Below are 48,301 nucleotides of genomic sequence, written 5' to 3'. Positions count from 1 at the left end.
GGCCCCGCTTTTTTGACTCACGCAGTGCCCTTGCGAATCGAAGGTGAATACTTTTCCGCGAAGTGAACGAGCAAAAACGAGCCCCCGAAGCATCGACACTTTTCAGACGCCGTTTCCTGCGGTTTCGCCGAGTTTTTCCTGCAGTTTTGGCGTCAAAAAGTGTGGATGCTTCGGGGGTCCAAAATAGGTCGTTCACTTCGCGGAAAAGTATTCACCTTCGTTTTCGCGCAGACACGAATCCGGCCGCCACAACGCAAAACGGGGCCCGCGCGCAGCGCAGACCCCGTCAAAAAAGATAATTCCCGTTACCTAGTACTGCTCGATGCCCATGTAGCGACGAACCTCGGGGCTGTGGTCGAACACCTTGCCGCGGGCGGCGCGCAGCTCGCAGCTCATCGCGTAGAAGAAGATCGGCTCCAGGAACGAACGCACGCTGGCGGGCACCTCGCCCACGCCGTACTCGAGCGCATCGAGCACCATGACCGTATCGGTGTGCGTGTTGAGGAACGCGAGCGCGCGCTCCTCCATGGGGCGGCACTCGCCCGATCCGAGCTGCACAAAGTAGAACACGCCGGGCTCGGTGGCTTCGAACGGGCCGTGGAAGTACTCGCCGGAGTGGATATAGCAGCAGTGCTGCCACTGCATTTCCATGAGCGAGCAGATCGCCATGGCGTAGGTCTGGCTAAAGTTGGGGCCGGAGCCCAGGATGTAGAAGAACTTGTGCTGCTGGCAGAGCTCGGCAAAGCGGGCGCCCAGCACGGCGTTGACCTTTTCGCGGGCGGCGGGCAGCAGCGCATCCATCTGCTTGAGGCCAGCGTACATGTCGGCGAGCGCCTCGTAGCCTTCCTGCTGGTCGAGCAGCTCGGCAGCCATCAGAACGCCAATGCCCTGCGGGACCTCGGCCTGCGACTCGCCCTTGCCCCACGGATAGACCCAGGTTGTCCACTTGCCGTTGTCGATCTTGGAACCCGCATAGTCGGTCATAGTCACGACCTCGGCACCGGCAGCCAGCGCCATCTCGCAACCGTCGACGACCTCCTGCGTGTTACCGCTGTGGCTGCAGGCGACGACGAGCGACTTCGGCCCCAGGCTCTTGGGGGCCATCAGGCAAAACTCGCGCGCGGTGTAGACCGTCGAGGCAAACGTAGTGGCCTCGCGCTTGAGTAGCTCGTTGGCCGGCATTAAGTCGATCATCGAACCGCCGCAGGCGATCCAAAAGACGTTCTCGATCTTACCCTTGCGCTCGATAATTTCCTGAATCAGATCGTGTGCGTTCACGGTGACGCTCCTCCTTGTGTGGCGGCTTTGGACGACGGCAGCTCGTACCTGCAGTCGTTCTATGTTGTTCTATTTATAACACGTGTAATAACGCTCGTGAAGCCATTTCGCCAAACTTGTTCTATGTTGTTCTATCTGTGGATGTTAGATGTCGAACACGTAGCGCGAGCCCACGATCTTTTGGCGTCCGAGCAGCAAGGGCCGCTCGTCCGCATCGGTAAAGTACGCCTCCATATAGAAGAGCGGCTCGCCGACCGGCACCTCCAACAGCGGGGCCGCCTGAGCATCGGCGAGCGCAATCTCCACAGTACAGGGGTCGGACTTGAGCGGCGAACGGCCCGAATGCTCGGCAACGAGCGCAAAGATGGAATTGTCCGTGAGGTCCTTGTCGGCAAGCGTCTGCAGATAGGGATGGTCGGCCAGCACAAAGGCGTTGTTCTCGAGCATGACGGGCACGCTGTCTGCCGTGCGCACGCGCTCGACAACGATGAGCTCGCAGCCGGGTTCCACACCAAAAAACGCCGCGTCCTCACGCGTCGCCGCAACCACCGTGCGCGACACCAGGCGTGCTCCGGCCACCATGTCGTTGGCGGCGCAACCCTCGGAAAAGCTCTGAACGTCACCCTTCTGGACAATCTTGCGCTTGAGCTTGGGCGCACACACAAACGTGCCCCTCCCCTGCTGGCGGTTGAGATACCCCGCGCGCGACAGCTCCTCGATGGCGCGGCGCACGGTGATGCGTCCCACGCCGTAGGACTTCGCGAGCTCCATCTCGGAAGGAATGCGCGAGCCGGATGCGTACACGCCACGCGCGATCTCGCCTTTTAGGTCATCCATAACCTGCTGGTACAGCGGCACAGCGGACACCTCAGTGCGCTCGGTTTTATCGTCGGATGCCATCATTACGCTCCATCCCGTGCATGCTCGGACTCAAACTCTTCAATCGCCGCCATAAACTGCTCGCCAAAGGCGTCGGCCTTTTTCTCGCCAATGCCGTTGACCCGGATCAGCTCCTCGCGCGTTTGAGGGCGCAGGCGGCACAGGCCGCGCAGAGCCTTGTCGGAAAAGACCATATACGGCGCCATCTCCAGCTCGGTCGAGATCTCCTTGCGCAAGGCACGCAGGCGCTCGAACAGCTCGGCATCGTCGCCCACGCGCGGGCGCTGATCCAGCTCGGCCTCCTCGCGCAGCAGATCCACCGCGCGGCGGGCGCGGGCCGAGGCCTTGCGCTTGGACGCGCGACGCTTAACGGTAAAGGCGAACGCCTCATCCTCGACCTCGCCGGCACGCGGACCCAGTCCCACGACCGGGTACTGCCCCTGCGAGGTGGCCAAATAACCGCGGCCGCACAGCTGGCCGATGATGTCCTTGATGCGCCCGACCGATTCGCTCGACAGCTCACCGTAGCCGCGGTCCTCGTCCAGATGCATCTGGCGAATGCGCTCGGTATTGCCGCCGTGGAGCACGTCGGCGATCAGCGACTTGCCAAAGCGCATGGGTCGCGTGGCCACATAGCGCACGGCGGCGCGGGCCATATCGGTGACGTCCTCGACCTCGAACTGCGTGAGGCAGTTGCTGCAGTTGCCGCAGCCCTCGGCTTCGTCCGTGGCGGTGGCGCCCGCACCAGCCGCAGCAGCATGCTCGGCCGCGGCCTCGTCGCCAAAGTAGCGCAGCATATATTCGCGCAGGCAGCCGGTGGTATTGCAGTAGCCCTCCATCTGGCTGAGCAGACGATATCGATTTTGGAGCGCCCACGCGCGTTGCTCGTCGTCGAGCGCCTCGTCGGCCGCATCGCCGCGGTCGATTAAAAAGCGGCGCATGCGAAAATCGTTGCCGTTCCACAGTAAGTGACAGCTGGCCGGATCGCCATCGCGGCCGGCGCGGCCCGCCTCCTGGTAGTAGGCCTCGATGCTCTCGGGCACATTGTTGTGGATCACGTAGCGCACGTTGGGCTTGTCGATGCCCATGCCAAAGGCGTTGGTGGCAACCATCACCTGAAGATCGTCGTCAATAAAGGCACGCTGGCTTTGACGGCGGGCGTCGTTGCCCATGCCGGCATGGTAGCGGCCAACGCGAATGCCGCTGGGGCCCAGCGCCTCGGCAAGCTCGCCTGCCAGCGCATCGACCGTCTTGCGGGTCGAACAATACACGATGCCGCTCTCGCCCGAATGCGCGATCACATAGTCGCGCACCCAGGCGGTCTTGGCTTTGTCGCCCATCTCCTCGCAGCCAAAGTAGAGGTTCTTGCGATCGAAGCCCGTCACCACCGTCGCGGGGTTTTGCAGGCCGAGCATCTGCTGGATGTCCGCACGCACGCGCTCGGTTGCCGTAGCGGTAAAGGCCGCCACGATGGGGCGCTGCGGCAGGGAATCGATGAACTCACGAATCTGCAGGTAGGCGGGGCGGAAATCCTGGCCCCATTGGCTCACGCAGTGGGCCTCGTCAATGGCCACAAGCGGCACGCCAATGCCGCCGTCCGCCGCGGCCTCCTGCGCAAAGGCTAAAAAGCGCGGCTCGAGCAGGCGCTCGGGCGCCACGTACATAAGTTGGTAGCGGCCCTCGCGCGCCCGCTTGAGCACGGTGTTTTGCTGGGCCGGAGTAAGGCTGGAGTTGAGATAACTGGGGCGCGCACCCGCCGCGAGCAGCGCGCGGGTCTGGTCCTCCATAAGCGACAGCAACGGACTCACCACAAAGGTGATGCCGGGAAGCATGAGCGCGGGCACCTGGTAGCAAATGGACTTGCCGGCGCCCGTGGGCATAACGCCCAGCGCGTCGCAGCCGGCAAGGATCGCATCGACCATACGGTCCTGCCCCGGGCGAAACGAGGTGTAGCCAAAATAGGCGCCGAGCGTGTCGAGCGCCGTCTGCTGCATGCTATCGGTCATGGTTTCCTAACGTCCAAGTCATCTGCCGCCGATTATACGCCGCCACGCGGACCAGTGCCGCACGGCTACCGGCCACGGGCAATACGATCCAAGGCGGATGAGCGTGGAAACGTCGCTGGTTGAGCATGAGTCAGCGAAAACGCCCCTAAGCGAGCAAGGTGACGTGAAAGAGGAAGGAAGCGTACTTCGGTACGCGACCGACGATTGAACGTCAGATTGCCGCCTAGGGGCGTTTGCAGCGTCGACCGGTCCGTCGTTCGTTAGAACGACGGAACAAAACTTCTGATCATGCCGCCGAAGTTGAAAGGCAGATTGCCGCTCTGACGGGCTTGCAGCGTCGAGCCGTTGCGCGGTTTGGAAAACCGCGCAACTAGAGCTACATCACCATAACGTAGCGCGATCCCACGTAGTACTGCTTACCCATCAGGACCGGCTCGCCATTGGGGCCGATAAAGCCGGCACGCAGGTTGAGCAGCGGATCGTGCGGGGCAATGCCCAGCTCGGTGGCCTGCTCGGCGTTGGCACGAACGGCCTCGACCGTACGGTAGCCAACCGAGACAATCGGTGTTCCGCCAACACGCTCGACCTCGGCAAAAATCGACTTGTCCTCAAGATCGGCCGTCAACAGCTCACGGTAGGCGTCAAACGGCACAAAGATGTTCTCCTCAAAGATGGGCTCGCCGTCGGCCGTACGCACGCGCTTGATATGCAGTAGCAGCGCATCCTTCTGCAGACCAAAGAACTCCATCTCGTTTTGGCGCGCCGGAACGATCTGGCGATCGACCACGTGCGCACCGGCCTTCATGCCGTTGCCGGCACACAGCGCGGTAAACGTCTGCAGCGTCGAGGCATGGAACTGACGATTGATGTGCGGTGTGGAAACAAAGGTGCCGCGGCCCTGTTGCTTAACCAGGTAGCCATCGGAGCACAACTCCTCGACGGCGCGACGCACCGTAATTCGGCTCACGTCGTACTGCTCGGCAAGCTCGAGCTCGGACGGAATACGCTCCTTGGGTGCATAAACACCTTTCTCGATCGCATCTTTGATTTCGTCATAAATCTGCTGGTAAAGCGGTGCATTTTTGGGTGCAGGCATATCTAATCACTCTTATCGAAATATCGAAATAACTAATACGTATATAACGTCTAGTTTCATGTTACCTCATATTGATAAAACGATACACCCCACCTACCAAAAAGCGACAGCTTCATTTTGGTAGGTTTTATCTGGTCAAACGAGAGCCCCTCGAAAGCAACGGGGCTTTCGGGGGGCTCATTCGAATGGGCTGCGCTTGACCGGCAAAAAGCCAAAACCCTACTTGCCGTCATCCTGCTGCAGGCTGTCCTGCTCGCTGAGGCGCGCCTGCCTGCTGGCCATTCGCGCGGGCTTGTCGGGATCGGGTACGGCCGTGGGCATGGGCTCGTCAACATGACCGCCCCACCAGCCGCCCACAAAGTTGAGCGTGTGGAACACATTGATCACGGCGCCGGGATCAATGTCGCACACCAGCTTGATAATGTCTTGGCTCTCGTAGGTCGAGACAACGGCGTGCAGCAGATACATCTTTTCGCGGCTGTATCCGCCAATGACCTCGGCGCAGCTAATGCCGTGCTGAAAATGGTCAACATAGGCGGTCATGACCTCGTCGGCCTTGCGCGTCGTGATCTGCAGCGTCACACGGTCGTAGCGACGATAGAAACTGTCGATGGTCTTGGTCGAAATAAACTGGAACACGATGGAGTACGCCGCATTGTCCCAGCCAAATATAAAGCCAAAGATCGCCAGGATAAAGCAGTTGAAACCAAAGATGACGCCCCAAATGGTCTTGCCCGTGTGGTTGGAGACCCACAGCGCGATAAAGTCGGTGCCACCGGTAGATGCGCCGGACTTAAGCGCGATGGCAGCGCCCAGACCCGAGACCACGCCGCCAAAAATGATGAGCATGATCTTGTCACCCAAAAACGGCGCGAAGTGAAAGACGTTGAGGAACAGCGACGAGAGCACGACCTGCATCATCGAGAAGATGACGAAACGCTTGCTAATGCCGCTCCAGCATAGGAGCGCCACGGGGATGTTGAGCGCGAGCATACCGAGCGAGATGTCGATGTGAACGCCGCCGAGCGAGGTAACGCGATCGAGCAGGACCGCGACGCCGGTAAGGCCGCTCGGAAGCAAGTCGGCGGGCCGAATGAACGCCTGAATCAGAAATGTCTGGAGAACGGCAGAAATCGTGACCGCCGCCGCGGTAATGGCGCGGCGGACGATGGTGAGGCGGCCGAGCACGAGCACGCGGTCCGTGAGCTGATCGATGGCGTTCGCCACGTAGGCTCCTTTCGAAGGCAGATGTAATTGTGGGGCATGCCGGCGATTGTAGCATGGAGCGCGATAGGACGCTTCAATTCACCCTCTCTCGACAACCATCAGAAGGACCGTGAGGCCGCTCAAAAGAAAAACGCCGTGAAGAGAGCGATCCCTTCACGGCGAATTCGGCATTTGCCCAGATAAAACCTGCCAAAATAAACCTGTCCCTAAATGGCAGGTAGGATGTCGGTCAGGTTGTCGATGACAACGTCGGCGGCGGACTGATCCAGGTTGACGCCCTCGTGCGGACGCAGTGCCAGGACGCGGGCGCCGGAGCACTTACCGGCCTCGATGCCCAAAGGCGAGTCCTCGATAACCAGGCACTCGGCAGGCTCCACCCCCAGCGCCTCCATGGCACGCAGGTAGATCTCGGGGTCGGGCTTAAACGCACTGCACTCGTGACCGCTGATGGTGTAGTCCAGCACGTCGGCGATACCGGCAATCTCCACCAGCTCGTCAATGAGCTCGCGATAGGACGAGCTCGCGATGGCGCACTTCACGCCGCGCTCGTGCAGCTTGCGCATCACCGGCTCCGTCTGCTCGTTGAGAAGCTCGGCATACGGAACGGGGTGGTCCGGGCTGTAGACCTGCTTGTACTCCACGCGCAGGCGCTCGCGCAGCTCAACATCGTCGGGCACCAGCGCCTTCCAAATGGCGGGCTCGTTAGACCCCGAAAGATCGGGGATCTCGTCAAAGTGGAAGCCCTTCTCTTCCATAAATGCCACGCGGCGACGGTTGTAGAACCACTCGGTATCGACCAGCACGCCGTCCATGTCAAACAGCACTGCCTTGATCATACGCATCTCCTCCCACCTGCCAAAAAGGGACAGGTTTATTTTGGTAGGTTTAATCTGGGGTTTTGCGACACGACAGACACGCCCTCCCCAGAGCAAAAAAGGGGACGGGGCGCAAACCCCATCCCCTCTCAATCAACCCGTAAGGTCTACTTACTTGTGATTAGTAGGAAAGCTTCCACATGTAGCGACGCATGGTCAGCGGGTGCTGACGGGCCTCGGCGATCTGGTTGCCGTACTCACGCATAACGGCGAGGTGCAGCAGCGGGTTGAAGTAGGTGATGACGCTCGCGGGCACGGCGTCAGCCAGGCCGTAGTCCTTGGAGTCGATCAGAGCGACCTTGGCGCCCATGCGCTCAAGGAAGGTGAGGGCGCGGGCGTCCATCGGACGGGTAGCGCCATCGGACATGAAGAAGACGTAGGGCTTACCCTCGGTGGAAACCTCGAACGGGCCGTGGAAGTACTCGCCGGTGTTGTAGGCGGCGGCGTCGATCCACTGCATCTCGGTGAACAGGAAGGCGGCGTGAGAGTAAGCCATCTTCTCGGAGGCACCGGAGGCCATGAAGTAGATCATCTTGTCGTCCTTGAAGTCCTCGGCGAACTTCTTGGCGAGCTTCTTGCAGTGCTGAGCGGCGTTCTCGCAGAGATCGAAGACGTTGGTGAGGCCGGTGATCATGTCCTCGTAGTGGTCATAGCCCTCGGTCTGCTGAAGGATCTCGAGAGCAAGAGCGATGGCGTAGCCGGGCTTCTCGCACTTGGCAGCGTAGTTGGCGTGGAAGCCGTGAACGATGACGTGGTCGGCGTCGACGGTCAGAGCGGAGCCAGCCTTGTTGGTGAGGGAGACGACCGGGCAGTTGTGCTTCTTGGCGGTCTTGTTGGCCTCGACGGTCTCGGGCGTGGAGCCACCGAGGGAGCAGGTGATCACGAAGGTGTGCTCGTTGACCCAGGAAGGCGTGTCGTAGTTGAACTCGTTAGCGGTGAAGATCTGAACGTTCAGCTTGTCCGTGTTGTTGGCCAGGAAGTACTTGGCGGGGTAAAGGTCGGACATGGAAGCGCCGCAGCCGACGAAGGCGACGCTGTGGATCTCGTGGTTGGACAGGACGTCAGCGACGATCTGCTTAGGGAGGTTAAGGTCGATCTCGTACATCTGACACATTCCTTTCGATGTTTTGCGGCGCCACATTGCCGGACGCTCGCAGGGTTACCGTGATTTGGACCGAGTCGCCGGCCCGTTGAGGATGTGCCAAAGGGACTGTCCTTTGACACATTTAGGGATGGAAGCCTGCCTGGGGTATGGGATGCCAGGCAGGCCCCCGGGGGAAGCATTGGGTCGCGACTAGGCCAGGATGCCGGCCGCGGAGAGGGCGATGCCGCCCACGATGGCGATCACGAGAAGCCAACCGGTGTTGACGTTCTTCTTGATGAGCCAGTACATAAGGCCGGTGAGGCCGAGGGAGATCATCTGGGGCATCATGCCGTCCAGGATGTCCTGGATCACGACGGTGCCGTCAGCGAACTGCAGCGGGGTGGTGGCGCCGATCAGCGTGGCGATCATGCCGCCCACGGACATAAGACCCACGATACCGCAGACATACATGAGCTTCTCCATGAGGTCGCCGCCCTGGAGCTTGCTCAGGTACTCGTGGCCACCCTGGTAGCCGATCTTGGCTGCGAACCAAGTGATCAGCACGGAGGGCACGATGGAGATGAGCATGGCCAGGATCGGGCCCATGATGGAGCCCTGCTGAGCCAGCTGAACACCCAGGCCAAAGGCGATAACGCGGATGGTGCCCTGGAAGAAGGAGTCACCGATGCCGGAAAGCGGACCCATAAGGGAGGTCTTGACCGCGTTGATCGAATCGGGGTCGAAGTTCTCGGGATCCTTGGCGTACTCTTCCTCCATGGAGGCGGCGAGGCCTAGGATGAAAGCGCTCGTCTGCGGGGTGCAGTTGTAGAACGCCATGTGACGGTGGTAAGCCTCTTTCTTAGCAGCGAGCTGCTTGGGGTCGGACTCGTCCGGATAGAGGCGATCGAGCGTGGGAACCATGCCGTAGAGGAAGCCCATGTTCATCTGACGCTCGTAGTTCCAAGAGGCCTGGATGGCCCAGGAGCGCCAGAAGAACTGGCTGACCTTCTTGTTCAGGGACACGTCCTTGGTTGCGGTTGCCATAGTGTGTTCCTCCTTAGTCTTCGTCGTCTTCGAGCGGATCGTAGTCGGAATCGACACCGGCGGCTGCATGGGAACCGTTGAACTTGAAGCCCATGAAGACGACAGCCAGGCACACACCGATCAGAGCGACCGCGATGACGGACAGGTTGAGGTAAGCGGCGAGCAGGAAACCGATGAACAGGAACGGAGTCATACCCTTCTTGATCATCATGGTGAGCAGCAGGGCCAAGCCGTAGGCGGTCATGATCTTGGTCGAAACGTTAAGACCAGTGGACAGCCACTCGGGAACCATGTTGACGATGGCCTGAACCAGGTCGGTGCCAACAAAGACGGCGAGGAAGATCGGCAGGAAGTACATGACGGCGTACAGACCGGAGCCGGCGCAGATGTGCATGCGGTAGGCGGTCTTGAACTTTCCGTTATCGATCGCGCTATCTGCCACATGGGTGAGGGCGGCGATGATGGAACGGAACACGATGCCGAGGAGCTGGCCCAGGACGGCGACCGGGATGGCGATCGTCATGGCGGTCTCGGCGGAAGCATCGGTCAGGCATGCGAAGGCAGCGGCCACGATGCCGCCCAGGACCATATCGGGCGGAACGGCGGCGCCGACCTGCACCAGGCCCATGGACACGAGCTCGACGGCGGCACCGACGGCAAGGCCGGTGGGCACATCGCCCAGCAGCAGACCGACGAGCGTAGCGCCAACGAGGGGCTGCTCGAAGTTAAGACGACCGAGCAGGCGGGAGTCCCACATGCAGAACACGCCGACGAGGCCGACGAGCACCGCACTGATGAACGTATTCATACCCTTCTCCTTTCAGTCAGGCAAAAGCCTGGTTGATTACAGCTTGGCGTCGATGTCGACGCTCTGATACGTAGGGGTCTGCTGGACATAGAGCTTGATGCCCATGTCGAGCAGCTGGTTGACGTCGGCCTTCTGGGTGGCGTCGAGGAAGACGGAGCTGTCCTTGCCGCCAATCTGATCGGCACCGTCGTGGTTGGCGGTGGCGCCCAGGTTGATGGCGTCGAGCTTGTAGCCCTGGCAGAACTGCAGCATCTCGGCCGTGTTGCCAAAGACGAACATGACGCGCTCACCGAGGGTGTTGAGCTTGTCCATCTTGGCGAGGGCACGCTCGACGGTGAAGACGTTCAGGCGCACGCCCTGGGGCTTGGCCAGCTTAAGAGCGCCCTTCTTGATGTCATCGTTGGCGGCAGCGTTGTCGACGACGATGATGCGCTCGGCCTGAACCTTGGTGGTCCAGGTAAAGACGACCTGGCCGTGCAGCAGACGGTAGTCAAGACGTGCGAGGACGATCTTGGCGGGACCGGAGCTGTGACGGGATGCCTTGGCCTTCTTGGCGGGAGCCGCGGCGGCCTCGACCGGTGCGTTGGGGTTGGTCAGACCGGTGCGGGCCTCGTTGATGAGGGCTGCGAGCTCGGCACCCTTGACGGGGGCGGGGCTCATGGCAAGCGTGAGCGCCAGCGGGATGTTGAAACCGCTGACAACCGTGAACTTCGTGCCGTTCTTGGAAAGCTCGACCATGTTGTTGTTGACCGAGCTACCGAGCATATCGGTTAGCACATACACGGTGTCGTCCGCGTTGAACGTGGCGATCATAGCCTCAACCTTATTGGTGATGGGCTCCTTGTCGTCACGAGCAAGCGACACGACGTGGACGTTCGACACGTCGCCGAGAACCATCTCGAGCGTGTCTTTGGCGCCTGCGGCCAGGCCGCCATGAGATGCGAGAATGATCTGATTCATCTTGCCTCCTCCTTTTCGTTATGGTCATTATAACGTCTTATACGTTGCTTATATTGATAATTAGTATATAAACCGTTCGCGGGTGAAAAACGACCGTTGGCGGGTTTAACGCAATTGAAACGTTGGGCTTGGGTAGGTCGGCGCTGGGTCGACACCGCCCGATCAAACACTGGGCGCCAATCCCCTATCGCACGAAGTACCAGGGGCTTTCCTGCACGGTGGGCTCCAGCGCAATGCCCGTGCGTTCCTTGAAAAGATCCATGTCCTGCGATTTCTCGGTCCACCAAGCGTTGGGCTTAAAGGTCATGCTCTCAATGACATGACCGACAAACACACTGTTGCGCAGCTTGGAGAAGTCGGTGTTCATAATCAGGATGGACGCGAGCACCAGCACGATGCCCAGGACTTTGATCGCGCCGGCGGGCTCGGCATAGACACCAATGCCCACCAGTACGGTGACGACCGTCTCGAATGACATTACGACGGGAACTTTCGACGTCTCGAGCCCCATGGATAGACCCTGCATATATAAGATATAAGCCACGGCCGTGGGGATGAGTCCAAAGCCAAGGAACAGCAGCAGCAGCTGTGGCGACATTGCCGCGGCGACATCCGGCCACGGGGCCGCGATAGCCGCCATAACCACACCGCCAAAAACAAAGCCCCAAAACGTGACAGCCAGCGGGTGGACCGTCTTGGTTGCTATTCGGCTAAACACCGCGAGCGACGCACCGCAAAGGCCTGCAATCACGCCCGACGTGACGCCCCAAACCGAAAAATGAAAACCGGAAAGGTCGCCATTAGTCACTGCAAGCACGCAGCCTACGATGTTAAAGACAATGGCAACGAGCTTGTTGGGGGTCACGTCCTCGCGATAAAGCACGCGGCCGAGCATGACGCCAAACACCGGCGAGGTGTAGAGCAGCACCGAGGCCGTGGACATGCCCACCTCGCCCATGCACTCGTAATAGCAGGTGTTGGCGGCGGCCAAACCGACGATACCGACAAGCGCGCAGGAAACAAGCTCTTTAGGGCTTGCCTTGAACAGGGCCAGCGGGCCCTGAGCCACGGTAGACCCCTCGCCCGGACGGCAGCCCATAAACATCAGGACCGGCGCCAAGATAAGCGCTCCGACCAACAAGCGAAAGGCAGCCATGCTCTGGGACGAAACGCCCATGGCCGAGATGCCGTTTACAAAGATTCCGATGCTGCCCCACATAAGCGCGGCGATCAGCACCAGCACATAGCCCAGATTGCTCCTCTTCAACGCAGCCTCCTCAGTATTATTTCCAATATGTTTAATACTACGTTATAGTCGTTATATACATTTTTCAAGGCACAAATCGGCGAACGGGAAATCTCTCGACACAAGGAGTGTCCCCAACTGCCGGCACAGACGATATGAGCAGGACATAAAACATTGGGAGCCCCCGGCATGAAAGTCCGCGGATTAGGCCGACAATGGTGAGTGTCTAATCCAGCCGTGGCGGCCACGCCGCATTCATGGAAGGGGCTCCCATGCTCGATACTACCACCTTCGTCGGCCTCGACGTCCACGCCCGCTCGATAAAGGCCGTCTCCCTCGACGTCATGACCGGGGAGGTGCGCTGCGCGACCTTCGGCTACGACGCCGGGGCCGTCGCGGCGTGGGTCCGGTCCGTGGACCCAAAGGCCAGGTGCGTGTACGAGTCCGGGGTCACGGGGTTCGACCTGCAGAAGAGGCTCTCCGGCCTGGGGGTCGACTGCGCGGTCGGCGCCGTCTCGAAGATGATCAAGCCCAGCGCGGACAGGCGCAGGAAGAACGACCGCAACGACGCCGAGTTCCTCGCCCGCATGCTGTCGGTCGGCAACGTGGTCGAGGTGTGGGTCCCCGACGACGAGTGCGAGGCCGCCCGCGACCTGACCAGGGCGCTCGAGGACGCGAGGGACGACCTCTCGCGCTCGAAGCAGCGGCTCTCCAAGTTCCTGCTCAGGCACGGGCTCGTCTTCGACGAGAGGACGCCCACCGGCCGCAGGAAGGGGAACTGGACCCGGGCGCACTGGTCCTGGATCGAGTCGATAAGGTTCGCGGAGGGGGCCGACAACGAGGTGCTCGCCTACTACGTCGACGCGGTCAGGCGGGCGGCGGAGGAGAAGGCGAGGCTCGAGGGGCTCGTCGGGGCCGAGGCCCGCAAGCCCAGGTGGAGGAGGAGGGTCGACTCCCTGCGCTGCCTCAAGGGCGTCGACACCGCGACCGCCGCCGACCTCGTGTTCGAGGCCGGCGAGTTCTCCAGGTTCAGGAACGCCCGCTCGTTCGCCGCATGGGTCGGCCTGACGCCCTCCGAGCACTCCAGCGGGGAGAGCGACCGCAGGGGCGCGATCACCAAGGCCGGCAACAAGCACCTGAGGAAGACGCTGGTCGAGGCCGCATGGCACTACCTGACGTGCTCGGGGCGGCCGAAGGACCTCGCCAAGGGCCAGGCCCCGGACCGGGGCGCCCGGAGGCATGCCGCCAAGGGCGTGCGGAGGCTGGTCGACAGGCGGGAGGCGCTGCTCGCGCGCGGGGTCCACAGCAACAAGGCGAACGTGGCCACGGCGCGCGAGCTCGCCTGCTGGGTGTGGGCGGTCGGCCTCATGGCCGAGGAGGCGTAGGGGGGCGGTCCCCCGCACATAAGCCAGTCACCCCGGAAGCGGTTCGATCCGAAGCCGTTGAGGCGAACCTCAGGTCCCTTTTCTGCGAGCGCCCAGGGCGCCACACGCGTGCACAGACTGTCGGTTCGACGTAGAAGCCTCAGCCGTAGCAACGGATTGCCCAGCGAGAGATCGCCACGGGCGGATATTAAACTGCAAAGACGAGCGTCGGTAAGACACGCCGAGGTCGCCGCGGACGGGTTGATATAGGGAGAGGGCCTGACCCCATATCGTTGGGGCCAGGCCCGATTTTGCCTCTTGACAATGTCCTGCTCATATTAAAAGGAACATCCCTAACTGCCGGCAGAAAGGGAACGTCCCCAAGTGCCGCTCTAGCAGTTGCGGTGAAATAGTTCTCAAACAGAGGCTTCACACTCCCAAACAGGAACTATTCCACCGCAACTCATGAGGGGTATTGGGCTGTTAGGCCGCTCTATCCCTTAGTAATCCAGCTTCCACATGTAACGGCGCGTCATGTAGTCCTTGTGGGTGACGGCGGAGAGCGCACGCATGTAGACGTTGTTGAGGATCGGGGCAAAGATCAGGTGGTTGAAGTACTCGCTCACGCTGTCCTTGATGTCGTTGAGGCCGAGCTCCTTGGCGTCGAGCTGATAGACGCGCTCGCCACCGTACTGATTGACAAAACGGATGCCGCGCTCGTCGTTGCAGCGGCTGCGGCCAACGCTGATGAGCTGGAACAGCGAGGTACGCTTGTCCAGAATCTCGAAGGGGCCGTGGAAGAAGTCGCAGGTGTTGATGGTGCAGGAGTCGATCTGCAGCATCTCCTGCACGTTGCAGATGCTAAAGACGTAGGCGGCACCAAAGAGCGGACCCTGAGCCATCACGTTGATGCAGGGCTTGTCGGCGTTTTGCTCGGCCCACTTGGCAGCAAGCGGACGGGTGTACTCGACGGCCTTTCGATAGATGGGGTCGACCAAGTCGAAGGCGGCCATAGCGGTCTCGTACTCGGCATAGCCCTCGGTCTGCTGCGTAAGCTCCATGGCGATCATGGTCACGACGGCGGAGTTGGTGCGGCCCATGCAGGACTCGTCGACGGCCAGGCTGTCGTACTGGATCTTGTAGTCGCAGACCTCGGTGAGTCCGGACTCGTCAACATAGATGGCGATGGTGCTAGCGCCGTGATCCTTGGCGACCTGAGCAGCGACGATGGTCTCCTTGGTGCCGCGCATGGACACGACGACGGCCAGGGTGTTCTCGTTGACGTAGGCCGGGGTGGCGTACACGAACTCGTTGCTGGTGTAGCTGGAGCTCACAACCTGCGTGGCCTCGTGCTCCATAAAGTACTGGGCAGGATAGTTGCCGCCGTTGGATCCGCCGGCGCCGATCCACACGACGCGCTTGATGCCGCCCTTGTCCGCCTTGTCAGCCAAAACCTGGGAGACGACATCCTTAACCTGTTCCTGAGTAGTCATCGTGCATCAGCCTTTCTTCTCGTTTGATGCTCTCGATGGCATACAAGTTATATACATGTTTTGGCTATGTCGACTAGTTGTATGCTATATTTGTCTTAGATATTTTGATGGTAAAGTTTTCGGCAATCCATTACCAGCGGTTTTGTTGTCATGTTGGATACATGCTTGGTTCAGTAAGCATACAAGTTAGATATAGGTTGTTCGCATGAGCACTTCGTCAAAAAAGAACTTGGCCCAATACGAGCGTCTGGCGGGTACGCTGCGTGACCGCATCGCCGCCGGCACCTACGCACGCGGAGACAAGCTGCCGTCCGAGATGGAGCTCATGGACGAATCGGGGCTGTCGCGCAGCACCGTGCGCCACGCGCTTAAGGTGTTAGTTGACGAGGGCCTGGTGCGCACCGAGCGCGGACGTGGCACCTTTGTGGCCGACACGCCCGCGCTCCACGAGAACAACCTGGTGTTTTCGAGCTATACGGCACAGGTCCAGGGTCAGGGCATGAAGCCCACCACGCGCACCGTGGACTCGGGCTTTGCCAAGGCGGCCGGCAGCATAGCCAAGTTCTTTGACGCCGCCGCGGGCAGCAAGCTCGTCAAACTTGTCCGCCTGCGCTACCTGGACGATGCGCCGCTGTGTCTGGAGACCACCTATTTGCCGCCAAGCTTTGGGTCGCTCATCGATCGCGATATCAACGGTTCGCTCTACGCCACGCTGCGCCAGGAATTCCATCGCGCGCCGGCACAGGGGCACAAGACCTTTGAGGTGTGCTATGCCTCGCAAAACGAGGCATTTTTGCTCAACGTTGAGCGCGGGCAGGCGCTGATCCTGATCACCGACTACGTCTACGACACCGACGGCCGCCCGCTCCATGTCTCCAAGCGCATCCAACGCACCGACCGCGCCAAATACACCGAACCCATCGGCTAACCACCGCAAAGGGGACAGGCACCTTCGTGGTGGTTTTAGGCGAGGAGGTCGGGGAACCAGGTTGGTTTGGGCTGGTTGGGGGTGCGCTCGGCCAGGACCAGCTCCATCCAGCACATGTCGTACCAGCGGCCGAACTTTTGGGCACAGCGGTCGAAAGCACCCACCAAGCGATATCCCATATGGGCATGGAAGTCCTGGCTGTTGTGCGTTAGATACTCGTCGTCCTTGTCGTGCGGCACGGCGATGAGCGCGCACATGTTGGTGATGCCCATCGCGATCAGGCACTGCTTGAGCGCATCGTGCAGCTTGCGGCCCAGCCCGCCGTGGCGCACGTCGCGTGCCAGGTAAATCGACGTCTCGACCGACCAGTCGTATGCCTCGCGGCTGTTGAGCGGACTCACATAGGCATAACCCACCGGACGCCCGTCCAGCTCCATCACCAGATACGGATAGCGCTTGAGCGTGTGCTCGATGCGCCCGGCGAACTCCTCAACGCTCGGCACCTCGTATTCGCAGGTAATCGCCGTCTGGCGCACATACGGCTCATAGATGGCAAGCAACGCCGGCGCGTCTTCGGGCGTCGCCAGGCGAATCGCCGGCTCGGACATCTCGGTCATACAACCCTTCTCTCTCAAAAACAAAGGCCGCCTTGCGCCAAACCCAGCGCAAGGCGGCCCCTCGTCATTACATCAGGCTACAGGACAGCCGCCAGCGCGTCGATGTCCTCCTGCGTCGTGGCCCAGCTGGTGCAAAAGCGCACCACCGTGTGGGTATCGTCGTACTTTTCCCAGTACTCGATCGCCGCATGCTCGCGAATGCGGGCCATGTCCTCGTTGGGCAGAATCACGAACTGCTGGTTTGTGGGCGTCTCCAAAAAGAACTGGTAGCCGCGCTCGTGCAGCACACGACGCAGCGCCTGGGCCGTCTGAATCGCCTGTCGACCAATCTCAAAATACAGGCCATCGGTAAAGAGCGCCTCAAACTGCACGCCCGTCAGGCGGCCCTTGGCCAACAGCGCGCCGTGCTGCTTAATACGCGGAATGGGATGCGCCGGAGCGTGCATGCCGCAGAACACCACAGCCTCGCCGCAAAGCGCGCCGCACTTGGTGCCGCCGATGTAGAACACGTCGCACAGCTGCGCCAGCTCGGGCAGAATGAGGTCGCACTCGTCGGCTGCCAGCGCATAGGCCAGTCGGGCGCCATCCACAAACAGCGGAATCTCGCGCTTCTGGCACACCGCGTGAATCGCCGCGAGCTCGGCCTTGGAGTACAGCGTGCCGTACTCAGTCGACAGGCTCACGTACACCGCGCCCGGAAACACCGTGTGCTCGTAGCTCTCGTTTTCGTAGAACACTTGGATATAATTCTCGAGGTCCTCGGCATGCATCTTGCCCTCGTAGCCAGGGATGGTGAGCACCTTGTGGCCGCCAAACTCGATGGCGCCCGCCTCGTGACAGGCGACGTGGCCAGTCTCGGCAGCAACGACGCCCTCGTACGGCGCGAGCAGCATGTCAATCACCGTCGCGTTGGCCTGCGTGCCGCCCACTAGGAAAAATACGTCGGCATCGGGCGCCTGACAGGCCTCGCGGATAAGCTGCTTGGCACGCTCGGTGTGCGCATCGGTACCGTAGCCGGGTTGCGGCTCCATGTTGGTGTCGACGAGCGCCTGCAGCACTGCCGGATGTGCACCGTGGGAATAATCGTTGTTGAACGCAAGCATGGCAATCCTCTCTAGCCGGGCACGAGCCCGATGATTCAGGTGCCGCTATTGTACGCCGCCCGGATAGGCAATGCGCGCGGCAAGGCACTCAAGCGCCAGCACCAAGGCAAAGCCGCAGCTCACGTCAGTCAAAAAGTGCGCACCGATCACGATACGGCCAAAGGCGACGAGCGCCGCGACCACGGCAGCGAACCAAAAGACCACGCGGCGGCGCGACGGCTTTTCCTTAAAGGCCGCCGCGGGAAGCCCGGCGAGCATAAGGCCGATCGCCGCATGCGCCGTGTGTCCGCTCGCAAACGACTTAAAGCCGTCCTTGATCACGCCGGCGGCGATATAGGCCCACTTGTCGGGGTTACCAATCACCCACCACGGCTGAAAATCGAGCCCCTGCGTCGCCTCGATCACGCGCATGCGCGGGCGCGACCACAGCGGTTTGACGATCACGTTGAGGATAATGGCCTGAGCGACCCACACGGCAAGCACCATCAACGCCCAGCGCGTGAGCTCGTCGGGCTCGGTGTCGCGCGTGAGGCGATAGACGATAAGATTGGCGACGATAGCCAGCGCAAACGTCAGCACCAACTGAGCTGCGATGAGCTTGCCGCCAACCCGCAGGGACGAGACGATCTCGTAGCCGGCCAGGCCGACGTTGACGAGGATACCGAGCACGGCGAGCCATTTACTCCCCCTGGAGTCGGGGCGCACCGCGCGCACGAGCATAACGCCCGCGATGCTCGCCGTCAGCTCGAACGGCAGCTCGCCGGCAGCCTCGATAAAGCGGCCGTACATGCTGCCGATGTTGAACAGCGCGCTCGAGATCTGATAATCGAAAAAGCTGCCCACGCCCAGACAAAGGCACAGGACAACCGCGATAATGGCGACATCTTTCTTATAGATGTATCCGAACATGCTTTCCTTTCGATGGAACCAGAGTGCCCAAATGGGGTGTTTGCAGCGTCGACCCGTTAATCATCGTCGGACGCGCCCAGCTGCTGCAGCAGCATGAGCGCCGCCGCCACGGGACCGGTGCCGTCGTTGGCGTCGAGGCCGCGACCCAGGCCGCTGCCCGCGCCGGCGCCCGCCTTGTAGGGCACCGACAGCTTGCGGCTCTTGGGGAAGTTCACCGCGCCATAGCGGGTCTTAAGCTCAAAGGCCACCTTCTTGGGCACGTCGACGCCCAAAAACGTGATGCGACCGCCGCTGAGTGTGACGCTCTCGAGCCCCAGGCGCTCGCCGCGAATGCGGATGCGCGCGCGATTGAACAGGTTGAGTCCCGCCAACGGCAGCTCGCCATGCGCGGCCTCGGTCTCTTCCTGCACCTCGTCGATGCTCTCCAGGTCCTCGGCCGCTGCGAGCTTACGGTACACGAGCACGCGCTGGTCCACCGCCGGCAGGTACTCCTCGGACAAGAAGTAGTCGGCCGGCAGGTTAATACCCACGCTCGCCGCCTCCACGCCGGCGTCGTCATCGCCGCGCGCCTCGGCTACCGCCTGGCCCAACATCTGCGTAAACAGGTCAAAGCCCACGCTCGACAAGTTGCCGTGCTGCTCGGCACCCATGAGCGAGCCAGCGCCGCGAATCTCCAGGTCGCGCATGGCGATACGCATGCCGCTGCCCAGGTCCTGGAACTCGGACAGTGCAGTCAGGCGCGCCGTGGCCTCCTCGGTGAGCGGCAGCTCGCCCGGGAACATAAAGTATGCGTAGGCCTGTGTGGCAGAACGGCCCACACGGCCCTTGAGCTGGTAGAGCTGTGCCAGGCCCAGGCGCTGCGAGTCCTCGATGATCAGTGTGTTGGCGGTCGCGTTGTCGATACCGCTCTCCACGATGGTCGTGGCGATGAGCACGTCGATCTTTTTGGTCGCGAACTCGATCATCACGTCCTCGACCTCGCGCGGGCTCATCTTGCCGTGCGCCACGCCCACGCGCGCCTCGGGCGCGGCCTCGTGCACGCGCGCCACAGCGTCGTCGATAGTCTTGACGCGGTTGGACACGTAATACACCTGGCCGCCACGGCCCACCTCCAGACGAATCGCCGCGCTCACCACGTCGGGATCGTACTCCCCCACGTGCACGATCACGGGACGGCGTCCGGTCGGCGGCGTAGTGATCAGACTCATGTCGCGCACGCCACTCGTAGCCATCTGCATGGTACGCGGGATGGGCGTCGCCGAAAGCGTGAGCACGTCAATCTGCTCACGCAGGTTCTTGAGCTGCTCCTTGTGCTGCACACCAAAGCGCTGCTCTTCGTCGATGATCACCATGCCCAGGTTCTTGGGGTTCACGTCGGCAGAAAGCAAGCGGTGCGTGCCGATGAGCACATCGATCGTGCCCTCGGCAAACGCCTTGAGCGCGCGCTTTTGCTGCGCCGGGGTGCGGAAGCGGCTGAGCACCTCGACCTCCAGGCCAAACGGGGCAAAACGCTCAAAGAACGTCTCGTAGTGCTGTTGGGCCAGAATGGTCGTGGGGCAGAGCACCATGACCTGGCGGCCGGAGTCCACGCACTTAAACGCTGCGCGCAGGGCGACCTCGGTCTTGCCAAAGCCCACGTCGCCGCACAGCAGGCGGTCCATGGGCTTGGGTGCCTCCATGTCCGCCTTAATGTCGGCAATAGCCTCCAGCTGGTCGCGCGTCTCGTCGTAGGGGAAGCTCTCCTCCATCTCAATCTGCTCGGGCGTGTCGGGCGGGCAGGCGATACCGGCAATCGAGGAGCGGCGCGTATACAGGTCGACCAGGTCAAACGCCAGCTTTTTGGCGTTCTTGCGTGCCTTGTTGGTGGCACGCGTCCAGTCGGCGGTATTGAGCCTGGTCAGGCGCGGCTTGTCGCCGTCGGGGCCAACATAGCGCGTGATGCGGTCGACCTGCTCGAGCGGCACGTAGAGCTTGTCGCCATCGGCATATTCCAGCAAAAAGTAGTCGCGCTCCTTGCCGCCCACTTCCTGGCGCGCGATCTCGCTAAAGAGCGCGATGCCATGCGTTGCGTGCACCACGTAGTCGCCCGGCTTAAAGGGGAAGGTGATCTGCGTAATATCGACCTTGCGGCGGCTGCGGGCGCGGTTGGCGTCCATGCGGGCGTTGAGGTCGGCGATCGAGAACACGGCCAGATTGGCATCGGGCACCACCACGCCCTGCGGCAGGGCGGCGTCCACAAAGGTCACGCGCCCGCGCGAGATGGTGGGCACGGCGGCGCCGGCGGCAGCCTGGGCCGCACCCGCCTCGAGCGAGCGGGCGTTGAGCGCATCGGCATGGCGCTCGCGAATCGAGGCATGGGCCTCCTGACGGTCAGCACGGTCGGCAGAATCCGCCGCCGCCACGCGCACACGGTCGCCGATAACGCCGGCGTTTTCGGGGGCGGCCGTCAGCGACTCCTCAAAGGTAATGCCTTCGTCGCCAAAGGTGAGCTCCATCGACTCGCGCGCACCGCGGTCGGGAATGGCAAACACGCAGGCATAGCGCTTGCCCACGACCTCCTGAATGCGCGTCATAAATCGATTGTCCGAGCCCGCAATGGCCGGCTGCTCAATCTTGAGCTCGGCCGTAACCGCGCCGCCGGCACGAATCAGGCTCACGTAGTTCAGGCGCTGCTGAGCACCAAAGTCGAGCTGTTGGGCACGCACGTACAGGCCGTCCAGACGGTCAATCCCCGCCTCGCCGGCACGGGCCTCGATATCCTCGTAGGCGCGCAGGCAGTCATCGAACAGCGAGCGCGGCTCGGACAGGACCACAAGCGCCTTGCCGCTCACGTGCGCCAACGGGCTCACGGTCTGGCCGTACATCACCGGCAAAAAGCGGTCGAGCTCGGGCGTGACGATGCGCGCGTCCACCATCTCGAGCAGCGCCGCCAGCTTGCTATCGCTCTGGCTGGCGCGATAGAGCGCCACATGCATGTTGTGGACGGCCTCGTCGGTGAGCGCCAGCTCGCGGCACGGGAAGATCTCGATGCTGTCCTCGTTGCCGATGGTTTGGCCCGTGGAGCTCACCATGCGGCGGATGCGGTCGATCTCGTCGCCAAAGAACTCAATGCGCACGGGTGCTTTTTCCTGCGCGGGGAACACCTCGACGGTATCGCCGTGCACGCGGAACAGACCGGGCGCGTCGGCGGCGCCGGCATTGGTGTAGCCCATGCCCACCAGGCGCTGCGGCACCTCGTCGAAGGGAATCTCCTCGCCCACCGCAAAGGTGGTGGACTCCCAATAGCGGCTCTCGACCGGCGGCACGCAACGCAGTAGCGCGCGGGCCGAGGCGACCATGATGCAGTTATCGCCGCGCACGATGCGCCCTAAAGCCTCGCAGCGTTGGGCCACCTCGGCGTCGTCGGGCGCCTGCTCACGCCATGGATAGTCTTTGCGCTCGGGAAAGCGGCACACATGCGCCAGACCCACATAGGCGGCCAGGCTGCGCGCGGCGCGATCGGCCGCGTCCTCGCCGCTCACGATGTAGACCGTGGGACGCGGACGGCGCGCAAACTGAGCTGCCGCCATGAGCGTGCGGCCCGACTGCGACACGGCCAGCGTCACGTCCTCGCCGGCATCGAGTCCGGCCTCGACGGTCTGCAGCGCCTCGGCAGTGTAGAGCTGCGCGGCTATACGGTGAATGAGCATGCTGTTCCTCCGGCATCGCAACGCCAAAAGCCCGCCGGGGCAAGCTCGGCGGGTCGTACGTCAAATACATTGTCTGTCATGGTAGCGCATGGAGAGGACTCCGGCTCAAGGGCAAACCCAGCCCCGCAAAAAACGCCAGACGAAGATGCGTTCCGCCCTACCCCGCCACGCGCACGCTGGGGCACAAATCTGCCAGCGGACACTCGTCACACTTGGGTTTGCGGGCGTCGCAGATCTCGCGACCAAAGGTGATCCACTGATGGTTGACCGACTCCCAATACTCGTGCGGCAAAATCTTGAGCAGATCCTGCTCGGTCTTGAGCGGTTCCTTGGCATGCGTCTTGGGACTCAGCATCAGGCGGTGCGCAATGCGGTTGACGTGCGTATCCACCGCGATGCCTTCCACGATGCCGTACCCCACGTTGAGCACGATGTTCGCCGTCTTGCGTCCCACGCCCGGCAGCTTCACGAGTTCCTTCATGTCGGCCGGCACCTCGCCGTCATAGTCGGTGACGATCATCTGCGCGGCCTCGACGGCATGCTTGGCTTTGCTCTTGTAGAAGCCGAGCGACTTGATGGTGTCCGCCACGTCAGCTACGCTCGCCCCGGCCATGGTCTCGGGCGTGGGCCACTGGGCAAACAGCCGCGGCGTCACTTTGTTGACCTGCGCATCGGTCGTTTGCGCCGAAAGCAGCACCGCGATCAGCAGGCGGAAGGGATTCTCGTGGTCCAAAAAGCACTCGACCGGGCCATAGCGACGGTTGAGGCGCTCACACACCTCGATGGCGCGCTCGCGCTTGGCGGCATTGGTCTCGCGTGGCATAACGACTCCTCGGCTCAACGGCACAATAAACTTATGGGCACAATTGTCCCACGTCCGAGACGTTTACGCCTCCAAGAATGCGCCGGTCTGACGGCTCCACAGGTTCGCGTACTCGCCGCCCGCCTCGACGAGCTGCACATGCGTGCCGTCCTCGACGATCTCGCCATCCGCCAGTACCACGATGCGGTCGAGCGCCGCCACGGTGGACAGGCGATGCGCCACCACAATGGAGGTGCGGCCGCGCATCAGGTTCTCGAGAGCTTCCTGCACCAGCGCCTCGGACTCGCTGTCCAGGGCAGAGGTCGCCTCGTCGAGCACCAGAATCGGCGCGTCGGTGAGAATCGCGCGGGCGATGGCCACGCGCTGACGCTGGCCGCCCGAGAGCTTGACGCCGCGCTCGCCCACCATGGTGTCAAAGCCACGAGGCAAGCGGTCGATAAACTCCAGGGCGTTGGCCAGGCGCGCAGCCTCGCGAACCTGCTCATCAGTGGCGTTGGGACGACCGTAGGCAATGTTTTCTCGAATGGAGCGGTGGAACAGCAGCGCTTCCTGCGGCACGTAGGCAACCTGGCGGCGCAGGCTCTGCTGCGTGCAGCGCGAGACATCCTGACCGTCCACGAGCACGCGGCCGCCCTGGACATCGTCCAGGCGCAGCAGCAGCTTGGTGAGCGTCGTCTTACCCGAGCCCGATTTGCCCACCAGGCCCACGCGCTGGCCCGCCGCCACATGAAGTGTCAGGTCATCGAACACGTTCTCGCCCGCCGCAGCGTCACGGTACGCAAAGCTCAGGTGCTCAAAATCAATCGCGCCCTCGCTCACCTTGAGCTCGGGGGCATCCGGGTCGTCTGCCACCAAGCGTGGCTCGTCCAGCACGCGCGTCATCTCGGCCGCATCGCCCAAAGCGCGGTTGATACGCTGCATCATGGAACTCACGTAGTTCAGGCGCATGGTGAGGTTATAGGTGTAGGTAAAGATCATGACGAGCGAGCCGGCCGAGATGCCAAACCACGCGTTGCCGCCCGCCACGAACACACTCACCACGGCCATGGTGATGACGATAAGACCCGAGGTCGTAAAGTTGCGCTGCATCATGGCGTGCATCGAGACCGTCTCGGCATCGCGCGCGGCGCGGTCGGCGGTGTCGAACAGATCGCGTTCAAAGTCCTCGCGCCCGCAGGTCTTGACGGCCAAGATGTTCGTGACCGCGTCGGAGAGCACGCCCGAGAGCTTGTTCTGCGCGGCGGACGTCGCGGCCGAAAGCGGCATGATGCGCTTGTACATAAGCCAGACAAACGCGATGTAGACGACCATGATGCCCACCAGGATCACGGTAAATGTGGGCACCACCGGAGCGAGCGCCGTCACCGTGCAGACAACCGAGGTGATGGTGGGAATGAGCGAATACACCGTCACGTCGACCAGACCCGTGTAGCCGCTCATAAAACGGCTCGTCTGGCTCACAAGCGATCCGCCAAAGCGGCTGGTGTGGAATGTCATGGATTGATTGGAGAGCGTGTCGAAGCACAGGCGCGCCAGGTGATAGTTGCCCGCGATCTCGAGCTTGTAGACGGTGTAGTCCTGCAGCTTGGAGAGGATCTGGCCCACCAGGTTGACGAGCACGAGCGCCAAAATGTAGGGACCGAAGACCTCAAACACCTGGTCGCCCGCTACGGGGCCGGCCTGGACACGATCGACGATGAGGGCCATAACGTAGGTGTTGGCAAACGTGAGCAAAAAGATGTAACCCGCCGACGAGAACACCGAGAGAAAGACGATCAGCGGCTGCGTGCGCGTGACATCCCAAAAACGCTGCAGCGTGCGGCGCACGGTCGAGCGTTTGAGCGGGCTGGTGCTTCTCTGAGACATGGGCTTCCTTTCGCGTCTGATAGGGCGAAAGGCCATTGTTGCACATTAAAGTGCGCTTTAGGCAAGTGCGATGCGAAAAGCACCCGCGCCCTGCGCCTGCGCAGGTGCCCCGCCGTCAAGTGCCGCTAGTCCTCGTCTTCTTGGTCTGCGAGCAGGCCCGCGGACGTGAGCCCCAAGACCTCGTCGGCCTCCTTGGCGTCTTCCAGCGCGTCGATGTCCTTGAGCTTGCGCTCCATGACGTTGGTGCGCGTGGTAATGATGCCCTCGACCGTTTTGCCCGCGGTCTCGATCTGCTGCTGGGCGCGGCGCAGCGCCTTTTGATAGCGCGGCAGCTCGGCCTTGACAGCGGAGAGCACGCGCAGTACATCGTCGGTGCGTTTTTGCAGCTTAAACGTTTGGTAACTCATCTGCAGGCTGTTGAGAATGGCCGCCATGGTGCTAGGACCGGCTACGTTGACGTGATAGTCGCGGCCCAGGGTCTCGATAAGCCCGGGGCGGCTGACGACCTCAGCGTACAGCCCCTCAAACGGAACGAACATGATGCCAAAGTTGGTAGTCACGGGCACGCTCAGATACTTTTCGCAGATGTCCTTTGCCTCACGCTTGACCATAGCGTCAAGCGTCTTGCGCGCGGCGGCGACGGCATCCGCGTCGCCCGACTCTTGGGCATCGAGCAGATGCTCGTACGCGTCGCCCGGGAATTTGGAGTCAATCGGCAGCAGTACGGGGTCGCCCTCGTCTACCGGCAGCTTGACGGCAAACTCAACACGCTCCGAGGCGCCGGGCTTGGTGGCAACGTTTTCCAGATACTGATCGGGTGTGAGGATATCCGCCAGGATCGCGCCCAGCTGCACCTCGCCCAAAATGCCGCGCGCCTTGACGTTACCCAGCACGCGCTTAAGGTCGCCCACGCCAGTGGCGATAGATTGCATGTCGCCCAGGCCCTTATACACGGCCTCGAGCTGGTCGCTCACCTGCTTAAACGATGCAGACAGACGGTCGTTGAGCGTGCGAGAGAGCTTCTCGTCCACCGTCGCGCGCATCTGATCGAGCTGCACGTTGTTGTCTTTGCGGATGGCGCCCAGCTGAGCATCGACCGTCTCGCGCACCTTGTCCAGGCGATGCTCGATGCCCTCGCGATTGGCGCCGAGCTGTTGGGCCGTCTCACGGCGCAGGTCATCCATCCGGTCACCAGCTTGCGAGAACTCGCGTGCGATGGCCAGGTAACGTTGCTGCTCCACGGCCGCATCGGTCGTCTGCTGCTGCGCGATGGCATTGGCCGTGCGGCGTGTTTCGGCCAGCGCGACGTTCAGGGCATCGAGCGCGTTGTTGGCCTGCTCGAGTGCTGCCAGCGTTTCCGCGCTACTGTCGCCACGCTCCCGCAACTCGGCACGAAGGCCCTTGAGCTGCAGGGCACAGGCCGCAGCGACCCCCACCGCCACCAAGGCGATCACAACAAGCACAATATCAATAGCAGACATAGACTCCGCCCAACAAACCCAATCGATTATCAATCAAAACCGCGATCAATCTTACCCCGCCACACGCACCGGGCGCCCGGCCCCTTCTTGGGTGCTTCTCTCCTCCGCATATTCCATAATGCGACGCGCTGTCTTCCTGCTCACCTTCGAGTCATCACCGGCTAAGTATGCGTACACGTTTCCCTTATTCAGATTCAAATCGCGGCAGAGACCGTAGCGCGTTACACCCGATTCCTCCAATGCTTTAAGTGTTCTCTTTCTCATCAGGGCGTTCACCCTTCTGTCGGCCGCTGGCTTTTCTTTCACCCCTCTATACGCACGCCAAACGTTGGCGTAACGATTGGGGAGCTTATCCTCGGAGCATAGAGATGCCAGGCTACTCGCTTGGCCATACAGAGACAAAACACCTCGATAGCCCTCTTCCATCCACGAGCCCTCGGATAAACCCAGAACGTATTCGGCCTTACCCTGCGCCAAAGCGAGCAAAAACAGAGGCTCCGCCACACGCGGCTCAACCGTTGTTGCCTGCTTTACAAGCTTCCTAAAACTCAGCGACTGCTGTCCGGACAGCTCTCGGCAATAGCCTTTCAAAAATCCCTCAAAAGTCAGATTCAACCGAGCACCTCCTTTTTGTATTGCCTGTATGCACAGACCATCTCTTGATAACTCCGCTCTGAAGGCGACGAGGCCAACGCCTCTCCTTCATCGAATATAAGCCGCTCGAGCAGATCCCAATCAAGTCGGTCGATAAATGTTCGACTATGGAGGTCGACGATGTCGTTCGGACGATAGGCATAAAGCTTCATCACCGCCAGATCCTCCAAAGATGGCGTAAAGTACCTGATAAAATGCGCCCCGATCTCCAATGGGATCAGTCGATCTTCGTAATTGAATGGCATCTGGTTGCAATATGCCACTACCATGCCATTCACCTCGGGGTATCGAGCTATGATCTCGCGGAGGCGCCTGTCTGCCTCAAACACATCAATGTCATGTGTAACCGACCGATTCGTCACATCGTTTAGCATGAAGGCGCTTCCTCCCACCAATACAACGCTCGGCCTATCGTCTCTTGGACCTATTTCCAGCTCCGCCTCTTCGTCAATATCCAAAAGAGTCTGCTCTAAATCCTGCTTATACATAGCAAATCCTATTATTATTCATCTTCAATAATACTATTCAGTCGCACGACAGGACCCACAGGATGCAAGAATCCTACTCGTGGCGAGAATCCCTACACCCTAGAAGTCCTAATGTGACAAACGCTAACTCTCCCAGCCGGCGCGGATGGTTGTTATGACGTCACCTAAGCGCTGGCCTAGGGCCGCTAGATGCTGGAGCACCTCGTTGGGCGATGCGCCGTTGAGGATGCACGTGAGGGCATACGACGCCAGAAAGATGGCCGCAAGCCCCAGCGGGATGAGCACGATCATCGCCAAGGTGCGCAGGCGCTGGCCCACGCGGCGACGACGCGCACGACGCTTGTCGAACGCGAGCTCCTGCGCATATGAATCTTGCTGTACGGAATAGGCCTCTGGTGCCGATTCACACCCGGGCACAGCTGCAGGTACAGCAGCGGGCACGACATTTTGCGCAAAGGGCTGGACTGCCGCCCCTTGCATTTGCATCTCCATGAGTCGTTGCTGCTGACGCAGCATGCGCTCAGCTTGTTGCTGCGGAGTCTCAAGAAACAAATCCATGCTGGCCTCCAAAATCGGAGCATTCGACGCTTACGCCCAGCATCCCGCACCGCCATGACCGCGACAACGCAATCCGTAGCAATAGCCGCAAAGTTTCTTGTTGACAAAAGCTGTCGAAAACCTCAACAACTCCCCTACCAGCACTTTCTCTGAGCTTTTTTATCGAATGGTCTTTTGCCCTTCCGCCAACCCGCCAACTAACCAAAATCTAACCAAAAGCTTGACGAAAATTGTGGAGACCGAGACCCCACACAAAACGTGCCGCCCCAAAAAGGGGCGGCACACAATCTTTAATATCAGCTTTTCAGTAACGAGCACGCGACGACCCGAAGCCGGAGCGCAGGGCGGGGGAAACACCTTTGCCTCGCGCGACCCTGCGGAGCCGTGAGCGAGAGGGAAAGGTGTTTCCCCCGCCCTGCGCTCCGCAACAGCCAGCGCCACGCGCTAGTAGTTCACCACCTGCTCCTCAAAGTACGCCTTCGGGTGGTTGCACACCGGGCACACCTCGGGCGCCTCGGCACCAACGTGCAGGTGCCCGCAGTTCAGGCACTTCCACACCTTTACGCCCTCACGCTCAAACACCTCGCCCGACTCGATGCGCTCGACGAGCTTGTTGTAGCGCTCCTCGTGGGCCTTCTCGACGGCGGCGACACCACGGAACTTTGCGGCAATCTCGGCAAAGCCCTCTTCCTCGGCGGTCTTGGCAAACTCGTCGTACATCGTGGTCCACTCGTAGTTCTCACCCGCGGCGGCATCGCGCAGATTGTCCAGGGTATCGGGGACGGCGCCATCGTGCAGATACTTAAACCACAGTTTGGCGTGCTCGGACTCGTTGCCAGCCGTCTCGGCAAAGATGTTCGAGATCTGAACGTAGCCGTCCTTCTTGGCCTTGGAGGCATAGTAGCGATACTTGGTGTGTGCCTGGGACTCACCGGCAAAAGCGGTCTCGAGGTTCTTCTTGGTTTGAGAATTCTCAAAATCCATAGGTGTACTTCCCTTCAACGCATGCCGCCCGTAGGCTTCGAGCGGCCTCGTCTTTAGGATGCCCTCATGCCGAAAATCTAAACCTTACAATCCTGTTCTTCAGATTTGCACGGGCTAGATGCTCAGCCAGCGATCGCCCTCGGCTCGGCAAAAGCCCTCACGCTCCAGGTCGGCCAGAATGCCCGCGACAAGCTCGCGCTCGACCGGTCCACGCCCAGCCGCCGCTTCCATCTCGTTAACGCCCACCACGGCATCAGCAAGCGTAATCCCCGCCGGCTGGCCATCGCGCGCTGCCAGCAACATGCGCACGATATGCGCGCGCTTTTGGCGACGTGAGCCCTCAAACTTTGATTGACGGCTATAGCCCGCCGAGCGCCTGGACGGATTGGGCAACGTCTTTTTTAGATATGCGCCGTAATCTAGCAACGCGTAATACCACGCGCGCGGCGTATCGGCATCATCGAGCGGCACGGCAAAGGGAGCGATCTCGTCGGTCGCCGCACCGGGGGCCGCCGGACAGGCCGCCTGAATCAGCGGCACCAGCTCGCGATCGGGAACAGCCGGTACATCGGGAAAGAAGTGATGCAGAAAGACCGTGCGCACGTTGGTCTCCAGATACACGCCCGGAAGATCAAACGCAAACGACCGGATACCTTGCGCCGTTGCCGGGCCAATACCAGGCAGAGCGACCAAGTCACGCGTCTCGTGCGGAAACTCCCCGCCCCAATCCTCTACGACCCGTTGAGCGGCCCCGTGAAGCGCCAGAGCGCGTCGGTTGTAGCCCATGCCCTGCCAAGCGTCCAAAACATCGGAAGGCGCGGCCTGGGCAAGCGCCTGCACGGTCGGAAAGCGATCGAGCCACGCCGGCATACGCGTCTCCACGCGTGGTACCTGTGTTTGCTGCAGCATGACCTCAGAAAGCCAAATGATGTACGGATCGCGCGTGCGGCGCCACGGAAGGTCACGATAACGCAGGACCCCTTCCGAACGAATCATCGAACGAAAGGGGTCCTGAATCATATCTATGCTCCTTATGCGGCGCTATTCCTCCCGGCAAGCGCACGCGCAGGTGGCGTACTCGGGAAACGCTTCGCGGTCGGCGAATTTGGGATCGACGGCCGGGAACTGGCGGTGAGCGACGATGTCGCCGAGCGAAACGGAATCGAGGTAATCGCGCATCAACGCTTGAGCTCCGGCCCACAGGGGATGATAGCAGCACGTGCCCATGCGTGCACAGTCGCCATCGGGTGCGGTGCAATCATTCATAACCATAGGGCCCTGAACGGCCTCGACGACCTGGCGGATGGTGACGTCGTCCGGACTGACCTTGAGACGCATGCCACCGTGGACGCCACGCAGGCTCTCCACAATACCGGCCTGGACCAAACCGTGCTGAATCGAGCGGGCAAACGAATACGGAACATTGACCTCTTCGGCAGCGGTGCGAACAGAAAGCAAACGCTCCGGATCCTCGGCAAGCATCGCCAGCATACGAAGGGCGTAATCAGTCTTCCTCGATATGTCCATTTTTCCCCTTTCAAGGAATACGAACAGCTCGAACGAGCTCCGGGGCCGAGCTTGTGTCGAGACGCTAAATGACCGCAGGACATCCAAATGGTAAATCGGATATCCACTGAATGCCGCGCTTGGAGCGAAATGCATCAGATGCGGCCCACAGTGCAATTTAGTATAACCTAACCCCCTGCTTCGTTGAACAGGTGTTGCGCAACAAAGCTGTTGTTTAGACAGATATGCTTATTAGATTTTACTTGCGTTCCCGAAGGGGCGGGGATTCTGGGCGAAGATGCGCCAGGGCGATCGTTCTATCGAAACAAAGTGCATCAAACGCAAAAAGCCACGTCCGAAGACGTGGCTTTAATTGCGTTGGCGGGAAGTACGGGGCTCGAACCCGCGACCTCCGACGTGACAGGCCGGCGCTCTAACCAAACTGAGCTAACTCCCCAGGCAGACGTTCGCGTTTGTTTCCGCTCGCGTGCGCTGCGGGGATTAGTATACACAGAAGTCTGTCCGGCGCGCAACAACTTTTTTGAAAAAATTTTTCGGTCCCTCCGGGAGGGTCTCCGGGGCTGGGGGCGGGGGTTAAGTTTGCTGCTCTACAGTCCTGCGCAAGACGGAAAGCACATTAAGTGCTTTCCTTTGCGTGCGGAACTCGCGACAAACTTAACCCCCGCCCCCAGCCCCGGAGACCCTCCCTGCCGTCACATTGTTCAACCAGTTTTGCGGGCGCGCGCCGCTGCGCGGCTAGCCCGCGTGCTCCGCGGCGGGGTTGGTCTGATGGATCTTGTTGAACTTCGGCCTTTGGCTCAAAGAAAAACGGGAGACGCGATCTGCATCCCCCGTTTTTGTTGCGGTTAGTCCAAGTCAATAAACTTGGTGCTTAGGATCTTGCCGTCTTTGACGAGCATTCTGGCCATGGTGGGGCCTCGGGTGCCTCTGGGGTAGCTGGCGCTGCCCGGGTTGAGGACTAGGCAGCGGCCCACTTGGGCTTCTTTGGTTACGTGGGTGTGGCCGTTGATGGCTACGTCTACGGATCCCACCGGAAGGTCTTCGCGGTAGTGGGCTACGGCGAATTTGAGGCCTTCGTAGGTAAAGAGCGCAAGACGGTCTACATCGGGGCCGTAGTCGCGGTAGTAATCGTTGTTGCCCAATACGGCCCGCACGGGGGCGATGGTGCATAGGTGCTCGTAGTCCATCTCTGACGTAAGGTCGCCGGCGTGGATGATCAGGTCTGCGCCCTCAAGCTCATCCAAGAGCGCAGGCGATAAATAGCCGTGGGTGTCCGAGATGATGTCGATGCGCTTGGCGCTTGCGCTGTTCATGGGATCCCTTCCGCAAAAAACGATTCGGCAGATACATACAAAAAAGGCCCCACGGCCCCGCAGACGATGGGTCTACAGGGCTGCGGGGCCAGTGTGCTAGAGACTCAGAGCCTTCTTGAGCGGCACGACGCGGCGGCGCGAAACCGGCACGCGTTCGTCGACGCCCGTAATGCCCAGCTGGATGGCGCCCGAGGGCACCGTCTCAACGTCCGTGACGCACGCTAGGTTGACGATATAGCGGCGGTGAACACGGAAGAAGCCAAAGTCGCAGAGCTTGGCCTCAAACTGCGCCAGCGAGGTCGTCGACAAAAAGCGATCATCGACGGTATAGATGCAGGAGTAATCGTCCTTTGCCATGATAAAGCGGATGTCATCCACGGGAATGAGCACCTTGCGGCCGCCCTTTTCCACCGGGATACGCTCGATGGTCACTTTGCTGTCCGTAACCGGCTTGGCGCGTTGCATGACCTTCTCGATCGCGCGATCCAGGCGTGCCTCCTCAACCGGTTTCATTAGGTAATCGACAGCATCTACGTCGAACGCCTCGACGGCATGATCGCTATACGCGGTCACAAACACAATCGCCGGCGGATTTTTGAGCTTATGCAGCGCCTCGGCAAGTTGCAGGCCCGAGGCACCGGGCATCGAGATATCGAGAAACACGACATCCACGCGACTTTCCATAAGCATCTCGATGGCGGAGCGGACGCTCGACGCCTCCGTGATCGTGCCGATCTTGCCCGTTTGCTCGAGCAGGAAGCGAAGCTCCGAGCGAGCCGGCGCCTCATCATCCACAATCATCGCACGCAGCATAGGGATAAAACCTTTCGTCAACTAACTACGCCGGGCATCCGTCGCATGACGTTGAGCCCGTAGCCTTTTATTTTACTCTTGAATGTCAAAGATGCTCTCTGACAAATCAAGATGAAGGAGCACTTTGGTGCCCTTGCCCGGCGCCGATTCGACACGCGTATAGGAGTGCGGCCCATAAAAGCGATGGATGCGCTCCGAAATATTGTGCATGGCCACACCGGCGCCGCCACCCTGGGGAGAGCTGGCGTCGGGACGGGCAGAGCGCTCGTCAAACAGTCTGGCGGCGGTACCCTCATCCATGCCCACGCCATTATCGGCCACGGCAATCAAGATTGCATCCTCGCCGTCTTGGTGAACGGTCACGTCGATCCTCAGGGCGTCGTCATCGCCCATACCATGACGTACGGCGTTCTCGACAATCGGCTGGATCACGAACGCCGGCACCAGCGTATCTTCCACGTCCTCGGACACATCGAACGTCGCAAGCACGCGGTCCTCGCCAAAGCGGGCCTTCTCAAAGGTAAGGTAGCGCTTGGTCTGTGCGACCTCGCGCGAGACCGGAATAAGCGATCCCGAGTTGTCGAGCGTGGCACGATAGAACGATGAGAACTCACGAAGCAGTTCGCGGGCCCGCAGCGGGTCGGTGCGCGTAAACGATGCAATGGTGTTCAGCGTGTTGAACAGGAAGTGCGGGTTAATCTGCGCCTGCAGCGCACGCACCTCGGCGCGCGCCGTGAGCTCCTTTTGCACCTCGAGCTCGTGGATGGCGAGCTGCGTGGACAAGATCTCGGCAAAGCCCGAGGCAAGCGCGTACTGGGTACGGTCGACGGCGCGCGGGGTCTTGTAGTAGAACTTGAGCGTACCGACGGTACGATCGCCCACCTTGATGGGGGCGATAATGCCGGCGGGGACTTGGTTGTGCGAGCCGTCCGAGCCCACGACATCCACCATACGGTTGAACGACTGCACGATGCCATGTTCGATAACGTAGCGTGTGGCAAGCGTGTGGATGGGAGTATCGGGCAGCAGTTTTTCCTCAAACTCGCCCGCGCAGGCAAGCACGTTGTCCTCGTCGGTGATGGCCACCGTCATGGCGCGCGTCTCGGGCAAAATGCGCCGGCACACCAAACGCGCCGACTCCTGCGTCAGACCGCCCTTAATGTCCTCGAGCATGGCCGAGGCCACCGAGAGCGTCTCCTCGGTGTACTGGGAGCGCACCGAATCGGGATTGAGCGTCAAAAAGATAAAGATGCACAGAAAGATGCACAGCAGCGCGCAGGCAATCACCGTGGCGATCGGCTCGATACCGGTCACCAAGGCGAAAATAAAGTACACCAGCACGCAAATGGCGCAGGCGACGGCAATGATGCGAAAGATTGATATTGAACTATCGCGCTGGGCGCGGCGGTCGATCATTCGGCCCCCTCCAGAATACTGATCAGTTGTGCGTCACGCCAAAGCCCGTCCATAATCTTGGGCCAAAAGCTCTGGAAACGCAGATAGCTTGCAGCGTTTTGGCGCGCATAGGCCTTTGCCTCGTCGATACCATGGCGCCAGATGCGCAGGTAGCCCTCATGCTCGCGGGTAAACACGCTGCGGACCATAGCGGTCTTGCGCACGCGGTCGTCGAGCTCGCGCGAAATCCACGGGCCCGGGTAGGGCATGAGCGATGCCGCCGTAACGGGGATGAGCTCCTTTTGATGCGCGGCGAACGTCAACTTGGCCCGTTCGTAGTACCAACGGTATACATCCTGCATAAAGCGCGGTGAGCGCTTTTCGGACTCCGGAGGCAGATGGCGCACGGTCCACTCGTTATCAAACCACACGTCGTAGCCAAACATACGCATGTTAAAGAGGTAATCCAAGTCCTCGCCGCGGGTGATAAACGGGTCAAAGGCCACACGCGTAAAGGCGCGGGCGTGCAGGGCCATCAGGCCGCCGCACACGTAGTTGGAGCGCGAGATGCGGGTGCCCGAGAGCGCCTTTTTCATCCAACGGTTGAACTCGATGCGCTTGGTCCACCAACGATGGCAGATGCCCGCCTTGTCCGTGGGAGCCAGCGGCGAGCCGTCGCGATCGTAGAAATAGCCGCTCTTGACCAAGATCGGCAGGCCCTGGCGCGTCTGCTGACCCAGCGCGTAGGTCGCGCGCTTCATAAAGTCGGCATCGATGACAGTCTCATCGTCATCCAAAAAGATAACCGCGTCATGCCCCAGCACAGCGGCACAGGCTAGCCCCATGTTGCGGATGGCACCGTAGCCTCGCAGGCTCACGCACTCGCCCGAACCCTTGGGCGCGATCTGAGCAACCCGGTCTGCGATGCGCGAGGCCTGGGTGTTGGTGACAACGGTGACCTTGAGCGTGGGATGCGCGTCGACAATCTCGTGCACGCGCAGCGACACATCGGCTGTGGCAGAAACAGGACAGACCACCAAAAGGATGATGCGCGGGATGTCGCACACCTGCTCAAGCGAGGCCAGGCAGCGGTCGAGTTCGGGATTGTCGGCGTTGAGTCGCGTCGAATGGTCATAGGTGCCAGGGGCGTTTGCGCAAGCGTCATCGCCCGCCCAATACGTTGGAATCACGACCGTGGCGTTCATGCCTTACCCTCCCTGCAACACAAAAACGGGACGCCGCCAAACACAGGCGACGCCCCGCGACCTAGCTGATTCCATCATACCCACTTGGGCAAATCATTGCTCGCAAGTCGCAATGTTTATTGCGGATAACCCCAAAAGAGTACCGTGGACAGGCACAATAGCCGCTCGCTCCTATGCGGCATGCTCTGCCGCCCGAGTCATGCGGGACAGGCGGACCAGTAGCATAAAGCCAACGACCAGCAGCACGCCAATGGAAAGGACGCCCAGCGACGGGTTGCCGGTCAGCGAGGTGACGACCGACACCAGGAAGGTGCCCATAACGCTTGCATAACGACCAAAGATGTCAAAGAAGCCGTAGTACTCGTTGGACTTTTCCTTGGGGATAATGCGGCCAAAGTAGCTACGGCTGAGCGCCTGCACACCGCCCTGGAACAGGCCGACCATAATGGCAAGCACCCAAAACTCAAAGGCAGTCTTGAGGAAGAACGCGGCAAAGAGCACGATGCCCATGTAGGCGGCGACTGCCACCAAGATCATATTGAGCGTGCCCACGCGGCCGGCGAGCTTACCGTAGATGATGGCGGACGGGAAGGCCACAAACTGCGTAACGAGCAGAGCCAGCACCAGTTGGGTCGAGTCGATGCCCAGAGCCGATCCGTAGCTGGTTGCCATGGAAATAACCGTGTGCACACCGTCGATGTAGAAGAAGAACGCGATCATGTAGACCAGCACGGTCTTATTGTGGGCGATCTCACGCATGGTGTGTCCGACCTCGGAGAACACACCGCCCACGATGTGGCCAATAGTATCCTCGGGACCGCGCTCGCGACCGTACTTTTGCTTATAGGCGCGAATGAGCGGCAGGGTAAAGATGAGCCACCAGGCACCAGTGATGATAAACGACAGACGCGTTGCCAGCATGGTGGGGATGCCAAGAGCGGGGCCACCCATGATGAGCGCCAGGCAGATGACGAACGGCACGGTGGAACCGATGTAGCCCCAGGCATAACCCGAGCTGGACACGGCGTCCATGCGCTCGTCGGTGGTAATGTCAGGCAGCATGGCGTCGTAGAACGTCATAGAAGAGTTAAGGCCGATGGTGCACAGCACGTACACGGTCAAAAATGCCATGGCGGACATTGGGATAGCCTGCGCCAGGCAAAGCACCAGGCCCGTGAGGAAGAAGCCCAAGAAGAACTTGATCTTGTTGCCGGCGTAGTCGGCAAGTGCGCCCAGAATGGGCATGAGCATGGCGATGACCAGCGAGGCGATCGTCTGCGCATTGCCCCAAGCGACCACCAGGTCGGCCGAGGAAGCGCCGGTATTGATGGCGTTAAAGTAAATGGGCACCACCGAGGTATTGAGCAGCACGAGGGCCGAATTGCCCACATCGTACATAACCCAGTTACGCTCGAGCTTGGTGTATTTCATGGACAGGGACCCTTCGTATTTGCCCGATATGCAGTTAGTTCATCGTACCCCAATTGTCCAGAAGCACCGGTAAGGATTCGGCAAAGGGGCACGCATGAGCCCTATTCCTCGCGGTCGAACTCCTCATCGGCATTGAGCACGCGACCGCTGTAATTGACATGGTTGGTCACGGCTTCCATATCGCCGGTCTCGATAAAGCGGGCAACCGTGCACTCGTAATCGAGCAGCGCGCGGTCAAAGACCTCGGGGAAGCTCTCGGTCGAGACTTCATCTGTAAAGGGGTTCTTCCATGCCAAGTGGCCCAGGTTGCCGGTACGCTCGGGCAGCTCGGTCGTCACGCGGTGCGCAAGGCCGTCGAGCAGCGAGTAGTCGTGCACCAAGCCCTCAACCAGCGAGATCGCGCGCGTCTTTGCGGAGCCGGCCGGCTCAATCGCGCGGTAAAGTCGCTGCATATTGGCAACGGCAGCACCGTACTCCCCCGCCGGAATGTCAATGCCGTACACGCGTCCGGCAACATAGCTCATCAGCACGCCGGCCACGCGATTGATGCGATCGGTGGTGACGATCTCGCCCGCCGGCGGGTAATCGTCAACCGTAGCGCCATCGCGTTTAAGCTGCAGCATCAGTACATCCAGGTCGCTCTCGATCACGGCATGGACCTGACTGCTCGAATCCTCAAGCTCTGAATCGGACTCCACGATGCCAAACTGTTGCTCATAGACAAAGGGGTGAGCGTTGCGGTCGAGCACGTAATGAGACAGCAGGCCCAGCGCAAAGGCACGACCCAAGCTGGCGTCGCGCGGCAGCAGATGCGACACGCCATCGCGCAGGCACGCGAACTGGCGAGACATGCGCGACCGATGCATGACCTGCGCCAGCAGCGTGCAGTCGGAAACACGCGGTGTCAGAATGTGAAAGAAAAACGGGTCGGGGCCTTGGTTGCCCAAGATAAAGGCAATGCGCTCTTCATCGGACGTGATGACGCCCTGCGGAAGACGGTCGATGCTTTCCTCGCCAAACAGATGATGGGTGATAAGCGCGGGCATAATGATCCTTTCGATTTCATTCGATGCCACCCATTATGCCCACCGCGCGCCCATGCCAAACCTGCGATGGTAAACGACGGCACGCAAGCCTCTTACGCAAGCCCCAGGTGCGACTTGACCTCGGCGGCACGACGACGGGACACCGGCACCGTCGAGCTCACGCGGTCGAGCCTGAGCTCCATCAACCCCGTGGAGCCAATCTCAACATTGTGCACGTCTTCCAAATTGACCAGATAGCTGCGATGAACGCGAATAAAGCCCTCGGAGCCCAAGCGACGTTCGAGCGAAGAGATCGACTCATTGATCAGATATGTTCCCTCGGCGCAGACGGCGTTGCAAAAATCGGCACGCGCCTCAAAGTAGCAGACATCCGCCACGGGGATGAACACCTTTTTGCCCCCGCGATCCACCGTCAGACGCAAGGGCTGGCGCGGAGCATGGACGACACGACGAACGCCCAGGGCGGCCTCGATCTTATCGAGCGCCTTTGACAGGCGGGCATCCTCGACCGGCTTGACGACGTAATCAATGGCATCGAGGTTATAGGCATCGGCCGCATACTCGGCAAATGCCGTCACAAACACCACGACCGGCGGCGTTTTTAGGTTCTGCAGCGTCTCGGCAAGCTCGATTCCCGAGCGGCCGGGCATCGTGATATCCAAAAACAGCACGTCGGGCTTGTTCGACAGAATCGACTCCACGGCCTCGGTGACATTGCCCGCCTCGGCAATCTGTCCCACACGTGCATCCTTTTCCAGCAGATAACGTAGCTCAGCCCTAATAGGAGGCTCGTCATCAACCACCAAGATGTTCCATCCCTCGGACATATGCGCTTCCCCTCTTTTTTTCTCTCAATCCAACCGCGCGCTACACCTTCATCGGCGCCGGCTCATGCGGCTCGCCGTTCAGCTCGACGATGACCTGCGTTCCCACGCCCTCCTGGGACTTCACGCGCATGCCAGAATCTTCTCCGTAAAAGAAATGGATGCGCTGAAGCACGTTGAAGAGCGCCAGGCCGCAGCCTCGCTTGATGGAGCCGTCGGCGGTAATGCTCTCGGGCTCCTCTCGGCGATGCTGCTCAAACAGATGCGCGCAGACTTCTTCGCTCATACCGATGCCGTCATCTTCGACGATGATCTCCAAGCCGTCATCGGTCTCAAAAGCCCTAACATGAATAGAAAGCGGCTCGGTCTCGCGCTGCGCATGCTTGATGCAGTTTTCGAGCAGCGGCTGCAAGATAAACGGCGGCACCATGCTGTCGCGCACCTCAAAGTCGATATCGACCGAGACGCGCAGACGGCCGTCGCCATACCGGGCCTGCATAAGGTTGATGTAACGAGTGCCCTGTTCCACCTCGTGCTCGAGCGTTGTGAGGGTATCGGAATCGGACAGTGTCTGACGGTAGTAATTGGAAAAGTCGATGAGCAGCGACCTGGCCTTGTCCGGCTCGGTACGCACGAGCGACACGATGGTGCTGATGGTGTTAAACAGAAAATGAGGATCGACCTGCGATTGCAAGGCGCGCAGCTCCACGCGGGCTGTGAGCTCGTCCTGGCGCTCGAGCTCAAAGCTGGCGAGCTGCGTGGAGATGAGATCGGCAAAACCCGAGGCCAACGCCGTCTGGCGCATATCGATGCTGCTCAGGCGGGGATAATACAGCTCGAGCGTACCCACGCAATGCCCGCGCACGGTAAGCGGCGCGACAATGCCGGCGCGCAGGCGGGGAAAATAGCCGTCCGTCTCATTGGAGGCGTCGCGCGAAAATACACTCTGCTCGCCGGACTCGATCACGTTGAGCGTGGTCTTGAGTACAACCGGGGTGCCGGCAGGGCACTTTGCCGAGTCCTCGCCCCAGCTTGCCAACACCTGTTTGCCATCGGTAAAGCAGATGGCAGAGGCGATGGTCTCGGACAGGATAATTTTAGAGGCGCCCAGGGCCGCTTCGGGCGTAAGGCCGCGCGACGTGTAGGCGAATATTTTTGATGCGATGGCGAGCGTACGGTCGGTTGCGCTCGATGTGAGGTCGTCGGGGACCACAAAGACATACGAGAAGAAGAAGCACAGCATGACCAGACCGGCAATAACGACAACGCCCGGAACGGGATTGGGATTATCGGTTAAATCCCAGATAAGCAGCAGGATAAGCGCCGGAACGACAATACCGAGCAGGATGGCCTGAACAACATGCTGGGCCGTACGAAAGACCTTGGTAGAGTTGTAGCTCTTGCCCAGAATCAGCCTGTTTAAATCCACCGTCATCCCCTCTTGTCCTTAGCACCCATAGCAATAAAGAGGGCCGCAAGCGACCCTCTCCATTGCATTATGCAATCAAAAACTGTGTTTTACATCAAGCCATCGACAAACGGTATCTTAGGCGCTGTATTTGTTAGCCTCACCAAAAGTGCCAGCCTCGATGATCCAGCCATCCTTCATGATGACGTCCATGTTGTCGGTGTTGAGCACGTGGATGTCGGCGGCGACGTCACCGTTGACAACCAGCAGGTCGGCGCACTTGCCGGCCTCGATGGAACCGGTCTCGTCCTCGATGTGGCACATCTTGGCACCGTTGAGGGTGGCGCAGGTGATGGTCTCGACCGGAGTGAAGCCGATCTTGTCGACGAACTCGTACATCTCCTCGATGGAGCAGGTGCCGTACGGGGTGACGAAGGAGAAGGAGTCGGAGCCGATCGTCATGACGACGCCGCGCTTCTTGGCCTCGCGCAGGCAGTCGTAGTTGCGCTGCAGCTCCTTCTCGACCAGGGTGCCCTCGTACTTGTCGTGCAGCTCGGGGACGTAGACGGGCGGATAGGTGGCGTACCAGGTGGGCAGGAAGGCGATCGTCGGGGTGAAGAAGGTGCCCTGCTCGGCCATGAGGTCCATGGTGCGCTCATCGATATCGAAGCCGTGAATCAGCTGCTCGCAGCCAAAGCGAACGGAGTCGTAGGCGGCGGCGTGGTTGTTGTAGCAGTGACTCCACACGGGGATGCCGACCATCTTTGCCTCTTCGACCACGGCCTGGATCTCCTCGGAGCAATAGTGCTGGTCGCGACCGGAATCCCAACGCCAGATGCCGCCACCGGTAGCCCAGATCTTGATGGCATCGGGGTTCTCGCGCAGGCGACGACGGACGGCCTTGCGCAGATCCCAAGGACCATCGACCTGGTCGCCCCAGGGATGGGATTCCTTGTTGAGCTCCTGGGTGCAGTGGTGGGAGTCACCGTGGCCGGCAACGCGGCAGAAGCCAAGACCAGTGGCCAGAACGCGCGGGCCCTTGAAGACGCCCTTGTCGATGCAGTCGCGAATCTGGATACCAAAGCGGCCGATCTCGCAGACGGTGGTGAGGCCGTGGGTGAGGCAGTCGTAGGCCTGCTTGACGGCGACGGCCTGCTTCTCGAGGAGCGGCTGCATGACCCAGTCGGTGTCATCGTCGGTCAGGTTGCCCGAGAAGTGCAGGTGGGTGTCGATCAGGCCGGGAAGGACGGTCTTGCCGGCGGCGTCGATAACCTCAACGCCCTCGGGAAGGTCCTGCATAGTACCGGCATACTCGATCTTGCCGTTGTCGTCGACGAGAACGAGGGAGTTCTCGACCGGCTCGGCACCGGTACCGTCGATGAGCTTGCCGCCAACGATTGCATACTTAGTGGACATGGTTCCTCCTTATGGATCCATATAGTGGGCGAGGCCATGTTGGGTTATGGCCTCACAAAGCTACCCAAGTGGTGCCGGGTTCGGTGCGCGGAAGAGAGGGGTCCGCGCACCCGATCCGCCCCGGCTAGGCGTTATTTTTTGCGGGAATTGGTGAAGGCCATGAGGGCCAGGCCAACGGCCAGCCAGCCGATCACGATGCTCCACTCCACCATGTTGAGGGAGGCGGGAGAGAACGGGACCACGAGCAGGCCGATGATGACGGCGCAGGCAGCGACAGCGAGGCTGATGCCAAACTTGCCGCCGGGCACCTCGTAGGGACGAGGCAGGTCGGGCTCGGTGAAGCGCATGCGCAGGCAAGCGAGGGCGACCATGCCGCAGGAGAAGATGAAGGCGAGAGCCGACACGTTGGTCAGAGGGATGAGCATGTTCTTGCCCAGGAACGGACCGATGACGGTGATGACGCCCAGGACGGCGCAGGCGAGCTTGGGAGCGCCGGACTTGGGATCGACCTCGGCGAACTTCTCGGGCAGCTGGCCCTTGCGGCCCATGGCAAGCATGATGCGGCTCGTGGCGCCGTAGAAGGAGTTCATCGGGCCCATGGGTCCAAGCGTGGCGATGACGAGCATGGCCAGGTACAGGAGCATGTTGATGCCCTTGAGGCAGGCAAGCGCGGGAACCGGGCTCTTAACAAACTCATGCCAGTCGAGGATGGTGCCGAACGAGTAGATGCAGACCATGTAGAAGCCGCCGGCGGCCAGCAGGGCCAGGGAGATGATCTTGCCGAACTTGTTCCAGTTGAGGCCCTCGGCTGCTTCCTCAGCCTGCTGAGGAATGGTATCGAAGCCGGCGTAGAAGAACGGGGTCAGAACCAGGACCGACACGATGCCGGCGAACAGGCTGGTGCCCTCGGTAGCGGGCTTGCCGCCGCCAGCACCGGTGACCTGGGAGAACACGGGCATGGCGTGTTCCGGCGAACCGGTGAACAGCGAGACACCCATGGCGAGCAGCATGCCGCAGAGCAGAGCCTTGGTCAGGAAGGCCTGGAGCTTGGCGGCCGAGCTGGCACCGCGGAAGTTGAGGAAGATGACGTAGACTGCAAAGCCGAGCGCGATTAGCGTCGGGAACAGGTAAACGTCGGCGCCCAAGATGGTGTAGAGCTTGACGGCGCGCAGCCACTCAAGACCGGGCAGGCTGCCGAACATCTCGGACACGAGGGTCGAAATGGCGATGGCCTCCCACGGGCACAGGATGCCGTTGCCCAGGGCCAGGAGCCAACCGGTGATGTAGCTCAGCGTACGGCCAAAGCTACGGTCGACATACTCGACGATGCCGCCCGAGATGGGGATAGCAGCCGTGAGCTCACCGAAAACAGCTCCGACGGGCACGAGGAAGATTGCACCCAAGAGGAATGCGATCATAGCGGGAACGGGACCGCCGCCCACGACCATCCAGTCGCCGACCTGCAGGACCCAACCAGTACCGATGATGGCACCGAAACCGATGGTGAAGAAGTTCCAGAGCGAAAGCGTTTTCTTCATGCCACCGTTACCTTCGACTGCAACTTCTGCGTTCTTGTCCGCCATTGTTCCCCTCCTTTCCTTATTGACGCCTCTTTGGCGTCACCCCTTGCGCGGTCTGTTTTGCCGCGCGCTTTTATTTCGTGGCTTTAAGATACGGCCTTGGCACAGCAGCGCCGCTTGTGGCTCGACCGAAGGCAGAACTGCAAAACGAGCGGCGCCGTTTTTGGGACGAACGGAGGAAGACGTCATTCGTCTTGGACGCTTTCATCTTGGCTGCTTTTGAATACCTGTTGCCGTGACGCTTGGCGCGCGGCGCGGCAACGTTCATACCATTTGTCAGGCTTTTGGCGCACATGCCCATGTGTCGTGCATCTTTTTATGTAGGATAGACAAGTTACACATGAGGCAAGGTGATTCGAATGGCATATGGATACAATGACGGCGACCAACGGCCACAAAGCGTGCGCCTTGCCGGCCGCACCACGCCAACGCCCAGAAGCACCTCCGACAACGACAACCCGCAGCGCCCCCAAGAGCAGCTCGGGGCTTCTTCGCGGCAACAAAGCCGTACCGTGCAGCAGTCAGACCGAATGAGTACGAGCACACGCCAACGCCAGACCGACACATCGCAGCCACGCCGCTACGATCGCCGTAAGACCGACTACTACGTTAAGCGCTCCTTTTCGCGACCTCAACGCGATCGCGGCAATTCCGCCCCTCGCCCCGCGTCGCACACCACAAGTCACGCGCTTCCGGCCCGCCGCCTACGCCTTGCGTTTTGCTCCATCGCCGCCTGCCTCGTCTTTGTGTTTTTGGGATCCTGTATCTCTCACGGATCAGCCGGTCTCGAGCCCACTGCCGAGGACAAGCTGCTTAAAGCTCCCGTCGCACCCGGTTACTCCTTTGCGTTCTCGACCCCACGCTCGCAGTGGCAGGCCGGCACCATGCCCCACATCTACCAAATTGACCCCGCATGGTCGGAGCTGCCCTATGCCGGTGGCACTATTCGCGAAAACGCTTGCGGCCCCACTTGCCTCACCATGGTCTATATCTTTAAGACCGGCCACACCGATAAGACGCCGGTCGATATATGCGCACTGGCCGAAGCCGGCAACTACGCCCCCACTGGTGCCACCGAGTGGTCGTTTATGACAGGCGGTGCGTGGCAGCTGGGGCTCAACGGAACACAGCTCTATAACAATCGCGAATCGATTACCCAAGCACTTCGCTCGGGTGCGCCCGTCATCGCCGCAGTGCGCCCCGGTACGTTTACCAACGTAGGCCACTACATCGTGCTCTACGGCATCGACGATGCCAACCAGATTGGCGTCTACGACCCCAACTCGGCCAGCCGCAGCGCCCGCCGCTGGGGCGTCGTAGAGGTCCTCAACGAAGTCGAAGCCATGTGGGCCTACTACTAGTCATTGGGCACTCATTGGGGACAGACTTAAATGAGTAGTCATTTTTTGACCAGTCGTTTAAGAACGTCCCCAATGACTATTAAGGACTGTCCCAAGCTGCCGGCAGGAAAGGACCGTCCCCAAGTGCCGGGTTTGTCCCCAATGACTAGGTGAATAGCAAAAGCCCCGCAGTCGGAGCGGACTGCGGGGCTCATGAAGAGAGGCTAGTCTGTGGGCGCTTTGCCTGGCGCCCACGGGAGAGGCAACAGAGTAGAGGCTACTCGTGGATGCGGGTACCGGAGAGGCCGGCCATGGTCTCGGCGGCCTTGTCCAGGGCGCCGATGATGCAGGTGCGGCCCTTGCGGGAGCGGGCAAACTTGATGGCAGCGCGGACCTTGGGCTCCATGGAGCCCTTGCCGAACTGGCCCTCGTCGGCCAGGCGCTCGGCCTCGTCGGCGGTGAGGTCCTCGAGCTCCTCCTGGTTGGGCTTGCCGAAGTTGATGGCGACATGCTCGACGGCGGTCAGCAGGAACAGGACGTCGGCGTCGCAGTCCTCGGCCAGCAGCTCGCCGCCCAGGTCCTTGTCGATAACGGCGGGAACGCCCTTGTAGCAGCCCTTGTTCTCGTAGTCGCGGACGACGGGGATGCCGCCGCCACCGCAGGCGATGACGATGAACTCGTTGTCGAGCAGGTTGAGGATGGAGTCGGCCTCGACGATCTTCTTGGGATCGGGGGAGGCGACGACGCGACGCCAGCCGCGGCCGGAATCCTCGACGAAGACCTTGGAGGGGTCCTCGGCCATGAACTCCTTGGCCTGCTCCTCGGTGTAGAAGGGGCCGATCGGCTTGGTCGGGTTCTTGAACGCGGGATCGTCGGGATCGCACTCGATCTGGGTGACGACGGTGGCGGCGTGCCAACGCTTATAGCGCTTGTGCATCTCGCGGCCGATGCCCTGCTGCAGGTGGTAGCCGATGTAGCCCTGGGACATGGCGCCGCACTCGGGCAGCGGCATCTCGGGGGTGCCGATGGCATCGTGGGCGGCGGCGAAGGCGTTCTGGATCATGCCGACCTGCGGGCCGTTGCCGTGGGTGATGATGATCTCGTTGCCCTGCTCGATGAGGCCGAGGAGAGCGTGGGCGGTGTTGCTCACGGCCTCGATCTGCTCGACGGGGTTGTTGCCGAGGGCGTTGCCGCCAAGGGCGACGACAATACGATCGGGCTTGCCAAGAGGCTTAGACATTGCTGGAATCCTTTCTGTAAAAGGCCTACAACCCATTAATAACCCGCGTCCGTGCGATACGCGAGTTTATTAAGGTTTATATTCTCTTTATCGCTCATTTTATTCATTTTGAAAATACCTAAGCGGCGAACGGTCGATTTTACCCGCTCAGCGTAAAGAAGCCCAGTTCAGGCATATCTACGCCATTTACGTGCAACTTTATTTAAATAGAGCAGGGATTAGACCAGATTATGCAAACTATATCTTTGCTAAACACAAAACGGACAGCGCAATATCTTACTCGCACTATACGCGATTCTATACATTAATTTGACGAGTATGCACCCCTGCAAAAACATGGGGCTTTTCATCCAACATAAGGGATAGCCGATCGCGCTTCACCCCGCGGCAAGCGACTGCGAGTTCGCAGTATGGAACTTTACCGTCGGCTTCTGCATGAACGCTGCCGACGCCCTTTCGCTCCTGCGCGCCCAAGCAGCCGAGAACGCTAACGGCGCCACTGTCAACCTGGCCACCCTCAACAACGGCGCCGCCAGCCTTTTCGCAAAGTACCGTGCTGGTTCGCTGGCTTTGAGGCCTAAGTGAGCTTTGCTATTTGCCAATTTTTGTATGATTTGGGTCAAATCTATTTGTCAATTTTTGTATGATTAGGGGCAAATCTATTTGCCAATTTTTGTCAATGAGGTGTTTTAATGCTACGCCGCAAGGTCACTGATAGGCTTTTGAGCTGGAAGAATAACTCCCATAAGGCCCTGCTTGTTACCGGTGCGCGTCAGATTGGCAAGAGCTATGCGATTCGCGCGTTTGGAAAGAGCAACTACGCTTCGTATTATGAGGTCAATCTGCTACTTGATGCCGAGGCAAGAGACGTACTTGTTGGCGCTAAGAACTCCATTGACTTCATCAACCGCGTGGCCCTTCTTGCGGATGCACCGCTTGTTGAAGGAGACACGCTTATCTTCGTCGATGAGATTCAGGAGTATCCGCAGATCGTTACACTTATGAAGGCGCTGGTCGAGGACGGACGCTTTAGCTATGTCTTCTCGGGGTCTATGCTTGGGACTGAGTTTAAGGGGATCTCTTCTTTCCCGGTGGGGTATGTCGAGCACATTGTTATGCGGCCAATGGATTTTGAAGAGTTTTGTTGGGCAAACAGCATCAGCGAGAATGTGCTTGCAGACATCCGCAGCTGCCTTGTCGAGAGGCGTCCCGTCGAAAATTTTATTCATGAGGCGATGCTCAAAAACTTTAGAGCTTATATCGTTTGCGGCGGCATGCCGGAGGTCGTTCAGAACTATATCGATTCGGGCTATTCGCTCGTGAGAACGCGTGAGCTTCAAATTCAGCTAGTCGATCAGTACAAAAGCGATATCTCTAAATATGCATCGACTCGAGCGTTTAACGTTCGCTCCATTTTCGAGCAAATTCCCGTTCAGCTTGAGGCGGAGTCCCATCGCTTTATCGTCTCGTCTCTAGGCGAGGGAGCTCGTCTTCAAAAATACGAGCAGGATTTCCTATGGCTGGTGAACGCAGGCGTTGGATTGATGGTCCCCCAGGTGACGGAGGCACGAAGTCCTCTCAAGAGGACGGAGAAAACGACGGCCTTTAAACTATACGAGTCCGATACAGGTATGCTCGCATCGCGGTATCCCGGCAGCACGGCACGCGCCGTCTACCTTGACATGAAAACCCCCAACCTCGGCGGCCTCTATGAGAACGTGGTCGCACAGGAACTCGTTGCCCTCGGAGCAGATACGTGGTACTACCAAACGCGTGAGGTCGGTGAAGTCGACTTTGTAATCGAAGGTGCCCGCGGGCATGTTGTCCCAATCGAAGTCAAATCGGGCAAGAAAGTTCGAGCACATGCAGCCCTCGACCGTTTGATGAGTGTGGGCGAGTACAAAATTCCCGAGGCCGTTGTGCTGAGCCACGAAAACCTTTGCAAAGAGGGCAAGATCCTTTACGTTCCAATCTATATGACATTCTGTCTCGATGAGTTTATGGAAAAGGACGACCCCAACAACGATTTCTCGTTTGCACCCATATCCCTCTAGGCCATCTGGGTCCGCAACCAGGTCCCCCTCTATGCCCAAAGCAGCGCGTGGTTTCGCGGCAAAGCCGCGAAACAGCGACCGGGATAAAAGGCCCCACCAACCACGCCCCTCGTTCAGCCCCACAATCCGAGGACGTAGTCGTAGCAGGATCTGAGGTCTAACCTTCGCGGACACTCCGCAGGACGAAAGAACCCCCGCCGCACGTAGTGTGAACTGCCTCCCATTTCTTGGACACAAGAAATGGGAGGC

At 60.4% G+C, this 48,301-nt stretch carries 41 protein-coding genes and 1 tRNA gene; 5 read left to right on the top strand and 37 right to left on the bottom strand.

Translation table 11 applies throughout. From position 1 onward, the window contains the following. Positions 1–309: 309 nt before the first annotated feature. The 11 genes from DWY51_RS06805 to DWY51_RS06755 form a co-directional block, all read right to left on the bottom strand. Complete coding sequence (locus DWY51_RS06805; RefSeq protein WP_117770306.1) at positions 310–1,278, bottom strand: SIS domain-containing protein; 969 nt, start codon at positions 1,276–1,278, stop codon at positions 310–312. 144 nt (positions 1,279–1,422) lie between these two features. After that, complete coding sequence (locus DWY51_RS06800; RefSeq protein WP_233504652.1) at positions 1,423–2,181, bottom strand: GntR family transcriptional regulator; 759 nt, start codon at positions 2,179–2,181, stop codon at positions 1,423–1,425. Further along, positions 2,181–4,163, bottom strand: coding sequence for an ATP-dependent DNA helicase RecQ (locus DWY51_RS06795; protein ID WP_117770305.1), 1,983 nt, complete (start codon positions 4,161–4,163; stop codon positions 2,181–2,183). The genes DWY51_RS06800 and DWY51_RS06795 overlap by 1 nt, the downstream gene beginning before the upstream one ends. A 376-nt stretch (positions 4,164–4,539) precedes the next feature. Next, a complete protein-coding gene (locus DWY51_RS06790; protein ID WP_117770304.1) occupies positions 4,540–5,259 on the bottom strand; it encodes a GntR family transcriptional regulator in 720 nt (239 codons plus the stop codon). Positions 5,260–5,478: 219 nt separating this feature from the next. Then, a complete protein-coding gene (locus DWY51_RS06785) occupies positions 5,479–6,486 on the bottom strand; it encodes a YitT family protein (protein WP_117770303.1) in 1,008 nt (335 codons plus the stop codon). A gap of 206 nt (positions 6,487–6,692) precedes the next feature. Next, complete coding sequence (locus DWY51_RS06780; protein ID WP_158556924.1) at positions 6,693–7,322, bottom strand: HAD family phosphatase; 630 nt, start codon at positions 7,320–7,322, stop codon at positions 6,693–6,695. 160 nt (positions 7,323–7,482) lie between these two features. Continuing rightward, complete coding sequence (locus DWY51_RS06775; RefSeq protein WP_229077274.1) at positions 7,483–8,466, bottom strand: SIS domain-containing protein; 984 nt, start codon at positions 8,464–8,466, stop codon at positions 7,483–7,485. A 189-nt stretch (positions 8,467–8,655) separates the two neighbouring features. Continuing rightward, positions 8,656–9,489 (bottom strand): PTS system mannose/fructose/sorbose family transporter subunit IID, encoded by an 834-nt coding sequence (locus DWY51_RS06770; RefSeq protein WP_117770301.1) that lies wholly within the window; start codon positions 9,487–9,489, stop codon positions 8,656–8,658. Between the two features lie 13 nt (positions 9,490–9,502). Further along, a complete protein-coding gene (locus tag DWY51_RS06765) occupies positions 9,503–10,297 on the bottom strand; it encodes a PTS sugar transporter subunit IIC (RefSeq protein WP_006235136.1) in 795 nt (264 codons plus the stop codon). 36 nt (positions 10,298–10,333) lie between these two features. After that, on the bottom strand, positions 10,334–11,257 hold the full coding sequence (locus tag DWY51_RS06760; RefSeq protein ID WP_117770300.1) for a PTS mannose/fructose/sorbose transporter subunit IIAB: 924 nt from the start codon (positions 11,255–11,257) through the stop codon (positions 10,334–10,336). 184 nt (positions 11,258–11,441) lie between these two features. Then, positions 11,442–12,524: a DMT family transporter gene (locus DWY51_RS06755; protein ID WP_117770299.1), complete on the bottom strand. Its 1,083-nt coding sequence runs from the start codon at positions 12,522–12,524 to the stop codon at positions 11,442–11,444. A gap of 251 nt (positions 12,525–12,775) precedes the next feature. On the opposite strand from DWY51_RS06755, the gene DWY51_RS06750 reads away from it, so the two are divergent. Next, positions 12,776–13,888 (top strand): IS110 family transposase, encoded by a 1,113-nt coding sequence (locus tag DWY51_RS06750; RefSeq protein ID WP_233504651.1) that lies wholly within the window; start codon positions 12,776–12,778, stop codon positions 13,886–13,888. Positions 13,889–14,367: 479 nt separating this feature from the next. Here DWY51_RS06750 and DWY51_RS06745 read toward each other — a convergent pair whose 3' ends face one another. Beyond that, the gene (locus DWY51_RS06745; RefSeq protein WP_117770297.1) at positions 14,368–15,360 is read right to left on the bottom strand and encodes an SIS domain-containing protein; all 993 of its coding nucleotides are present in this window, start codon (positions 15,358–15,360) and stop codon (positions 14,368–14,370) included. A 205-nt stretch (positions 15,361–15,565) separates the two neighbouring features. Here DWY51_RS06745 and DWY51_RS06740 point away from each other — a divergent pair, with 205 nt between their 5' ends. Next, on the top strand, positions 15,566–16,288 hold the full coding sequence (locus tag DWY51_RS06740; protein WP_117770296.1) for a GntR family transcriptional regulator: 723 nt from the start codon (positions 15,566–15,568) through the stop codon (positions 16,286–16,288). A gap of 35 nt (positions 16,289–16,323) precedes the next feature. Here the strand turns inward: DWY51_RS06740 and DWY51_RS06735 are convergent, their stop codons facing one another. From DWY51_RS06735 to DWY51_RS06620, 24 genes are all read right to left on the bottom strand, one after another. After that, positions 16,324–16,905, bottom strand: a complete 582-nt coding sequence (locus DWY51_RS06735) for a GNAT family N-acetyltransferase (protein ID WP_117770295.1) — start codon at positions 16,903–16,905, stop codon at positions 16,324–16,326. A 77-nt stretch (positions 16,906–16,982) separates the two neighbouring features. Further along, positions 16,983–18,008: a low specificity L-threonine aldolase gene (locus tag DWY51_RS06730; protein ID WP_117770294.1), complete on the bottom strand. Its 1,026-nt coding sequence runs from the start codon at positions 18,006–18,008 to the stop codon at positions 16,983–16,985. Between the two features lie 45 nt (positions 18,009–18,053). Further along, on the bottom strand, positions 18,054–18,917 hold the full coding sequence (locus DWY51_RS06725; RefSeq protein ID WP_117770293.1) for a phosphatase PAP2 family protein: 864 nt from the start codon (positions 18,915–18,917) through the stop codon (positions 18,054–18,056). A gap of 56 nt (positions 18,918–18,973) precedes the next feature. Further along, entirely contained in the window at positions 18,974–22,606 is a 3,633-nt protein-coding gene (mfd, locus tag DWY51_RS06720) for a transcription-repair coupling factor (protein ID WP_117770292.1), read from the bottom strand. Between the two features lie 157 nt (positions 22,607–22,763). After that, complete coding sequence (gene nth / locus DWY51_RS06715) at positions 22,764–23,429, bottom strand: endonuclease III (protein ID WP_117770291.1); 666 nt, start codon at positions 23,427–23,429, stop codon at positions 22,764–22,766. A gap of 63 nt (positions 23,430–23,492) precedes the next feature. Then, the gene (locus DWY51_RS06710; RefSeq protein ID WP_117770290.1) at positions 23,493–25,295 is read right to left on the bottom strand and encodes an ABC transporter ATP-binding protein; all 1,803 of its coding nucleotides are present in this window, start codon (positions 25,293–25,295) and stop codon (positions 23,493–23,495) included. Positions 25,296–25,420: 125 nt separating this feature from the next. Further along, positions 25,421–26,776, bottom strand: a complete 1,356-nt coding sequence (gene rmuC, locus DWY51_RS06705; RefSeq protein ID WP_117770289.1) for a DNA recombination protein RmuC — start codon at positions 26,774–26,776, stop codon at positions 25,421–25,423. A gap of 51 nt (positions 26,777–26,827) precedes the next feature. Further along, positions 26,828–27,391: a transcriptional regulator gene (locus DWY51_RS06700; RefSeq protein ID WP_117629046.1), complete on the bottom strand. Its 564-nt coding sequence runs from the start codon at positions 27,389–27,391 to the stop codon at positions 26,828–26,830. Next, positions 27,388–27,918 carry a DUF6036 family nucleotidyltransferase gene (locus DWY51_RS06695; protein WP_117770288.1) on the bottom strand — a complete coding sequence of 177 codons (531 nt, stop codon included), beginning with the start codon at positions 27,916–27,918 and terminating at the stop codon, positions 27,388–27,390. Before DWY51_RS06695 ends, DWY51_RS06700 begins: the two co-directional genes overlap by 4 nt. A gap of 123 nt (positions 27,919–28,041) precedes the next feature. Next, positions 28,042–28,476: a hypothetical protein gene (locus tag DWY51_RS06690; RefSeq protein WP_117564953.1), complete on the bottom strand. Its 435-nt coding sequence runs from the start codon at positions 28,474–28,476 to the stop codon at positions 28,042–28,044. Positions 28,477–28,920: 444 nt separating this feature from the next. Then, positions 28,921–29,460, bottom strand: coding sequence for a rubrerythrin (gene rbr / locus DWY51_RS06685; RefSeq protein ID WP_055252097.1), 540 nt, complete (start codon positions 29,458–29,460; stop codon positions 28,921–28,923). A 114-nt stretch (positions 29,461–29,574) separates the two neighbouring features. Further along, positions 29,575–30,480 carry an adenine glycosylase gene (locus tag DWY51_RS06680; protein WP_117758024.1) on the bottom strand — a complete coding sequence of 302 codons (906 nt, stop codon included), beginning with the start codon at positions 30,478–30,480 and terminating at the stop codon, positions 29,575–29,577. A 21-nt stretch (positions 30,481–30,501) separates the two neighbouring features. Then, positions 30,502–30,987, bottom strand: coding sequence for an Rrf2 family transcriptional regulator (locus tag DWY51_RS06675; RefSeq protein ID WP_117629049.1), 486 nt, complete (start codon positions 30,985–30,987; stop codon positions 30,502–30,504). Between the two features lie 358 nt (positions 30,988–31,345). Further along, positions 31,346–31,423 (bottom strand) — tRNA-Asp (locus DWY51_RS06670). Between the two features lie 409 nt (positions 31,424–31,832). Then, positions 31,833–32,300, bottom strand: coding sequence for a YfcE family phosphodiesterase (locus DWY51_RS06665; protein WP_117584170.1), 468 nt, complete (start codon positions 32,298–32,300; stop codon positions 31,833–31,835). A gap of 96 nt (positions 32,301–32,396) precedes the next feature. Next, complete coding sequence (locus tag DWY51_RS06660; RefSeq protein WP_006235156.1) at positions 32,397–33,113, bottom strand: LytTR family DNA-binding domain-containing protein; 717 nt, start codon at positions 33,111–33,113, stop codon at positions 32,397–32,399. Positions 33,114–33,185: 72 nt separating this feature from the next. Next, on the bottom strand, positions 33,186–34,529 hold the full coding sequence (locus tag DWY51_RS06655; RefSeq protein WP_006235157.1) for a histidine kinase: 1,344 nt from the start codon (positions 34,527–34,529) through the stop codon (positions 33,186–33,188). Next, the gene (locus DWY51_RS06650; protein ID WP_117638136.1) at positions 34,526–35,713 is read right to left on the bottom strand and encodes a glycosyltransferase; all 1,188 of its coding nucleotides are present in this window, start codon (positions 35,711–35,713) and stop codon (positions 34,526–34,528) included. The genes DWY51_RS06655 and DWY51_RS06650 overlap by 4 nt, the downstream gene beginning before the upstream one ends. 171 nt (positions 35,714–35,884) lie before the next feature. Beyond that, on the bottom strand, positions 35,885–37,144 hold the full coding sequence (locus DWY51_RS06645) for an MFS transporter (protein ID WP_117770287.1): 1,260 nt from the start codon (positions 37,142–37,144) through the stop codon (positions 35,885–35,887). Positions 37,145–37,245: 101 nt separating this feature from the next. Next, positions 37,246–38,190, bottom strand: coding sequence for a zinc dependent phospholipase C family protein (locus tag DWY51_RS06640; RefSeq protein WP_117634430.1), 945 nt, complete (start codon positions 38,188–38,190; stop codon positions 37,246–37,248). A gap of 92 nt (positions 38,191–38,282) precedes the next feature. Further along, positions 38,283–39,017: a LytTR family DNA-binding domain-containing protein gene (locus DWY51_RS06635; RefSeq protein WP_117716143.1), complete on the bottom strand. Its 735-nt coding sequence runs from the start codon at positions 39,015–39,017 to the stop codon at positions 38,283–38,285. Between the two features lie 40 nt (positions 39,018–39,057). Beyond that, a complete protein-coding gene (locus DWY51_RS06630; protein ID WP_233504650.1) occupies positions 39,058–40,443 on the bottom strand; it encodes a histidine kinase in 1,386 nt (461 codons plus the stop codon). Positions 40,444–40,560: 117 nt separating this feature from the next. Continuing rightward, positions 40,561–41,838 (bottom strand): amidohydrolase family protein, encoded by a 1,278-nt coding sequence (locus DWY51_RS06625; RefSeq protein WP_117770285.1) that lies wholly within the window; start codon positions 41,836–41,838, stop codon positions 40,561–40,563. Positions 41,839–41,969: 131 nt separating this feature from the next. Continuing rightward, a complete protein-coding gene (locus DWY51_RS06620) occupies positions 41,970–43,421 on the bottom strand; it encodes an APC family permease (RefSeq protein ID WP_117646630.1) in 1,452 nt (483 codons plus the stop codon). 527 nt (positions 43,422–43,948) lie between these two features. On the opposite strand from DWY51_RS06620, the gene DWY51_RS09675 reads away from it, so the two are divergent. Continuing rightward, positions 43,949–44,779, top strand: coding sequence for a C39 family peptidase (locus DWY51_RS09675; protein ID WP_233504649.1), 831 nt, complete (start codon positions 43,949–43,951; stop codon positions 44,777–44,779). Between the two features lie 256 nt (positions 44,780–45,035). Here the strand turns inward: DWY51_RS09675 and arcC are convergent, their stop codons facing one another. Then, entirely contained in the window at positions 45,036–45,998 is a 963-nt protein-coding gene (gene arcC, locus DWY51_RS06610; RefSeq protein WP_006235166.1) for a carbamate kinase, read from the bottom strand. Positions 45,999–46,433: 435 nt separating this feature from the next. Between arcC and DWY51_RS09505 the strand changes: the two genes are divergently transcribed. After that, on the top strand, positions 46,434–46,583 hold the full coding sequence (locus DWY51_RS09505) for a hypothetical protein (RefSeq protein ID WP_156333784.1): 150 nt from the start codon (positions 46,434–46,436) through the stop codon (positions 46,581–46,583). 107 nt (positions 46,584–46,690) lie between these two features. After that, on the top strand, positions 46,691–48,052 hold the full coding sequence (locus tag DWY51_RS06605; protein WP_089573252.1) for an ATP-binding protein: 1,362 nt from the start codon (positions 46,691–46,693) through the stop codon (positions 48,050–48,052). Positions 48,053–48,301 lie beyond the last annotated feature (249 nt).

Source organism: Collinsella sp. AF25-2LB, from assembly GCF_003458415.1.
Classification (GTDB): domain Bacteria; phylum Actinomycetota; class Coriobacteriia; order Coriobacteriales; family Coriobacteriaceae; genus Collinsella.
The sequence above is the reverse complement of the archived record's forward strand: the minus strand, read 5'-3'. Positions and strand labels throughout refer to the sequence as shown.

Coding starts and splice junctions, on each gene's coding strand:
- DWY51_RS06800 (WP_233504652.1), bottom strand. CDS start 2,181: ATGATGGCATCCGACGATAAAACCGAGCGCACTGAGGTGTCCGCTGTG.
- DWY51_RS06795 (WP_117770305.1), bottom strand. CDS start 4,163: ATGACCGATAGCATGCAGCAGACGGCGCTCGACACGCTCGGCGCCTAT.
- DWY51_RS06790 (WP_117770304.1), bottom strand. CDS start 5,259: ATGCCTGCACCCAAAAATGCACCGCTTTACCAGCAGATTTATGACGAA.
- DWY51_RS06780 (WP_158556924.1), bottom strand. CDS start 7,322: ATGATCAAGGCAGTGCTGTTTGACATGGACGGCGTGCTGGTCGATACC.
- DWY51_RS06775 (WP_229077274.1), bottom strand. CDS start 8,466: ATGTACGAGATCGACCTTAACCTCCCTAAGCAGATCGTCGCTGACGTC.
- DWY51_RS06770 (WP_117770301.1), bottom strand. CDS start 9,489: ATGGCAACCGCAACCAAGGACGTGTCCCTGAACAAGAAGGTCAGCCAG.
- DWY51_RS06765 (WP_006235136.1), bottom strand. CDS start 10,297: ATGAATACGTTCATCAGTGCGGTGCTCGTCGGCCTCGTCGGCGTGTTC.
- DWY51_RS06760 (WP_117770300.1), bottom strand. CDS start 11,257: ATGAATCAGATCATTCTCGCATCTCATGGCGGCCTGGCCGCAGGCGCC.
- DWY51_RS06750 (WP_233504651.1), top strand. CDS start 12,776: ATGCTCGATACTACCACCTTCGTCGGCCTCGACGTCCACGCCCGCTCG.
- DWY51_RS06745 (WP_117770297.1), bottom strand. CDS start 15,360: ATGACTACTCAGGAACAGGTTAAGGATGTCGTCTCCCAGGTTTTGGCT.
- DWY51_RS06740 (WP_117770296.1), top strand. CDS start 15,566: ATGAGCACTTCGTCAAAAAAGAACTTGGCCCAATACGAGCGTCTGGCG.
- DWY51_RS06735 (WP_117770295.1), bottom strand. CDS start 16,905: ATGACCGAGATGTCCGAGCCGGCGATTCGCCTGGCGACGCCCGAAGAC.
- DWY51_RS06730 (WP_117770294.1), bottom strand. CDS start 18,008: ATGCTTGCGTTCAACAACGATTATTCCCACGGTGCACATCCGGCAGTG.
- DWY51_RS06725 (WP_117770293.1), bottom strand. CDS start 18,917: ATGTTCGGATACATCTATAAGAAAGATGTCGCCATTATCGCGGTTGTC.
- mfd (WP_117770292.1), bottom strand. CDS start 22,606: ATGCTCATTCACCGTATAGCCGCGCAGCTCTACACTGCCGAGGCGCTG.
- nth (WP_117770291.1), bottom strand. CDS start 23,429: ATGCCACGCGAGACCAATGCCGCCAAGCGCGAGCGCGCCATCGAGGTG.
- DWY51_RS06710 (WP_117770290.1), bottom strand. CDS start 25,295: ATGTCTCAGAGAAGCACCAGCCCGCTCAAACGCTCGACCGTGCGCCGC.
- rmuC (WP_117770289.1), bottom strand. CDS start 26,776: ATGTCTGCTATTGATATTGTGCTTGTTGTGATCGCCTTGGTGGCGGTG.
- DWY51_RS06695 (WP_117770288.1), bottom strand. CDS start 27,918: ATGTATAAGCAGGATTTAGAGCAGACTCTTTTGGATATTGACGAAGAG.
- DWY51_RS06690 (WP_117564953.1), bottom strand. CDS start 28,476: ATGGATTTGTTTCTTGAGACTCCGCAGCAACAAGCTGAGCGCATGCTG.
- rbr (WP_055252097.1), bottom strand. CDS start 29,460: ATGGATTTTGAGAATTCTCAAACCAAGAAGAACCTCGAGACCGCTTTT.
- DWY51_RS06680 (WP_117758024.1), bottom strand. CDS start 30,480: ATGATTCAGGACCCCTTTCGTTCGATGATTCGTTCGGAAGGGGTCCTG.
- DWY51_RS06675 (WP_117629049.1), bottom strand. CDS start 30,987: ATGGACATATCGAGGAAGACTGATTACGCCCTTCGTATGCTGGCGATG.
- DWY51_RS06665 (WP_117584170.1), bottom strand. CDS start 32,300: ATGAACAGCGCAAGCGCCAAGCGCATCGACATCATCTCGGACACCCAC.
- DWY51_RS06660 (WP_006235156.1), bottom strand. CDS start 33,113: ATGCTGCGTGCGATGATTGTGGATGATGAGGCGCCGGCTCGCTCGGAG.
- DWY51_RS06655 (WP_006235157.1), bottom strand. CDS start 34,529: ATGATCGACCGCCGCGCCCAGCGCGATAGTTCAATATCAATCTTTCGC.
- DWY51_RS06650 (WP_117638136.1), bottom strand. CDS start 35,713: ATGAACGCCACGGTCGTGATTCCAACGTATTGGGCGGGCGATGACGCT.
- DWY51_RS06645 (WP_117770287.1), bottom strand. CDS start 37,144: ATGAAATACACCAAGCTCGAGCGTAACTGGGTTATGTACGATGTGGGC.
- DWY51_RS06640 (WP_117634430.1), bottom strand. CDS start 38,190: ATGCCCGCGCTTATCACCCATCATCTGTTTGGCGAGGAAAGCATCGAC.
- DWY51_RS06635 (WP_117716143.1), bottom strand. CDS start 39,017: ATGTCCGAGGGATGGAACATCTTGGTGGTTGATGACGAGCCTCCTATT.
- DWY51_RS06625 (WP_117770285.1), bottom strand. CDS start 41,838: ATGTCCACTAAGTATGCAATCGTTGGCGGCAAGCTCATCGACGGTACC.
- DWY51_RS06620 (WP_117646630.1), bottom strand. CDS start 43,421: ATGGCGGACAAGAACGCAGAAGTTGCAGTCGAAGGTAACGGTGGCATG.
- DWY51_RS09675 (WP_233504649.1), top strand. CDS start 43,949: ATGAGTACGAGCACACGCCAACGCCAGACCGACACATCGCAGCCACGC.
- arcC (WP_006235166.1), bottom strand. CDS start 45,998: ATGTCTAAGCCTCTTGGCAAGCCCGATCGTATTGTCGTCGCCCTTGGC.
- DWY51_RS09505 (WP_156333784.1), top strand. CDS start 46,434: ATGAACGCTGCCGACGCCCTTTCGCTCCTGCGCGCCCAAGCAGCCGAG.
- DWY51_RS06605 (WP_089573252.1), top strand. CDS start 46,691: ATGCTACGCCGCAAGGTCACTGATAGGCTTTTGAGCTGGAAGAATAAC.